This window comes from Janthinobacterium sp. LM6, assembly GCF_002002885.1.
Classification (GTDB): domain Bacteria; phylum Pseudomonadota; class Gammaproteobacteria; order Burkholderiales; family Burkholderiaceae_D; genus Janthinobacterium; species Janthinobacterium kumbetense.
In genome coordinates this window covers 173,014-230,684 of the sequence record NZ_CP019510.1, presented here as the reverse complement: position 1 = coordinate 230,684, position 57,671 = coordinate 173,014, and the positions used below count along the sequence as shown (strand labels likewise).

General features: G+C 59.8%; 40 protein-coding genes, 4 tRNA genes and 6 rRNA genes (2 of these 50 only partly in view). 28 read left to right on the top strand and 22 right to left on the bottom strand.

Annotated elements, in window-relative coordinates:
- The 4 genes from BZG29_RS00935 to BZG29_RS00920 form a co-directional block, all read right to left on the bottom strand.
- On the bottom strand, positions 1 to 139 hold the 5' end (the start) of the coding sequence (locus BZG29_RS00935; protein WP_077398273.1) for a carboxyl transferase domain-containing protein. The gene continues 1,484 nt to the left of window position 1, outside the view; the window shows 139 of its 1,623 coding nt (coding positions 1–139); its start codon is at positions 137 to 139; its stop codon lies beyond the left edge, outside the window.
- A 40-nt stretch (positions 140 to 179) separates the two neighbouring features.
- Complete coding sequence (locus BZG29_RS00930; RefSeq protein ID WP_077398272.1) at positions 180 to 629, bottom strand: YchJ family metal-binding protein; 450 nt, start codon at positions 627 to 629, stop codon at positions 180 to 182.
- A gap of 81 nt (positions 630 to 710) precedes the next feature.
- On the bottom strand, positions 711 to 1,958 hold the full coding sequence (locus BZG29_RS00925; protein WP_077398271.1) for a D-amino acid dehydrogenase: 1,248 nt from the start codon (positions 1,956 to 1,958) through the stop codon (positions 711 to 713).
- A 130-nt stretch (positions 1,959 to 2,088) separates the two neighbouring features.
- On the bottom strand, positions 2,089 to 3,414 hold the full coding sequence (locus tag BZG29_RS00920) for a serine hydrolase (protein ID WP_077398270.1): 1,326 nt from the start codon (positions 3,412 to 3,414) through the stop codon (positions 2,089 to 2,091).
- Positions 3,415 to 3,641: 227 nt separating this feature from the next.
- Between BZG29_RS00920 and BZG29_RS00915 the strand changes: the two genes are divergently transcribed.
- Positions 3,642 to 4,382, top strand: a complete 741-nt coding sequence (locus tag BZG29_RS00915; RefSeq protein ID WP_077398269.1) for a GntR family transcriptional regulator — start codon at positions 3,642 to 3,644, stop codon at positions 4,380 to 4,382.
- Positions 4,383 to 4,384: 2 nt separating this feature from the next.
- On the opposite strand, the gene BZG29_RS00910 is transcribed toward BZG29_RS00915, so the two are convergent.
- Positions 4,385 to 5,518, bottom strand: a complete 1,134-nt coding sequence (locus tag BZG29_RS00910; RefSeq protein ID WP_171984913.1) for a nuclear transport factor 2 family protein — start codon at positions 5,516 to 5,518, stop codon at positions 4,385 to 4,387.
- Between the two features lie 142 nt (positions 5,519 to 5,660).
- Positions 5,661 to 6,719: a helix-turn-helix transcriptional regulator gene (locus BZG29_RS00905; RefSeq protein WP_077398267.1), complete on the bottom strand. Its 1,059-nt coding sequence runs from the start codon at positions 6,717 to 6,719 to the stop codon at positions 5,661 to 5,663.
- A 228-nt stretch (positions 6,720 to 6,947) separates the two neighbouring features.
- On the opposite strand from BZG29_RS00905, the gene BZG29_RS00900 reads away from it, so the two are divergent.
- The 7 genes from BZG29_RS00900 to BZG29_RS00870 all read left to right on the top strand — a co-directional run bounded on the left by BZG29_RS00900 (position 6,948) and on the right by BZG29_RS00870 (position 14,412).
- Positions 6,948 to 7,829: an N-acetylmuramic acid 6-phosphate etherase gene (locus BZG29_RS00900; protein ID WP_077398266.1), complete on the top strand. Its 882-nt coding sequence runs from the start codon at positions 6,948 to 6,950 to the stop codon at positions 7,827 to 7,829.
- Between the two features lie 45 nt (positions 7,830 to 7,874).
- Positions 7,875 to 9,173, top strand: coding sequence for an MFS transporter (locus tag BZG29_RS00895; protein ID WP_077398265.1), 1,299 nt, complete (start codon positions 7,875 to 7,877; stop codon positions 9,171 to 9,173).
- 90 nt (positions 9,174 to 9,263) lie between these two features.
- Complete coding sequence (locus BZG29_RS00890) at positions 9,264 to 10,925, top strand: family 10 glycosylhydrolase (RefSeq protein ID WP_077398264.1); 1,662 nt, start codon at positions 9,264 to 9,266, stop codon at positions 10,923 to 10,925.
- Positions 10,926 to 11,019: 94 nt separating this feature from the next.
- Positions 11,020 to 12,000 carry a BadF/BadG/BcrA/BcrD ATPase family protein gene (locus BZG29_RS00885; protein ID WP_253192743.1) on the top strand — a complete coding sequence of 327 codons (981 nt, stop codon included), beginning with the start codon at positions 11,020 to 11,022 and terminating at the stop codon, positions 11,998 to 12,000.
- A complete protein-coding gene (locus BZG29_RS00880) occupies positions 11,997 to 12,812 on the top strand; it encodes an N-acetylmuramoyl-L-alanine amidase (protein WP_077398262.1) in 816 nt (271 codons plus the stop codon). Before BZG29_RS00885 ends, BZG29_RS00880 begins: the two co-directional genes overlap by 4 nt.
- A gap of 83 nt (positions 12,813 to 12,895) precedes the next feature.
- A complete protein-coding gene (locus BZG29_RS00875) occupies positions 12,896 to 13,798 on the top strand; it encodes a LysR substrate-binding domain-containing protein (RefSeq protein WP_077398261.1) in 903 nt (300 codons plus the stop codon).
- On the top strand, positions 13,798 to 14,412 hold the full coding sequence (locus tag BZG29_RS00870) for a M15 family metallopeptidase (protein ID WP_077398260.1): 615 nt from the start codon (positions 13,798 to 13,800) through the stop codon (positions 14,410 to 14,412). Before BZG29_RS00875 ends, BZG29_RS00870 begins: the two co-directional genes overlap by 1 nt.
- 24 nt (positions 14,413 to 14,436) lie before the next feature.
- Here BZG29_RS00870 and BZG29_RS00865 read toward each other — a convergent pair whose 3' ends face one another.
- A complete protein-coding gene (locus tag BZG29_RS00865; RefSeq protein ID WP_077398259.1) occupies positions 14,437 to 15,816 on the bottom strand; it encodes a sodium-dependent transporter in 1,380 nt (459 codons plus the stop codon).
- 526 nt (positions 15,817 to 16,342) lie between these two features.
- On the opposite strand from BZG29_RS00865, the gene BZG29_RS00860 reads away from it, so the two are divergent.
- The 11 genes from BZG29_RS00860 (at position 16,343) to BZG29_RS00810 (ending at position 28,480) form a co-directional block, all read left to right on the top strand.
- Positions 16,343 to 17,873 (top strand): 16S ribosomal RNA (locus BZG29_RS00860).
- A 98-nt stretch (positions 17,874 to 17,971) separates the two neighbouring features.
- A tRNA-Ile gene (locus BZG29_RS00855) sits at positions 17,972 to 18,048 on the top strand.
- Between the two features lie 19 nt (positions 18,049 to 18,067).
- Positions 18,068 to 18,143, top strand: a tRNA-Ala gene (locus BZG29_RS00850).
- Positions 18,144 to 18,382: 239 nt separating this feature from the next.
- Positions 18,383 to 21,272, top strand: a 23S ribosomal RNA gene (locus BZG29_RS00845).
- Between the two features lie 137 nt (positions 21,273 to 21,409).
- Positions 21,410 to 21,522: ribosomal RNA gene (gene rrf, locus BZG29_RS00840) — 5S ribosomal RNA — on the top strand.
- A 691-nt stretch (positions 21,523 to 22,213) separates the two neighbouring features.
- Positions 22,214 to 23,744, top strand: a 16S ribosomal RNA gene (locus tag BZG29_RS00835).
- A 100-nt stretch (positions 23,745 to 23,844) separates the two neighbouring features.
- A tRNA-Ile gene (locus BZG29_RS00830) sits at positions 23,845 to 23,921 on the top strand.
- 19 nt (positions 23,922 to 23,940) lie between these two features.
- A tRNA-Ala gene (locus BZG29_RS00825) sits at positions 23,941 to 24,016 on the top strand.
- Positions 24,017 to 24,275: 259 nt separating this feature from the next.
- Positions 24,276 to 27,151: ribosomal RNA gene (locus tag BZG29_RS00820) — 23S ribosomal RNA — on the top strand.
- 137 nt (positions 27,152 to 27,288) lie between these two features.
- Positions 27,289 to 27,401: ribosomal RNA gene (rrf, locus tag BZG29_RS00815) — 5S ribosomal RNA — on the top strand.
- The 16S, 23S and 5S rRNA genes sit together here with 4 tRNA genes alongside, the layout of an rRNA operon.
- A gap of 215 nt (positions 27,402 to 27,616) precedes the next feature.
- Positions 27,617 to 28,480, top strand: a complete 864-nt coding sequence (locus BZG29_RS00810) for a type II CAAX endopeptidase family protein (protein WP_253192742.1) — start codon at positions 27,617 to 27,619, stop codon at positions 28,478 to 28,480.
- Position 28,481: 1 nt separating this feature from the next.
- Here the strand turns inward: BZG29_RS00810 and dacB are convergent, their stop codons facing one another.
- Together dacB and BZG29_RS00800 are read right to left on the bottom strand one after the other, a co-directional pair.
- Complete coding sequence (gene dacB, locus BZG29_RS00805; protein WP_077398258.1) at positions 28,482 to 29,984, bottom strand: D-alanyl-D-alanine carboxypeptidase/D-alanyl-D-alanine-endopeptidase; 1,503 nt, start codon at positions 29,982 to 29,984, stop codon at positions 28,482 to 28,484.
- 8 nt (positions 29,985 to 29,992) lie between these two features.
- Positions 29,993 to 31,231 (bottom strand): nucleoside recognition domain-containing protein, encoded by a 1,239-nt coding sequence (locus BZG29_RS00800; protein WP_034753725.1) that lies wholly within the window; start codon positions 31,229 to 31,231, stop codon positions 29,993 to 29,995.
- A 216-nt stretch (positions 31,232 to 31,447) separates the two neighbouring features.
- On the opposite strand from BZG29_RS00800, the gene BZG29_RS00795 reads away from it, so the two are divergent.
- The 4 genes from BZG29_RS00795 to BZG29_RS00780 all read left to right on the top strand — a co-directional run bounded on the left by BZG29_RS00795 (position 31,448) and on the right by BZG29_RS00780 (position 38,441).
- Positions 31,448 to 33,265, top strand: a complete 1,818-nt coding sequence (locus tag BZG29_RS00795; RefSeq protein ID WP_077408900.1) for an ABC transporter substrate-binding protein — start codon at positions 31,448 to 31,450, stop codon at positions 33,263 to 33,265.
- 220 nt (positions 33,266 to 33,485) lie between these two features.
- On the top strand, positions 33,486 to 36,278 hold the full coding sequence (locus BZG29_RS00790) for a TonB-dependent receptor (protein ID WP_253192741.1): 2,793 nt from the start codon (positions 33,486 to 33,488) through the stop codon (positions 36,276 to 36,278).
- A gap of 89 nt (positions 36,279 to 36,367) precedes the next feature.
- Positions 36,368 to 37,447: an LD-carboxypeptidase gene (locus BZG29_RS00785; protein ID WP_077398257.1), complete on the top strand. Its 1,080-nt coding sequence runs from the start codon at positions 36,368 to 36,370 to the stop codon at positions 37,445 to 37,447.
- Between the two features lie 73 nt (positions 37,448 to 37,520).
- Positions 37,521 to 38,441 carry a YihY/virulence factor BrkB family protein gene (locus BZG29_RS00780; RefSeq protein WP_077398256.1) on the top strand — a complete coding sequence of 307 codons (921 nt, stop codon included), beginning with the start codon at positions 37,521 to 37,523 and terminating at the stop codon, positions 38,439 to 38,441.
- Positions 38,442 to 38,839: 398 nt separating this feature from the next.
- Here the strand turns inward: BZG29_RS00780 and BZG29_RS00775 are convergent, their stop codons facing one another.
- The 7 genes from BZG29_RS00775 to BZG29_RS27625 form a co-directional block, all read right to left on the bottom strand.
- Positions 38,840 to 39,967 (bottom strand): acyl-CoA dehydrogenase family protein, encoded by a 1,128-nt coding sequence (locus tag BZG29_RS00775; protein ID WP_077398255.1) that lies wholly within the window; start codon positions 39,965 to 39,967, stop codon positions 38,840 to 38,842.
- Between the two features lie 40 nt (positions 39,968 to 40,007).
- Positions 40,008 to 40,676 carry an SDR family oxidoreductase gene (locus tag BZG29_RS00770; protein ID WP_077398254.1) on the bottom strand — a complete coding sequence of 223 codons (669 nt, stop codon included), beginning with the start codon at positions 40,674 to 40,676 and terminating at the stop codon, positions 40,008 to 40,010.
- Between the two features lie 74 nt (positions 40,677 to 40,750).
- Positions 40,751 to 41,947, bottom strand: a complete 1,197-nt coding sequence (locus BZG29_RS00765; protein ID WP_077398253.1) for an acetyl-CoA C-acyltransferase — start codon at positions 41,945 to 41,947, stop codon at positions 40,751 to 40,753.
- The gene (gene aceK, locus BZG29_RS00760; protein ID WP_077398252.1) at positions 41,944 to 43,743 is read right to left on the bottom strand and encodes a bifunctional isocitrate dehydrogenase kinase/phosphatase; all 1,800 of its coding nucleotides are present in this window, start codon (positions 43,741 to 43,743) and stop codon (positions 41,944 to 41,946) included. Before aceK ends, BZG29_RS00765 begins: the two co-directional genes overlap by 4 nt.
- Positions 43,744 to 43,796: 53 nt before the next feature.
- On the bottom strand, positions 43,797 to 44,981 hold the full coding sequence (locus BZG29_RS00755; protein WP_077398251.1) for an isovaleryl-CoA dehydrogenase: 1,185 nt from the start codon (positions 44,979 to 44,981) through the stop codon (positions 43,797 to 43,799).
- Positions 44,982 to 45,118: 137 nt separating this feature from the next.
- Positions 45,119 to 45,523, bottom strand: coding sequence for a MerR family DNA-binding transcriptional regulator (locus BZG29_RS00750; protein WP_077398250.1), 405 nt, complete (start codon positions 45,521 to 45,523; stop codon positions 45,119 to 45,121).
- Positions 45,524 to 45,600: 77 nt separating this feature from the next.
- The gene (locus BZG29_RS27625; RefSeq protein ID WP_150130780.1) at positions 45,601 to 45,987 is read right to left on the bottom strand and encodes a hypothetical protein; all 387 of its coding nucleotides are present in this window, start codon (positions 45,985 to 45,987) and stop codon (positions 45,601 to 45,603) included.
- Between the two features lie 244 nt (positions 45,988 to 46,231).
- Here BZG29_RS27625 and BZG29_RS00745 point away from each other — a divergent pair, with 244 nt between their 5' ends.
- Positions 46,232 to 46,639: a hypothetical protein gene (locus BZG29_RS00745; protein ID WP_034753756.1), complete on the top strand. Its 408-nt coding sequence runs from the start codon at positions 46,232 to 46,234 to the stop codon at positions 46,637 to 46,639.
- 62 nt (positions 46,640 to 46,701) lie between these two features.
- Here BZG29_RS00745 and BZG29_RS28025 read toward each other — a convergent pair whose 3' ends face one another.
- The 6 genes from BZG29_RS28025 to BZG29_RS00715 form a co-directional block, all read right to left on the bottom strand.
- Positions 46,702 to 47,109 (bottom strand): hypothetical protein, encoded by a 408-nt coding sequence (locus BZG29_RS28025; protein ID WP_171984912.1) that lies wholly within the window; start codon positions 47,107 to 47,109, stop codon positions 46,702 to 46,704.
- Between the two features lie 144 nt (positions 47,110 to 47,253).
- Complete coding sequence (locus BZG29_RS00735) at positions 47,254 to 47,856, bottom strand: UbiX family flavin prenyltransferase (protein WP_077398248.1); 603 nt, start codon at positions 47,854 to 47,856, stop codon at positions 47,254 to 47,256.
- Positions 47,849 to 48,160, bottom strand: a complete 312-nt coding sequence (gene grxD, locus BZG29_RS00730; protein ID WP_010402157.1) for a Grx4 family monothiol glutaredoxin — start codon at positions 48,158 to 48,160, stop codon at positions 47,849 to 47,851. Before grxD ends, BZG29_RS00735 begins: the two co-directional genes overlap by 8 nt.
- A gap of 105 nt (positions 48,161 to 48,265) precedes the next feature.
- A complete protein-coding gene (locus BZG29_RS00725) occupies positions 48,266 to 48,742 on the bottom strand; it encodes a GNAT family N-acetyltransferase (protein ID WP_077398247.1) in 477 nt (158 codons plus the stop codon).
- Between the two features lie 4 nt (positions 48,743 to 48,746).
- Positions 48,747 to 51,095, bottom strand: a complete 2,349-nt coding sequence (locus tag BZG29_RS00720) for a Tex family protein (RefSeq protein WP_077398246.1) — start codon at positions 51,093 to 51,095, stop codon at positions 48,747 to 48,749.
- A 94-nt stretch (positions 51,096 to 51,189) separates the two neighbouring features.
- Positions 51,190 to 51,555, bottom strand: coding sequence for a hypothetical protein (locus tag BZG29_RS00715; RefSeq protein ID WP_077398245.1), 366 nt, complete (start codon positions 51,553 to 51,555; stop codon positions 51,190 to 51,192).
- A gap of 260 nt (positions 51,556 to 51,815) precedes the next feature.
- Here BZG29_RS00715 and BZG29_RS00710 point away from each other — a divergent pair, with 260 nt between their 5' ends.
- The 4 genes from BZG29_RS00710 to BZG29_RS00695 form a co-directional block, all read left to right on the top strand.
- Positions 51,816 to 52,478, top strand: coding sequence for a secretin and TonB N-terminal domain-containing protein (locus tag BZG29_RS00710; RefSeq protein WP_171984911.1), 663 nt, complete (start codon positions 51,816 to 51,818; stop codon positions 52,476 to 52,478).
- A gap of 2 nt (positions 52,479 to 52,480) precedes the next feature.
- Positions 52,481 to 53,038: an RNA polymerase sigma factor gene (locus BZG29_RS00705; protein WP_077398243.1), complete on the top strand. Its 558-nt coding sequence runs from the start codon at positions 52,481 to 52,483 to the stop codon at positions 53,036 to 53,038.
- On the top strand, positions 53,031 to 53,978 hold the full coding sequence (locus BZG29_RS00700; RefSeq protein ID WP_077398242.1) for a FecR domain-containing protein: 948 nt from the start codon (positions 53,031 to 53,033) through the stop codon (positions 53,976 to 53,978). The genes BZG29_RS00705 and BZG29_RS00700 overlap by 8 nt, the downstream gene beginning before the upstream one ends.
- 181 nt (positions 53,979 to 54,159) lie before the next feature.
- A protein-coding gene (locus BZG29_RS00695; protein ID WP_077398241.1) for a filamentous haemagglutinin family protein crosses the window boundary here: on the top strand, positions 54,160 to 57,671 show its 5' portion. The gene runs 10,192 nt beyond the window's last position; only the first 3,512 of its 13,704 coding nucleotides appear in the window; its start codon is at positions 54,160 to 54,162; its stop codon lies off the right edge, out of view.

The window sequence follows — 57,671 nt, the reverse complement described above, 5'->3', positions numbered from 1 at the left end:
TGGCGGCCGCCGCCTCGCCGCCGCCGGCCGCGATCTTTTCCACCTTGTCGCGCAAATCGTCGACGATGGCTTGCATGGCCGCGGCATTGGCCTTGAAATCTTCACTGCGCGGATTGAGTTTGCTTTCGATGTGCGGCATTGCGGTTCCTTTTTATGATCGCCCGGTCTCTCGGGTCGCGCTATTCGGGAAAACTGCCGTCGAGATAAAACCAGCGCAGGGCGCCACCGCCCTCGCCCGCCTCGCGCACGAAGCGGCTCACCTCATGCAGGCGGTGCGCGCGGCCGTTGACCTTGTAGCGGGCCACGAATTCGACGGTGTCGCGCTGTATCTCTTCGGCTTGATCTGCTGATTCTGCTTTACGTTGACGTAAACGTAAAGCAGATTTTACCTCAAGTCCCAGCCAGTGGACTTTTTCTTCTTCGGCGAATAAAGCGTCGGCGGGACGGGTGCTGGCGTGCCAGGTGGCGCGCAGATAGGGCTCGTCGCGCAAGGTGAAGGCCGTGTAGCGCGAGCGCATCAGGGCTTCGGCCGTGGGCGGCAAGGCGTCGCCCGCGATATACGGGCCGCAGCAGCTGGCGTAGGAGGCGCCGCCACAGGGGCAGGCGGACAATTTCGAGGGTGTGGGCATGCGCTGACGGATAGGGGAACAGGAAAGTTCCGCAATTATCCGCCATAACGGCGGCGCCGGTCGCCGTTGCCGCCGCTCCGCCTATTTTTGCGGCGCGAGGAAGTCCAGCGCGAACGGCGGCGCCTTGCCGGCCATGAGATCGGCCAGGATGCGCGCCGTGCCGGCGGCAAAGGTAAAGCCCAGCGGACCGTGGCCCACGTTGAGCCACAGATTGCCGACTTTGCTGGCGCCCACCAGCGGCGCGCTGTTCGGCGTGGCGGGGCGCAGGCCGGCCCAGGCCGTGGCCTGGTCGTAGTCGGCGCCGTGCGGCATGGCTTCGCGCGCCAGCCGCGTCAGGCCGGCGATGCGGTTCCAGTCGATGCTGTTGTCGGCGCCCACCATGTCGACCATGGCGGCCACGCGCAGGTCGCCGCCTATGCGCGCATACAGCACCTTGCGCTCGAAATCCGTGATGCTGATTTCGGGCGCCCGGTCGCGCGCGCGGATGGGCGCCGTCAGGCTGTAGCCTTTCAGCGGGTACAGGGGCAGGTAGACGCCCGCCGTGGCGGCCAGGTCGCGGCTCTGGATGCCGGCCGCCAGCACATAGTGATCTGCCTGCAACAGGCCCAGGCTGGTGTCGACGCCCGTGACCTTGCCCTTGTGCGTGACGAGGCGGCGCGCCTCGCCTTTTAACAGGAGGGAAAAGTTCGGGTGCTGCAGCAAACGCGCTTCCAGGGCCAGGCAAAAGGCGTGGCAATCAGCCACGGCTTCTCCTTCGGTAAAGATACCGCCCGCCAGCGCACCCTGCAAGGCGGCCAGCGCCGGTTCGCGCTGTACGGCTTCAGACGGAGACAAGACGATGCGCGCCTCTTCCGACTCCGGCCGCGCCACGGCCCGCTGGAAGGTGGCGGGCGTGCGGTAGACGATGAGCTTGCCCGCATCGCGCCAGGCATACGCCTCGGGCCGCACCGTCAACTCCAGCTGCGCCATGCCGGCGCGGCTCCATTCGCCCAGCTGCAGCAGCTTGGCCGTCGTGCGGGCATTGCTGGCAGCATTGCAATTGCGCAAGAAACTGGCCAGCCAGCGCCATTGGCGCCAGTCCGCTTCGGGACGGAAGCGCAGCGGACCGTCTTTTTGCAGCAGCCACTGCAGGGCTTTCAAGGGCACGCCCGCGTCCGCGAGGGGCGCCACATAGCGATAGCTGAGCTGGCCGCCATTGCGGTAGCTGGCGGCGATGGCCACCTGTTCATTGCGTTCCAGTACAGTGACCTTGTAGCCGGCCTCGGCCAGCCACCAGGCCGATGTCAGACCGACGATGCCGCCGCCGATGATGATGACTTGTTGCTGCATGTTGCCTCGCTGCGTTGCGCTCCCATGGTGCGGAAGCATTCGGGAAGAGCTTAGAGGCTGGCCGGTCGGGGAGCCAATGAAACATCATGGTGCAGCCATAACTTTCAGGAATGCACTATTTCAGTGCAAATTATTCATGCTTGTCAATCGCACCACGGTATAAGGTGGTGAGTATCAATTCCTCGCTGCGGCCCATGGCGGAATACGTGCCCGGATAGCGTTCGGGATCGTTGCCCGTGCCGCCCGCCAGCATCACCATGCCGTTCCTGTTCTTGAAATCGAGCACGAAGGCGGACACCAGGCCATACGCGTCGCCCAAATGGCCGACCGCATGAAAACTGGCGCCCTCGACCAGGCCGTTGCCCTGCCCCGCCACCGCGTCGAATTGCTGGTTGCCCAGGCCCCAGGCACGGTACAGGCCCCGTTCGCTGTTGCCATTGCTGGCGTCCGGCGCCAGCTGCCATTGCCGGCCAAACATCAGTGCAATGCTGGCCGGCTGCAATAGCTGCTGATCCTGGTAGCGGCCCCCGTCGAGCAGCATCTGCATGACCTTGCCCAGTCCCGCGGTGGAAATGCGCAAGCCGCCCGTGGGACTGAAGACGGTGGCATTGCTGCCGGTCACATAGTTGGCCAGGCCGGCCGGTGGGCGCTGGTCAAAATCGTCGGCCTGGGCGATCCATGGCCCGTGCGGCTGCCAGATTTCCGTCTCCAGCGTGCGCTTGCGGTACAGGGTGGCCGTATTGGCGACCTCTTCCGGGGAGAAGGTGGCCGGGTTGTAGCCGCCGCGCACGTCGAGGGGATCGAGCAGCAGGCGCCGCATCAGCAAATCGAAGCGCTCGCCCGTGACTTTTTCCATCACCGTGCCGATCACGCCCCAGTTCAGGTTGGAATACGTAAAATAGCGGCCCGGCGCTGCGGCGCGATCCCACATGCTGTCGCCGCCGGCCGTAAACACGTCGCGCAGGCTGCGTTCCGGCCCCCAGGCGTAGCCGCCCGCGTCGCGCAGCGAGGAGGTATGGCTGAGCAAGCTGCGCAGGGTTAACGGTTGCTGGGGGAAATGCGGGTTGCGCAGGGAAAAGCCCAGATAAATGCCCACATCCTGGTCCAGGCTCAGCTTGCCCTGCTCGACCAGCCGCATCAGGCCCAGGGTGGTCATCATCTTCGAGACGGAAGCGATGCGGAACAGGGTGGCCGGCGTCACGGGCAAGCTGTCCGCCGGCGTGGCGACTATGTGCCGGTAGCCAAATTGTTGCTGATACGATACTTTTCCTTGGCGGATGGCCAGCACGGACAGGCTGGCCAGCGGGTGGGCCGCATCGTCGACGATGGCAGCCAGCGTGGCATCGAGCGCGCGCTGCTGGTCGCTGCCGCTGCCGCTGCCGGGCGGGGCGGCCAGCGCGCTCCAGGTTGTGCCCAGCAGCAGCAAGCCCAGTAAACCCGTCATTTTATTGTGCATGTTTCCCTGTAGTCCGATGTGGTGGAGGCGTCACCAGCATAGGGCGCGATGGTTTACATGGCTAATGAAAATTGCTTATTTATCTATAATGCAAAGCTATACGTACGGTAAAACATTGTTTTTTTAAGTGTATAACCGTTATTTATGGTCATTTTCCATTTATTCATGGGTGGACGGGCTACGCGCAGGCGCCATCGCTATTACACTAGGAGGACAAGGAGAACTGTATGAGCCAGACCAGCGTAGAACTCAAGGTCGATTTAAATGACAATTCGCCTTTATATATGCAGATCGCCCGCAAGCTGAGCGATGACGTACGCAACGGCCGCTACCAGGTAGACCAGGCCCTGCCATCCGAACGTACCCTGTCCGAACTGCTCGACGTATCGCGCGTGACTGCCCGCAAGGCCATCGACCAGCTCGTCGAGCAAGGCCTCGTCGTGCGCCGCCGCGGCTCGGGCAACTATATTGCCCCGCGCATCGAGCAGCCGCTGTCGAACCTGTCGAGCTTTTCCGAGCAGCTGCAGCAGCGCGGCTACCGCCCCGGTTCGCGCTGGCTCAAGCGCGAAGTCGTCATCGCCAGCAGCGATGAACAGCTGAGCCTGGGCCTGGCGCAGAACACGAAAGTGGCGCGCCTGGAGCGCTTGCGCCTGGCCGACGACGTCGTGATGGCGTATGAAGTGAGCGTGCTGCCGTTCAGCGTGGTGCCGGACCCGGATACCATGGGCGACTCGTTGTATGAATACTTGAGCAGCATCAAGAAGGCCCCCGTGCGCGCCCTGCAGCACATCCGCGCCATGAATGCGACGGACGTGCTGGCCAAGCAGCTGGGCATCCCCGATGGCCAGGCCGTGCTGTTCATCACGCGCATCGCCTACCTGGAGTCGGGCGAAGCGGTGGAACTCACGCATTCGTATTGCCGCAGCGATCATTACGATTTTGTGGCGGAAATGCGCCGCGCTCCGTAAATCTACTGCTCGAGCAGGCGGATCATGGATTCCGCCACGCCGACGGACGATTCCCAGCTCATGCCTGTCACCAGCCGGCCGTCGACCTCGACGTGGCTCTTGCCGTTGGCGCCGTGCCTGAAGATGCCGCCATGGCCCTTGATGCTGGCTTCTGCCGAAAAGGGATAGGCCTTGTATACCGGCGATTCCTTGTTGAGATACGCATCGGGGAACGAGGTGAGCACCTTGCCCTGGATCAGGAACGTACCGTCACGCAGCTTCAGATTCTTGATGCCCTCGGTGCCATGGCAGATGGCCGCGATCACCCCGCCTTGTTGCTCGTAGATGCGCATAGCGATGTCCTGCAGCGGCTTGTTTTCCGGAATGCCGACGATGGCCGCGCCGCCGCCGACGAACGCCATGCCCGCATACTCGTCTGCCCTGACCTCGGCGACGGGCTTGGTATGAGCCAGCGCCCACATGAAATCACTGTCGTACAGATGCTTTTTGAGCAACTCGTCCGACGTGACGATCATTTCCAGGGGAATGGCGCCCCCCTCGGGACTGACGAAGTCGACCGCGTACCCTGCTTTGCGAAAGGCATCATAGGTATAGGCCAGTTCGGGAAAATTATTGCCCGCGTTAATTTTTGTGCCGGGATATTGATGCACATTTGATACGACCAGCAGCACCTTGCGTGCCTGGCGCGGGGCTGCCGGCTCGCGATCGGCCGACTTGCTGATGATCTTCCAATTGCCGGCGATCTTTTTCAACAGAAAGACATCCACATAGCGCACCCCTTGTTGGGGAATGTGGATCTCGGCCTTGGCGGTGGCCACCTTGCCGCTCACGTCCACCTTGATCAGTCGCCCGTGGCGCCCATTGAATTGCCCTATTTTCTCTTGGGAAAAGAGTTTCGCGTATTCCGGACCGCTGAGCTCCCATTCCGCATCGTTTTTGCCGTCCAGATAAAGACGGGAGGTGGCATGGAAGGCCTGGTTGATCTCGCTCTGCACGTTAAAGCTGGTGCCGTGCATATACAGGCGCACGGTTTCCCGGATGGCATTTTCGTCCTGGTCTGCGGTTGCGGCAGAGCCGACGGCGGTGATGCTCAGGAAGCAACAGGCGAGTATCGTTCGCAATAAAAACTGAATCATGGATGTACCCTGCATGTAGAACTGCGTTTATCGGAGCAACGACTATTTCAGATCGCTGGTGGTCGATAATTTATCGAAATGCAGGGGAATTGATGTCGCCGAACAGGATTTCAGACTCCGGAATGGCGATTCCGGAGCGGTTTTACGCGGAAACGGCCCTGGCCGCCGGGCTGGATTGGGCCCGGAAGCTGGCGGGAGTCTGGCCAGCCACTTTCTTGAAGGTCGAGTAGAAGGTGGAACTGGAATTGAACCCGCAGCGCTCGGCAACGCTATCCATGTTCCATTGCGGTTCGTCCGTCAATACCCGTTTCGCCTCGGCGATACGGTATTCGTTGACGTAGGTAGTGAAACTCTTGCCCAGCTTGTCATTCAATACCTGCGACACCTGCGCCTGCGTGCATCCCGCCCGCTTGGCCAGTTGGGCCAGGGTGAGGTTTGGATTCAGATAGGATTTCTGCCCGCTCATCTGTTGTTCCAGCGCGGCGAGTACGGCAAGCGCATCTTCGTGCGTCAGGCGGCTGTTCCGGTACTTTTGCTGCGGGTCGGCAGGCGTCGAGGTTTCCTTTCTCAGCAGAAAGACCATCACCGCCACATGCAGCGAGAAGGTAAATGACAAGGCGCCGACAATATACGACGTGAACGGCGTGCTCGCGTACGCCGCCAGCATGACACAGCTGCCTGCAAAGACGCTCAGCAGGAGCACGCTGCTGGTCGCCATCCGCTGTCCGTCGTGCAGCCATGCATGGCGGCTTTGCCACAGCAACTTGGCGGTTGCCAGCAGGTAGCATAGCCAGAACACATGAATGGCATGGCTCGACTGGTTCCACACAGCACGATACGCGGAATATGGAAAGGCAACGCCTATGACTATCAGCAGGAAGGACAGGCCCAGATGCCAGCGCCATTCTTGTCCAGCAGGCAATTGCGCCAGCCTGGCGATGAAAGCGCGTACATACAGATAGGTCAAGGGACCGATCAGCAGGCAGGCCGACAGGCCCAGTTGGCGGAATTCGATGGCGATCGCCGGGTTGAAGTAGAGGAAAGCGGATTTGGCGGTGCGCACCCCGACGGCAAGCAGCAATGCCCCGAGCATGCAGTCGGCGAGGCAGCGGGGCCGGCGGCTGAAAAAATAGACGGCCAGGAAAATGCCGTTGATGGCGCCAAGGGCGCTAAAAAGGAACAGCAATTGGCGAGCGATCATGGGGCGTGTCGTGGATTAGGGCGTCGAACTGAAGTATAGACATAAACGGGTCTAAAACTTGCCTCTGGGCCACTGAATGAACAAATTCAGCAACTGGTTGACCGCCGCAGCGAAGTACGCCTAGTTGCACTGGCCATAAACTCCCGTTATGCCCGCCCGCCATCCTTTCATGGTTGATCCCGCTCGTTGGTATTAAACTGGTTTCACGGTCAACCATGTTCTGAAATCATGTTGAAAACTGAAACTCCGAGCCGGCGGCATCCGGATCTGGACCTGTATCCGGTGGAGCAACTGGTGGCGGCGCTGGTCGATGACCAGTTCTGGGCCGTCGAGGCCGTCCGGCTGGCGTCACCCGACATCGCTGCCGCCATCACGGCCGCCCTGCCCCGCATCGCGGCCGGTGGGCGCCTGCTGTACGTGGGCGCGGGCACGTCGGGCCGCCTGGGCGTGCTCGACAGCGTTGAACTCAATCCCACGTTTTCCTGGCCGCCCGAGCGGGCCGTCGCCATCCTGGCCGGCGGTACGGGCGCCATGTTTACGGCCGTCGAAGGGGCGGAAGATGATTTACAGCAAGGCGAGGCGGACTTGCTGGCCCTGCAGCCGCAGAGCAATGACGTGGTGATCCTGCTGGCCGCGTCCGGCGCCACGCCGTATGTGCTGGGCGCGCTGCTGGCCGCGCGCAAGGCCGGCGCCTTGACGATAGGCATCGCCAATAATGTGGACGCCCCCGTGGCGCACGAGGCGCAATGCGGCATCGTGCTCGACACGGGCATGGAAGTCATTTCCGGCAGCACCCGGCTGAAGGCGGGCACGGCGCAAAAAATCACCCTGAACACGATTTCCAGCGCCCTGATGGTCGGTTTGCACAAAACTTACGGAAACTTGATGGTAGACTTGAAGCCGACCAACGCCAAGCTGATCTGGCGGGCCGTGCGTCTCACCATGCATGCCACGGGCGCCAGCGAAGTGCAGGCCAGGACCGTGCTGGAGCAATGCCACTATCACGTCAAGGTGGCGATTGTTGCCTTGATCAAAAAAATCAACACAAACCAGGCACAGGCATTGTTGGCCGGCGCGGACGGCAGTGTGCGGGCAGCACTGGCGGCGTGATCCGATGGCGCGGCATTCTTCTGTCTGGGAGACAAAGAAGGATGTATGGAGCTAGTGAAACAAGCCGCCCCGGCGCGCACCAATAAGCCATGGCTGTGGATCCCTTCCCTGTATTTCGGCCAGGGCATCCCCTACGTCGTGGTCATGACCTTGTCCGTGATCATGTACAAGAATTACGGCTTTTCCAATACGGATATCGCGCTGTATACCAGCTGGCTGTACTTGCCCTGGGTCATCAAGCCCCTGTGGTCGCCTTTCATCGATATGTACCGCACCAAGCGCTTCTGGATCGTCGGCCTGCAGCTGGTGATCGGCGCCGCGCTGGCGCTGGTGGCCCTGACGACGTCCCTGCCCCATTTTTTCCAGATCAGCCTGGCCATCTTCTGGCTGATGGCCTTCAGTTCCGCCACGCATGACATCGCCGCCGACGGCTTTTATATGCTGGGCCTGGAAGAGCACCAGCAGGCGGCCTTTGTCGGCGTGCGCAGCACGTTTTACCGCCTGGCGATGATCGCCGGCCAGGGCGGTCTCGTCTATCTGGCCGGCTACCTGACACATGCGACGGGCAATGTGCAGCTGGCCTGGTCGGTCGTGTTTGCCATTTTATCTGGCCTGTTCATCGCCCTCTTCCTCTACCATTACTTTGTCTTGCCGAAACCCAAGGATGACCGGCCCAGCATCCAGGACGCCGGTATTTCTCCTCTGCAAGAGTTCGTCGCCACCTTTGCTTCCTTCTTCAAGAAGAAGGATATTCTCGTCATCCTCGGCTTCTTGCTGCTGTTCCGCCTCGGCGAAGCGCAACTGTTGAAGCTGGCCGCGCCCTTCCTGCTCGACCCCGTCGCCAAGGGCGGCCTGGGCCTCAGCACGGAACAGGTGGGCCTCGTCTACGGCACCATTGGCGTGATCGCCCTGACCCTGGGCGGCTTGCTGGGCGGATTCATCATTTCCCGCTTCGGCTTGAAACGTTGCCTGTGGATCATGGTGCTGTCCGTCCACTTGCCCGACCTGGTCTTCGTCTACCTGGCCAGCGCCTTGCCCAGCAACATCTATGTGATCGCTGGTGGTATTGCGTTGGAGCAATTTGGCTATGGCTTCGGTTTCGCGTCCTATATGTTGTACATGATCATGGTCTCCGATGGCGCGCATAAAACGGCCCATTACGCCATTTGCACGGGCTTCATGGCCCTGGGCATGATGTTGCCGGGCATGGCCAGCGGCTGGATACAGCAAATGCTCGGTTACCAGCACTTCTTCATCTGGGTCTGCATCGCCACGATTCCCGCTTTCATTATGGCCGCGCTGGTCAAGATCGACCCGGAATTCGGCAAGAAGACCGAGGCCTGATTCTTTTGAACTGTGCGCCCGCAAGGATGGCGGGCGCACAGTAAAATGCTCCACCGATAGACCTGCGCTCCACCACTGCAAGGAATTGTTTTGTTGTCTACTTTTAAAAAACGCCTGGGCGCCAGCGCCGGCGTATTGGCCGCGCTGGCCACTGCCACATTGCTCAGCAGCTGTACCAGCACCAAACTGCCTTCCGCAGTGACGCCAGGCGAAGCGGGCTTGCCGGCCGTGCCGCCCGTGCAGCACATCACGGGCGAAGTGCCGCCGCCGGCGCCGCGCGAGTTCCGCGCCGCCTGGGTCTCGACGGTCGCCAATATCGACTGGCCCAGCCGCAGCAATTTGCCGGTCGCCAAGCAGCAAGCGGAAGCGCTGGCCATCCTCGACCGCGCCAAGTCCTTGAATTTGAATGCGATTGTGCTGCAGGTGCGGCCCAGCGCGGACACGATTTATCCTTCGCAGCTGGAACCGTGGTCGGAATACCTGACCGGCAAGCAAGGCCAGCCGCCGTTGCCTTTGTATGACCCGCTGGCCTTCTGGGTAGCCCAGGCGCATGCGCGCGGCCTGGAATTGCACGCCTGGTTCAACCCCTACCGGGCCCGTCACGCGACGGCCAAGTCGCCGCTGGCGCGCGACAGTTTCGCGTCCACCAACCCGGCGTCCGTCAAGCAGTACGGCCGCTACCTGTGGATGGACCCGGGCGATGCCGCCGCGTCCAAGCATACGACGGACGTGGTGCTGGACGTGGTGCGCCGCTACGATATCGATGGCGTGCACATCGACGATTACTTTTATCCATATCCGATCGACGCGCCCGGCGCCGGCGCCGGTGCGGAAACAGCCGCGCTGGACGCGGGCAATGGCGGCGCCAAGCGCGAACTGCCGTTTCCCGATGAACCTTCCTGGCAGCAATATCTGCTGGCCGGTGGCGATCTCGACCGCGCTTCCTGGCGCCGCCAGAACGTCAATCAGCTGATCGAAGCGTTATATACAGGCATCCACCGCGAAAAGAGCTGGGTGCGCTTCGGCATCAGCCCGTTCGGCATCGGCCGTCCGGATCGCCGCCCTGCCGGCATCGTCGGTTTCAGCCAGTACGACAAATTGTATGCGGATGCGGAACTGTGGCTGGCCAAGGGCTGGCTCGATTACCTGTCGCCGCAGCTGTACTGGCCCGTGGCGCAGGCGCCGCAGGCGTTTGGCGTGCTGCTCGACTATTGGCTGGCGCAAAATCCGTATGGCCGCCACGTGTGGCCGGGTTTATATACGAGCCGCATCGACAATTCCGCCAAGTCCTTCACGCCGCAAGAGATCATCAAGCAGATCGAAGTGACGCGCACGCGCCCCGGCGCGAATGGACAAGTGCATTTCAGCATGGTGCCGCTGATGCAGAACCGCAAGGGTGTCAGCGACCAGCTCAAGTCGAGCGTGTATCAAAGCCCTGCCCTGATTCCCGCCACACCATGGCTGGGCAAGGAAGCGCCCGGTACGCCCGTGCTGGCCTTGCGCCGCGATTCCACCAGCCTGAACGTCAAATTGGCGGCGGGCGGCGGCAAACCCGTGGCGCAGTACGCCGTCTGGGCCCGCTACGGCGAAGACTGGCGCTTTACCGTGGTCACGGGCGTGCAAGGCGAACTGACCCTGGTCGACGATGCCACCGGCAAAGTCAACGCGGTGGTGGTCAGCGCCGTGGACCGCCTCGGCAATGAAAGCCCCCGCATCACCGTGCGCGAACCGTTTACGGCCCCCGCCAAGTAGTTGCTGAGCGTTCATCCGTAGTCCATAACCTGCAGGCATGAAACATGCGCAAGCTTTCATGCCTGCAAGCTCCGCTTGGCCTTACACTCATGCCATGATTTTCTCCCCTGCAACCCATACTGATACTGCCGTGCTCGGGCTGGGCATCGACGCGGGCGGCACGCAGACGCGCTGGGCCCTGGCCAACGGGGACGGCGCCATCGTGGCCGACGGCGTCGTGGAAGGCTTGTCTGCCTTGCAAATGAGCAGCGATGCGGGCCGCGCAGCCGTGCACGCCACATTTTCCAGGCTGTGCCAGGCCGTGCTGGCTGTCGGCCAGCCGCGCGCCGTGGTGGCGGGCTTGACGGGTTTTGGCGGCGACGATGTAACGCTGGCGCACATGCTGGCGCAATTGCTGGCGCTGGACGCCGGCGACGTACGCTTGGGCAACGATATCGATATCGCTTATCGCGACAGTTTTGAACCCGGCGAAGGTTATCTGGTCTACGCTGGCACGGGCTCGATTGCCGCCTGGATCGATGCGGATGGCGGCTTTCACCGCGCAGGCGGGCGCGGCGTGCTGCTCGACGATGGCGGCGGCGGTTACTGGATCGCGCGCGAAGCCTTGCGCCACATCTGGCGCCGCGAAGACGAGGCGCCGGGCAGCTGGCAAGGCTCGCCTATGGCCGAGGCCGTATTTGCGCAACTGGGCGGCAGCGACTGGTCGCTGTCGCGCGCCTTCATGTATGGCCAGGACCGGGGCGCCATCGGCCGCCTGGCGCTGGCCGTGGCCGCCAGCGCGGATGCCGATCCGCTGGCGCTGGACATCTTGCAGCGCGCGGGACAGGAATTGGCGCGCTTGGCGCTGGCCCTGACGGCGCGCCATGGCCCCCGTCCCGTCGTGCTGGCGGGCCGCGCGGCGCAGTTGCACCCGGCCATCGCGGCTGCCATGCGCGCCGCTTTGCCTGTATCGTTGACGCTGGAGCAGAAAGTTGCCCGTCCACATGAAGCAGCGGCCAGGACAGCCGTCAAGACGGCTGTGCAGACACAGGCCAGCACTGAACATTTTATTAACCCGAACACGGATCTTTCATGAAAAAAATCGCCCTCGCCCTGCTGGTGGCCCTGCTCTCCGCCTGTACCACGCCCGCGCCGCACCTCGACCACAGTTTGACGGCGCGCAGCCAGAGCCCGCGCGTGAAATTCATCGTCATCCATTACACGGTCAGCGACCTGCCCCGCTCGATCAAGATCCTGACGGAACAAGTGGTCAGCAGCCATTATTTGTTGACCGACACGGACAAGCCGAAGTTTTACGTGCTGGTCGACGAATCACGCCAGGCCAATCACGCGGGTGTGAGTAACTGGAAGACTTATACACAGTTGAATGTCAGCTCGATCGGCATCGAGATCGTCAACCCAGGCTACAAGGACACGCCGGAAGGCCGCCTCTGGTATCCATTTCCGCAGGCACAGATCGATGAACTGATTCCGTTGCTCAAGGATATACAGGCCCGCTACAACATCGCGCCGGAAAATATCCTCGGCCACAACGAGATCGCCCCCCAGCGCAAGCAAGACCCGGGCCCATTGTTCCCTTGGCGCCAGCTGGCCGACGCGGGCCTGATCGTCTGGCCCGATGCCAACCGTGTCGCCGCGCAGCGCCTGATTTTTGAGCAGCAAGTGCCGGACGCCGTCTGGTTCCAGAAAAAACTGGCCCAGCACGGTTATGCGACGCCGACTACGGGCGTGTTCGACGAAGCGACGCGCAATGTGTTGATCGCTTTCCAGATGAAATACCGCAACAAGCTGTTCGATGGCACGCCCGATGGCGAGACGGCGGCCCTGCTGGAAGTGCTGACGATGCCGGCGACTGCTGTTGCAACACCTGCTGTTGCAACAAAGTAGCATGGCCGTTCCAGCCCATGACTTTTTCTTATATGCTGAACATTGACGGCCCTGGCGGCCACGGCAAGGTAAAGGAATAGCTCATGCGGTTGCGTCATATCGAAGTGTTTCACGCCATCATGCAAGTTGGCACCATCAGCGGCGCCGCCCAGGTGCTGCATATCTCGCAGCCGGCCGTCACCAAGGTCTTGCAGCATTGCGAGTTGCAACTGGGCATGCCGCTATTCGAGCGCGTGCGGGGCAAGCTGTACCCGAAACCGGAAGCGCACCGTTTGTTTGTCGAGACGGAAAAACTCAACCGCGATTTATTGGGCATCCGGCGCCTGGCGGCCAGCTTGAAGGGCCATGCGGTGGAAACCATCCGCCTGGTGTCCACGCCGACGCTCGCCATCAGCGTCTTGCCGTTCGCCATGACGGAGTGGCGGCGCGACTTTCCCCACACGCGTTGCCAGCTGGCCACCCACCACACGGGCGAGATCGTCAATACCCTGCGCCTCGGTGAAGCGGACCTGGCCGTGTCGCTGCAAGACCCGCGGCATCCGGGCATCGTGGCCGAACCGCTCGCGCATGGCGTCATGACGGTGATCGCGCCCGCCGGCACCTGGCATGCGGCCGATTGTGGCACGCCGTTGACCGCGCATGGCCTGAATGGCGAGCTGATCGGCCATGCCGACAATGATCCGCTGGGCGAACTGGTGGTGGCCGCCTGCGAGGCGCAGGACATTCACCCCGTGTTTTCCACCGTGGTGCAAACCTATCAAATTGCCCGTTCCCTGGTGGAAGCGGGCGCCGGCATGGCCGTGGTCGACCCGTTTACGGCTGCCTCCGGCTCGCCCGAGCGCCTGCAGCGCCGTCCCTGGGCACCCACGATACCGATTCAACTGTATTTATTGACGGCGAGCCACTCGCCGCTGTCGCATGGCGCGCGGCGCCTGGCCGACAGCATCGGCGTGGCGGCGCGTAACTGCCTGGAAAGAGGAATCTGATGTCTGTTGCAAGTTTGCAATTGGAAGCGGTTGGCAACGATCCGCAATTTCGCCACCTGAGCAGCATCGCCGGCATCGCCGTCGACTTGCGCTATGCCACGCCCGATAATTTCGTCGGCCGCGACTTATACAGCCCCATCGATTGCGCCTGGCTGCACCGCGATGCGGCCGCCGCCCTGGAACGGGCCGTGGCGTGGCTGGCCGAGCATCGCCCCGATCACCATTTATTGGTGCTCGACGCCTTGCGCCCGCAGCGGGTGCAGCAGCAACTGTGGGATGCGCTGCAAGGAACGGAGTTGCTCGGCTATATCGCGGAGCCGTCGCGCGGCTCGATCCACTCGTTCGGCATGGCGCTCGATATCACCATCGTCGGTTCCGACGGACAGGAACTGGATATGGGGACAGGCTTTGACGACCTGAGTGAGCGCTCGCATCCGGCGCTGGAGCTGGCCTTGCTGGAAAAGGGAGAAATTACCGAGGAGCAGGTGGCACATCGCCGATTGTTGCGCGACGCCATGTTCCAGGCGGGTTTCTTCGGCATCAACAGCGAATGGTGGCATTTCGATTGCGGCGACCGGGTGCTGGTGCGCCAGACCTACACCCGGGTACTTTAGTTACTTATTTAGTTACTTAGCTAGTTAAAAGACTTTTAATCCCTTCAGCATCACGATCAGGATCAGCACGGGCGAGACAAAGCGCAGCAGGAACAGCAGCACGTGCGCCAGGGTTTTATTTTGCAACTGGCCGTGATTGCTGATCGCCTCGATGAAATTGTGCTTGCCCCAGGCCCAGCCTGTAAACAAGGCAATCGCGATGCCGCCCACGGGCAGGAAGATATTCGACGAGACGAAGTCGAACAGATCAAACATATTCAAATTGAATAACTTGAAGTCCGCCAGGGTGCTGTTACTGAGGGCGCACACGGAGCCGAGCACGGCCAGCAGCAGCATGGTCACGATGGTGGCCTTCGTGCGCGTCCAGCCGAAGCGCTCATGGAAAATCACCACGGGCACTTCCATCAGAGACAGCATCGCCCCCGTGGCGGCAACGGCGGCCAGGATGAAGAACACCACCATCAGGGCTTGTCCCATGGGGATTTGCGAAAACACGGCGGGAATCGTGATGAACACCAGCGACGGTCCCGCACTGGGGGCGAAACCAAACGTGAACACGGCGGGGAAGATGGCGATGCCGGCCAGCATCGATACGCCGAGGTCGGCCGCCATCACGCGCAAGGTCGTGACGGGGATATTCTGGTCATCGCGGAAATAGCTGCCGTAGGTCATCATCGTGCCCATGCCGACGGACAATTTGAAGAAGGCCAGGCCCATGGCTGTCAGCACGACGGACGCCGTCAGCTTGGAAAAATCAGGGCGGAACAGAAACGCCAGGCCTTCGCCCGCTTTATCGAGCGACAGGCTGACCGCGCACAGCAGGAGCAGCAGCAGGAACAGCAGCGGCATCAGTTTCTTGGCAATCGCCTCGATGCCCTTGGTCACGCCCAGCATTAATATGCCGCCGATAAACAGCAGCACGCCCCATTGCCACAACAGCGATTGCAGGGGATTGCTGATCAGCGAGGCGAAGGCCGCTTCCGTCACCAGCTTGTCGCTGCTGAGGATGGAGCCGTCAATGGCCTTGGCGATATACGCAAACACCCAACCGACCACTTCCGAATAGAATGCGACGATCAGGAAGGCGGCGATCATGCCGATGACGCCGACCAGCCACCAGGGCTTGCCCTTGGGTGCGAGCTGTTCCATGGTGGAAATGGGGTTGACCTTGGCGCGGCGTCCCAGGGTGATTTCCGCGATCATCACGGGCAGTCCCACTAATAAGGTGGCGAGCAGATAGATGAGCAGGAAGCCGGCGCCGCCATTGGCGCCCGTCAGGTAGGGGAACTTCCAGATGTTGCCGAGACCGACTGCGGAACCGAGGGTGGCGGCGAGCACGCCGAAGCCAGTGGTAAAGCCAGCTCGTTTCAGGGTCAGGCCTGATCCTTGAGCTTGTTGTTTCATGGTGAATCTTCTATGGTTCTATATATAGACAAGCGCCGTTTGGCGCGGAGGGGGCGAAATTGTAGCAGTTGGCCGCAAATACCCCGGAAAAGCCTTGCTACTCCCGGGGCGCTTTGCTATAGTTCGCCTCCCCAATGAGACGCAGTCAAATGCGGCAATTGAGGATCACCGGAAACGGCGATGAGTAGTAAAAGAAGGAGTTGACGGACGTAGCAAATTGCTTCATACTCTTCCTTCTTCGCAGCTGACAAACACAACGCTTTGTCGATAGCGCGAAAGCAGTACCGAATACAGTTCTTTAACAATTAACAGTCGATAAGTGTGGACATTTGATGTAAGTGCAGCAGCGATCTTCGGATTGCTGTAATACTTAAAATATATCAAATGTTCACAAGAAATAATGAAATAGGATACTTCTTCGGAAGTAGCCTGTCAGTTTTTTGAGTGAGCAAATCTTTGGCAATGCCAAAGATTTGGATGGTAGCGATACTGTCCGACCTGTCAGAAATGACATTAAACAGAGATTAAACTGAAGAGTTTGATCCTGGCTCAGATTGAACGCTGGCGGCATGCCTTACACATGCAAGTCGAACGGCAGCACGGAGCTTGCTCTGGTGGCGAGTGGCGAACGGGTGAGTAATATATCGGAACGTACCCTGGAGTGGGGGATAACGTAGCGAAAGTTACGCTAATACCGCATACGATCTAAGGATGAAAGTGGGGGATCGCAAGACCTCATGCTCGTGGAGCGGCCGATATCTGATTAGCTAGTTGGTAGGGTAAAAGCCTACCAAGGCATCGATCAGTAGCTGGTCTGAGAGGACGACCAGCCACACTGGAACTGAGACACGGTCCAGACTCCTACGGGAGGCAGCAGTGGGGAATTTTGGACAATGGGCGAAAGCCTGATCCAGCAATGCCGCGTGAGTGAAGAAGGCCTTCGGGTTGTAAAGCTCTTTTGTCAGGGAAGAAACGGTGAGAGCTAATATCTCTTGCTAATGACGGTACCTGAAGAATAAGCACCGGCTAACTACGTGCCAGCAGCCGCGGTAATACGTAGGGTGCAAGCGTTAATCGGAATTACTGGGCGTAAAGCGTGCGCAGGCGGTTTTGTAAGTCTGATGTGAAATCCCCGGGCTCAACCTGGGAATTGCATTGGAGACTGCAAGGCTAGAATCTGGCAGAGGGGGGTAGAATTCCACGTGTAGCAGTGAAATGCGTAGATATGTGGAGGAACACCGATGGCGAAGGCAGCCCCCTGGGTCAAGATTGACGCTCATGCACGAAAGCGTGGGGAGCAAACAGGATTAGATACCCTGGTAGTCCACGCCCTAAACGATGTCTACTAGTTGTCGGGTCTTAATTGACTTGGTAACGCAGCTAACGCGTGAAGTAGACCGCCTGGGGAGTACGGTCGCAAGATTAAAACTCAAAGGAATTGACGGGGACCCGCACAAGCGGTGGATGATGTGGATTAATTCGATGCAACGCGAAAAACCTTACCTACCCTTGACATGGCTGGAATCCTCGAGAGATTGAGGAGTGCTCGAAAGAGAACCAGTACACAGGTGCTGCATGGCTGTCGTCAGCTCGTGTCGTGAGATGTTGGGTTAAGTCCCGCAACGAGCGCAACCCTTGTCATTAGTTGCTACGAAAGGGCACTCTAATGAGACTGCCGGTGACAAACCGGAGGAAGGTGGGGATGACGTCAAGTCCTCATGGCCCTTATGGGTAGGGCTTCACACGTCATACAATGGTACATACAGAGCGCCGCCAACCCGCGAGGGGGAGCTAATCGCAGAAAGTGTATCGTAGTCCGGATTGTAGTCTGCAACTCGACTGCATGAAGTTGGAATCGCTAGTAATCGCGGATCAGCATGTCGCGGTGAATACGTTCCCGGGTCTTGTACACACCGCCCGTCACACCATGGGAGCGGGTTTTACCAGAAGTAGGTAGCTTAACCGCAAGGAGGGCGCTTACCACGGTAGGATTCGTGACTGGGGTGAAGTCGTAACAAGGTAGCCGTATCGGAAGGTGCGGCTGGATCACCTCCTTTCTAGAGTTTGCACGAATCAGTAATGATTCACGCATCAAATGTTCACACTTATCGGCTGTTTAATTAAGAAGAAACAGTAGTCGTAGTAGCGCCGCGTTGGGGCTGTAGCTCAGCTGGTTAGAGCACCGTGTTGATAACGCGGGGGTCGTTGGTTCGAGTCCAACCAGCCCTACCAGCTAATTAGTAAAATCTCAGGGGGATTAGCTCAGCTGGGAGAGCACCTGCTTTGCAAGCAGGGGGTCGTCGGTTCGATCCCGTCATCCTCCACCAAAGTTTTACTCGAAAGTGCAAACGTAAGCCGTCAGGTTTAGGTTTGATCTTTTAGCGATCAAAGCTGTTTCGTTCTTTAACAATCTGGAAGAAGTAAAGATTATTTATTGATCGGTTTGCCGTAAAAGGTAAATCGATGGGTAATGATTGTATGTATCAACAAACAAGCAACAACGTTGTACTTTCTTATCCCTGTAGCGCTCTTTTCGTTTGAAAGAATGAAGAGGCTAACGTTATAGGGACAAGCGAATAAGTGCACATGGTGGATGCCTTGGCGATTACAGGCGATGAAGGACGTAGTAGCTTGCGATAAGCTGCGGGGAGTGAGCAAACACACTTTGATCCGCAGATTTCCGAATGGGGCAACCCACCCTTTTAGGGTATTGCATACTGAATACATAGGTATGCAAGGCGAACGCGGCGAACTGAAACATCTAAGTAGCTGCAGGAAAAGAAATCAACCGAGATTCCCAAAGTAGCGGCGAGCGAAATGGGAGGAGCCTGTACGTGATAGTCGGACCGATAACAGAATCCTCTGGAAATAGGAGCCATAGCGGGTGATAGCCCCGTATGTGAAATCGGACCGGTGATACTAAGCGTACGACAAGTAGGGCGGGACACGTGACATCCTGTCTGAATATGGGGGGACCATCCTCCAAGGCTAAATACTCGTAATCGACCGATAGTGAACCAGTACCGTGAGGGAAAGGCGAAAAGAACCCCGGAAGGGGAGTGAAATAGATCCTGAAACCGTGTGCATACAAACAGTAGGAGCGGACTTGTTCCGTGACTGCGTACCTTTTGTATAATGGGTCAGCGACTTACATTCAGTGGCAAGGTTAACCGAATAGGGAAGCCGTAGAGAAATCGAGTCCGAATAGGGCGATCAGTCGCTGGGTGTAGACCCGAAACCAAGTGATCTACTCATGGCCAGGATGAAGGTGCGGTAACACGCCCTGGAGGTCCGAACCCACTAATGTTGAAAAATTAGGGGATGAGCTGTGGGTAGGGGTGAAAGGCTAAACAAACTTGGAAATAGCTGGTTCTCTCCGAAAACTATTTAGGTAGTGCCTCAAGTATCACCATCGGGGGTAGAGCACTGTTATGGCTAGGGGGTCATTGCGACTTACCAAACCATTGCAAACTCCGAATACCGATGAGTGCGAGCTTGGGAGACAGACGTCGGGTGCTAACGTCCGGCGTCAAGAGGGAAACAACCCAGACCGCCAGCTAAGGTCCCAAAGATTGGCTAAGTGGAAAACGAAGTGGGAAGGCTAAAACAGTCAGGATGTTGGCTTAGAAGCAGCCATCATTTAAAGAAAGCGTAATAGCTCACTGATCGAGTCGTCCTGCGCGGAAGATGTAACGGGGCTAAGCCAGTCACCGAAGCTGCGGATATTGTTCTGTGATTTATCACAGATATATATGGTAGGAGAGCGTTCTGTAAGCCTGCGAAGGTGTCTTGTAAAGGATGCTGGAGGTATCAGAAGTGCGAATGCTGACATGAGTAGCGATAATGGGGGTGAAAAGCCTCCACGCCGTAAGCCCAAGGTTTCCTGTTCAACGTTCATCGGAGCAGGGTGAGTCGGCCCCTAAGGCGAGGCAGAGATGCGTAGCTGATGGGAAGCAGGTTAATATTCCTGCACCGTCGTATGATGCGATGGGGGGACGGATCGCGGAAGGTTGTCCAACTGTTGGAATAGTTGGTTTTTGGCTCATAGAAGGTACTTAGGCAAATCCGGGTACGGAATTCAAGGGGTTGAGACGAGTGAATTTATTCACGAAGCAATCGGAAGTGGTTCCAAGAAAAGCCTCTAAGCTTCAGTCATACGAGACCGTACCGCAAACCGACACAGGTGGGCGAGATGAGTATTCTAAGGCGCTTGAGAGAACTCGGGAGAAGGAACTCGGCAAATTGGTACCGTAACTTCGGGAAAAGGTACGCCCCGGTAGCTTGATTGGTTTACTCCATGAGGGTGAAAGGGTTGCAATAAACTGGTGGCTGCGACTGTTTAATAAAAACACAGCACTCTGCAAACACGAAAGTGGACGTATAGGGTGTGACGCCTGCCCGGTGCTGGAAGATTAAATGATGGGGTGCAAGCTCTTGATTGAAGTCCCAGTAAACGGCGGCCGTAACTATAACGGTCCTAAGGTAGCGAAATTCCTTGTCGGGTAAGTTCCGACCTGCACGAATGGCGTAACGATGGCCACACTGTCTCCTCCCGAGACTCAGCGAAGTTGAAATGTTTGTGATGATGCAATCTACCCGCGGCTAGACGGAAAGACCCCATGAACCTTTACTGTAGCTTTGCATTGGACTTTGAACCAATCTGTGTAGGATAGGTGGGAGGCTTTGAAGCGGGGACGCTAGTTCTCGTGGAGCCAACCTTGAAATACCACCCTGGTTTGTTTGAGGTTCTAACCTTGGTCCGTTATCCGGATCGGGGACAGTGCATGGTAGGCAGTTTGACTGGGGCGGTCTCCTCCTAAAGTGTAACGGAGGAGTTCGAAGGTACGCTAGATACGGTCGGACATCGTGTTGATAGTGCAATGGCATAAGCGTGCTTAACTGCGAGACTGACAAGTCGAGCAGGTACGAAAGTAGGACATAGTGATCCGGTGGTTCTGTATGGAAGGGCCATCGCTCAACGGATAAAAGGTACTCTGGGGATAACAGGCTGATTCCTCCCAAGAGTTCATATCGACGGGGGAGTTTGGCACCTCGATGTCGGCTCATCACATCCTGGGGCTGTAGCCGGTCCCAAGGGTATGGCTGTTCGCCATTTAAAGTGGTACGTGAGCTGGGTTTAAAACGTCGTGAGACAGTTTGGTCCCTATCTGCCGTGGGCGTTGGAAATTTGAAGGGGGCTGCTCCTAGTACGAGAGGACCGGAGTGGACGAACCTCTGGTGTACCGGTTGTCACGCCAGTGGCATTGCCGGGTAGCTAAGTTCGGAAGAGATAACCGCTGAAAGCATCTAAGCGGGAAACTTGCCTTGAGATGAGATTTCCCAGAGCCTTGAGCTCTTTGAAGGGTCGTTCGAGACCAGGACGTTGATAGGCTGGGTGTGGAAGTGCAGTAATGCATTAAGCTAACCAGTACTAATTGCCCGTACGGCTTGTCCCTATAACCTTAGCAGGTACAGAGGATGAGAAAGTACATGTTGCGTGTGTGTTGATACACCAATTCATTACCCCAATCTTTGCTTCTTCCCGATTCAGGCTTTGTCGTCCTACAGGAGACAAACGCCAGTACAAGTTATGCCTGATGACCATAGCAAGTTGGTCCCACCCCTTCCCATCCCGAACAGGACCGTGAAACAACTTTGCGCCGATGATAGTGCTGCAACCAGTGTGAAAGTAGGTTATCGTCAGGCTTGTTATTCGCAGTAAGAGAAAAACCCGATCAGCAATGGTCGGGTTTTTTTTCGTCTGGCGGTTTACTCTCCAGGTATTACTGGAAATGCAGTCGTCAAGCTGTGCTTTATCCCTTACTAAGGCTGTTGTTCTCGCCTGGCCAGCGCCGACCTGGTGCAGCTGCCCGTGAATCCGCTCATTAATAGGCAAGCGTCAATGGTCACCAGGGCATTCCGAATGGTATTGCCTGGTCAATTTGATAGTGATATGGCATCGTGTCATTAAATTTCACACTTTCTTAGAATAAACCTTGCTGCCTGCGTATAGCTTTGCTATAGTTCGCCTCCCCAATGAGACGCTGCAGTTTGCGAAACAACGGGATCACTGGAAACGGTGAGGGTAGTAAAAAGAAGGTTGACGGATTTAGCGAAATGCTTCATACTCTTTCTTCTTCGCAGCTGACAAACACAACGCTTTGTCGATAGCGCGAAAGCAGTACCGAATACAGTTCTTTAACAATTAACAGTCGATAAGTGTGGACATTTGATGTAAGTGCAGCAGCGATCTTCGGATTGCTGTAATACTTAAAATATATCAAATGTTCACAAGAAATAATGAAATAGGATACTTCTTCGGAAGTAGCCTGTCAGTTTTTTGAGTGAGCGACCCGTCGCAAGACGGTGCCAATAAAATGGCAAAGTAACAGAGATTAAACTGAAGAGTTTGATCCTGGCTCAGATTGAACGCTGGCGGCATGCCTTACACATGCAAGTCGAACGGCAGCACGGAGCTTGCTCTGGTGGCGAGTGGCGAACGGGTGAGTAATATATCGGAACGTACCCTAGAGTGGGGGATAACGTAGCGAAAGTTACGCTAATACCGCATACGATCTAAGGATGAAAGTGGGGGATCGCAAGACCTCATGCTCGTGGAGCGGCCGATATCTGATTAGCTAGTTGGTAGGGTAAAAGCCTACCAAGGCATCGATCAGTAGCTGGTCTGAGAGGACGACCAGCCACACTGGAACTGAGACACGGTCCAGACTCCTACGGGAGGCAGCAGTGGGGAATTTTGGACAATGGGCGAAAGCCTGATCCAGCAATGCCGCGTGAGTGAAGAAGGCCTTCGGGTTGTAAAGCTCTTTTGTCAGGGAAGAAACGGTGAGAGCTAATATCTCTTGCTAATGACGGTACCTGAAGAATAAGCACCGGCTAACTACGTGCCAGCAGCCGCGGTAATACGTAGGGTGCAAGCGTTAATCGGAATTACTGGGCGTAAAGCGTGCGCAGGCGGTTTTGTAAGTCTGATGTGAAATCCCCGGGCTCAACCTGGGAATTGCATTGGAGACTGCAAGGCTAGAATCTGGCAGAGGGGGGTAGAATTCCACGTGTAGCAGTGAAATGCGTAGATATGTGGAGGAACACCGATGGCGAAGGCAGCCCCCTGGGTCAAGATTGACGCTCATGCACGAAAGCGTGGGGAGCAAACAGGATTAGATACCCTGGTAGTCCACGCCCTAAACGATGTCTACTAGTTGTCGGGTCTTAATTGACTTGGTAACGCAGCTAACGCGTGAAGTAGACCGCCTGGGGAGTACGGTCGCAAGATTAAAACTCAAAGGAATTGACGGGGACCCGCACAAGCGGTGGATGATGTGGATTAATTCGATGCAACGCGAAAAACCTTACCTACCCTTGACATGGCTGGAATCCCCGAGAGATTGGGGAGTGCTCGAAAGAGAACCAGTACACAGGTGCTGCATGGCTGTCGTCAGCTCGTGTCGTGAGATGTTGGGTTAAGTCCCGCAACGAGCGCAACCCTTGTCATTAGTTGCTACGAAAGGGCACTCTAATGAGACTGCCGGTGACAAACCGGAGGAAGGTGGGGATGACGTCAAGTCCTCATGGCCCTTATGGGTAGGGCTTCACACGTCATACAATGGTACATACAGAGCGCCGCCAACCCGCGAGGGGGAGCTAATCGCAGAAAGTGTATCGTAGTCCGGATTGTAGTCTGCAACTCGACTGCATGAAGTTGGAATCGCTAGTAATCGCGGATCAGCATGTCGCGGTGAATACGTTCCCGGGTCTTGTACACACCGCCCGTCACACCATGGGAGCGGGTTTTACCAGAAGTAGGTAGCTTAACCGTAAGGAGGGCGCTTACCACGGTAGGATTCGTGACTGGGGTGAAGTCGTAACAAGGTAGCCGTATCGGAAGGTGCGGCTGGATCACCTCCTTTCTAGAGTTTGCACGAATCATGTAAATGGTTCACGCATCAAATGTTCACACTTATCGGCTGTTAGTAAGAGAAGAAACAGTAGTCGTAGTAGCACCGCGTTGGGGCTGTAGCTCAGCTGGTTAGAGCACCGTGTTGATAACGCGGGGGTCGTTGGTTCGAGTCCAACCAGCCCTACCAGCTAATTAGTAAAATCTCAGGGGGATTAGCTCAGCTGGGAGAGCACCTGCTTTGCAAGCAGGGGGTCGTCGGTTCGATCCCGTCATCCTCCACCACGTTTTACCGAAAGTGCAAATGTAAGCCAGTCAAACAGACGCGGTTTAGATTTGATCTTTTAGCGATCAAAGCTGTTTCGTTCTTTAACAATCTGGAAGAAGTAAAGATTATTTATTGATCAAGTCTATGCGTGCAGCAATGCATGAGGCGACTTGATGGGTAATGATTGTATGTATCAACAAACAAGCAACAACGTTGTACTTTCTTATTCCTGTAGCGCTCTTTGATTACTTCGGTAATCAGAGGCTAACGTTATAGGGACAAGCGAATAAGTGCACATGGTGGATGCCTTGGCGATTACAGGCGATGAAGGACGTAGTAGCTTGCGATAAGCTGCGGGGAGTGAGCAAACACACTTTGATCCGCAGATTTCCGAATGGGGCAACCCACCCTTTTAGGGTATTGCATACTGAATACATAGGTATGCAAGGCGAACGCGGCGAACTGAAACATCTAAGTAGCTGCAGGAAAAGAAATCAACCGAGATTCCCAAAGTAGCGGCGAGCGAAATGGGAAGAGCCTGTACGTGATAGTCGGACCGATAACAGAATCCTCTGGAAATAGGAGCCATAGCGGGTGATAGCCCCGTATGTGAAATCGGACCGGTGGTACTAAGCGTACGACAAGTAGGGCGGGACACGTGACATCCTGTCTGAATATGGGGGGACCATCCTCCAAGGCTAAATACTCGTAATCGACCGATAGTGAACCAGTACCGTGAGGGAAAGGCGAAAAGAACCCCGGAAGGGGAGTGAAATAGATCCTGAAACCGTGTGCATACAAACAGTAGGAGCGGACTTGTTCCGTGACTGCGTACCTTTTGTATAATGGGTCAGCGACTTACATTCAGTGGCAAGGTTAACCGCATAGGGAAGCCGTAGAGAAATCGAGTCCGAATAGGGCGATCAGTCGCTGGGTGTAGACCCGAAACCAAGTGATCTACTCATGGCCAGGATGAAGGTGCGGTAACACGCCCTGGAGGTCCGAACCCACTAATGTTGAAAAATTAGGGGATGAGCTGTGGGTAGGGGTGAAAGGCTAAACAAACTTGGAAATAGCTGGTTCTCTCCGAAAACTATTTAGGTAGTGCCTCAAGTATCACCATCGGGGGTAGAGCACTGTTATGGCTAGGGGGTCATTGCGACTTACCAAACCATTGCAAACTCCGAATACCGATGAGTGCGAGCTTGGGAGACAGACGTCGGGTGCTAACGTCCGGCGTCAAGAGGGAAACAACCCAGACCGCCAGCTAAGGTCCCAAAGATTGGCTAAGTGGAAAACGAAGTGGGAAGGCTAAAACAGTCAGGATGTTGGCTTAGAAGCAGCCATCATTTAAAGAAAGCGTAATAGCTCACTGATCGAGTCGTCCTGCGCGGAAGATGTAACGGGGCTAAGCCAGTCACCGAAGCTGCGGATATCCTTTATTGGATATGGTAGGAGAGCGTTCTGTAAGCCTGCGAAGGTGTCTTGTAAAGGATGCTGGAGGTATCAGAAGTGCGAATGCTGACATGAGTAGCGATAATGGGGGTGAAAAGCCTCCACGCCGTAAGCCCAAGGTTTCCTGTTCAACGTTCATCGGAGCAGGGTGAGTCGGCCCCTAAGGCGAGGCAGAGATGCGTAGCTGATGGGAAGCAGGTTAATATTCCTGCACCGTCGTATGATGCGATGGGGGGACGGATCGCGGAAGGTTGTCCAACTGTTGGAATAGTTGGTTTTTGGCTCATAGAAGGTACTTAGGCAAATCCGGGTACGGAATTCAAGGGGTTGAGACGAGTGAACTTGTTCACGAAGCAATCGGAAGTGGTTCCAAGAAAAGCCTCTAAGCTTCAGTCATACGAGACCGTACCGCAAACCGACACAGGTGGGCGAGATGAGTATTCTAAGGCGCTTGAGAGAACTCGGGAGAAGGAACTCGGCAAATTGGTACCGTAACTTCGGGAAAAGGTACGCCCCGGTAGCTTGATTGGTTTACTCCATGAGGGTGAAAGGGTTGCAATAAACTGGTGGCTGCGACTGTTTAATAAAAACACAGCACTCTGCAAACACGAAAGTGGACGTATAGGGTGTGACGCCTGCCCGGTGCTGGAAGATTAAATGATGGGGTGCAAGCTCTTGATTGAAGTCCCAGTAAACGGCGGCCGTAACTATAACGGTCCTAAGGTAGCGAAATTCCTTGTCGGGTAAGTTCCGACCTGCACGAATGGCGTAACGATGGCCACACTGTCTCCTCCCGAGACTCAGCGAAGTTGAAATGTTTGTGATGATGCAATCTACCCGCGGCTAGACGGAAAGACCCCATGAACCTTTACTGTAGCTTTGCATTGGACTTTGAACCAATCTGTGTAGGATAGGTGGGAGGCTTTGAAGCGGGGACGCTAGTTCTCGTGGAGCCAACCTTGAAATACCACCCTGGTTTGTTTGAGGTTCTAACCTTGGTCCGTTATCCGGATCGGGGACAGTGCATGGTAGGCAGTTTGACTGGGGCGGTCTCCTCCTAAAGTGTAACGGAGGAGTTCGAAGGTACGCTAGATACGGTCGGACATCGTGTTGATAGTGCAATGGCATAAGCGTGCTTAACTGCGAGACTGACAAGTCGAGCAGGTACGAAAGTAGGACATAGTGATCCGGTGGTTCTGTATGGAAGGGCCATCGCTCAACGGATAAAAGGTACTCTGGGGATAACAGGCTGATTCCTCCCAAGAGTTCATATCGACGGGGGAGTTTGGCACCTCGATGTCGGCTCATCACATCCTGGGGCTGTAGCCGGTCCCAAGGGTATGGCTGTTCGCCATTTAAAGTGGTACGTGAGCTGGGTTTAAAACGTCGTGAGACAGTTTGGTCCCTATCTGCCGTGGGCGTTGGAAATTTGAAGGGGGCTGCTCCTAGTACGAGAGGACCGGAGTGGACGAACCTCTGGTGTACCGGTTGTCACGCCAGTGGCATTGCCGGGTAGCTAAGTTCGGAAGAGATAACCGCTGAAAGCATCTAAGCGGGAAACTTGCCTTGAGATGAGATTTCCCAGAGCCTTGAGCTCTTTGAAGGGTCGTTCGAGACCAGGACGTTGATAGGCTGGGTGTGGAAGTGCAGTAATGCATTAAGCTAACCAGTACTAATTGCCCGTACGGCTTGTCCCTATAACCTTAGCAGGTACAGAGGATGAGAAAGTACATGTTGCGTGTGTGTTGATACACCAATTCATTACCCCAATCTTTGCTTCTTCCCGATTCAGGCTTTGTCGTCCTACAGGAGACAAACGCCAGTACAAGTTATGCCTGATGACCATAGCAAGTTGGTCCCACCCCTTCCCATCCCGAACAGGACCGTGAAACAACTTTGCGCCGATGATAGTGCTGCAACCAGTGTGAAAGTAGGTTATCGTCAGGCTTGTTATTCGCAGTAAGAGAAAAACCCGATCAGCAATGGTCGGGTTTTTTTTCGTCCGCTGATTCCTTGCCATCCTTTTCCCGCTTTCAGTCATTCCCCACGGGTGCATAAAATACAACATCTCTCGATATTTATATAAGTGCTTATATAAATACTGCTACTATCGCTGTATGAAACAAGTAGCAACCATACCCTGACAACCGACGAGGAAAGCGATGATGGACAACACCCTGAGCATGGCAACGAAGAAATCCCCCCTGGCGCGCCTGATGGCCTATCCCCTGGTGCAGATCGTGCTGGGCATGGTGCTGACCTTTGCCGCGGTGCCGCTGGTGATGGGCCTCGCTTCCCAGCTGGTGGAAAAGCCTTACCGCATCCTGTGGCCGCAGTTGCTGGCGGCGGTACTGGTGTGGTTCGGTTACCGTTTCTACGTGCGGCGCATCGAAAAGCGCCAGCCGGCGGAACTGGCGATGCCGGGCATGGCGGGGGAACTGGGGCGTGGCCTGCTGCTCGGCGCCGGACTGGTCTTTCTCACCTTTGTCGTGCTGGCAGCGCTGGGCGTATATCAGTTTAGCGGCGTCAACGCCCTGAGCTTGATGTTGCTGTTGCCGCTGGCTGAACTGGTGCTGGTCGGCATGGCCGAGGAGATGATGTTTCGCGGCATCCTGTTCGGCGTGACGGCACGTGCGCTGGGCAGCAAGGCCGCCATCGTGATTTCATCGCTGGTGTTCGCCCTGGCCCATTTGCCCAATGCCGGCTTTTCGCTGCTGGCCATCATTGCGATTGCTGCGTATGGCGTGTTGCAGGCCGCCCTGTACATGCGGACGCGCCGCCTGTGGGTTTGCATCGGCACGCATGTCGGCTGGAATTACTGTGTCAGCCAGGTGTTTTCCTCGACGGTATCGGGCCATGCGGCCACGGACGGCCTGCTGCGCGGCGAACTGGTGGGCAATGCCATGCTGACGGGCGGCGTCTTCGGCGTGGAAGCGTCGCTGGTGACCGTCTTGCTGATCGGTGCCGTCGCCGCCTACGTGCTGCGCCTGGCGTTTGCCAGCGCACCACGCACGGCACGGGACTAGTCTATTGGCCGGCGACCACCGGCGCGACGCCGCTCCTGGCCACCCACTCGATCAGCGCGTCGACGGCGGCGCGGCCATTGCCGTTACCCACCAGGTCGCTATTGATCATGGCGACCACCACGCATTGCTGGTTGTTGGCGTCGGGCACATAGCCGGCGATGGCCACGACATTTTTTAACGTTCCCGTCTTGATGCGGGCCCGCGCGGCGGCCGGGCTATTCAGCAGGCGCTTGCGCATGGTGCCGTCCAGCGCCACGATGGGCAGGCTGGACTGGAACTCGGGCGCCCACGGACTTTGCTGCATCGCCTGCAAGACGCCGGCCATTTGCGCTGGCGCAATGCGTCCCGTGCGCGACAAGCCGGAACCGTTGTCGACCAGCATGCCCTGGGTGTCGATATGGTGCCGCTGGAACCATTCCTGGATGACTTGCCGCGCCCGGCTGGCCGTATCTTCCGGCGCCGCCATGGCGACGGGGCGGCTGCCCAGCCAGCCATCGCTCTGCAAACTGCCGAGGCTCAGGAACAGGGTGCGGGCCAAAGTGTTGTCGGAGGTCTTGTTGATATCGCGCAAGACCTCGGGCAAGGCGCGCGCCACGTGGTCGGCCAGCATGCGCGTGCCGACCGGTTCGGCCGTCGGCGGCAAGCCCGTAAACGGCGCTTCGCGCACGGTGCCCGTGATCGTGCCACCCAGGCGTTTCCAGGTGGCGCGGAACAAGCGGTCCGCATAATCGTTGCGATCGAGCACATTGATGCTGGTGGCCTTGCTGCAGTTTTGCGGGAAGGTGCCATGCAGTATCACCTGCAGCTTGCCGCTCGCATCGCGCCGGTATTCGGGCGGACGCCAGCCATCTTCCCACCGGGCGCAACTGCCCTTGACCAGTTTCATGTCGCTCGTGATGCTGACGTTCTCGAGCGGCGGCTGCATCTGGAAGCTCAATTGCCGCTCCGTCGCACTGATGTTGATATCGATCAGATTGGTGTTCAGCAATAAGGCGTCGGGGATGACGTTGTAGCGGAACTCGGCCGACTCGTCGAAGGGCGCCGCGCCGATGTCGGGCCGGGCCGGCTGGAACAGTTGGCGGTCGAGAATCAGATCGCCCTTGATTTTCACGATGCCCTGATTACGCAGGGTTTGCAGCATGTGCGCCAGCACGTCCGCATTGAAATCCGTGTCGGCGCCGCCGCGCAGGATCAAATCACCCTTCAGCACGCCATTGATGACGTCGGCGCTGGTACGCAATTCCGTGCGGCCGCGGAAGATGGGACCGAGCTGCTCCAGGCCCACGGCCGTCGTCACCAGCTTCATGGTGGACGCGGGCTGCATGCTGCGTTCGGCCCCATGCGACAGCACGGTGGTGTTGCCGCGCAAGACGATGGCGCCCATGGCGTCTTCCGGGATATTCGCGCTGCGCAGCAGCAGGCTGACGGATTCGGGCAATTGCGCGTGGGCGGTCGACAGGCCCAGACCCGCCAACAGCGCAGCCATCAGAACAGGACGTAACATGGTGCTCCTTAGTGGAAAAAGACGTAGGCAACGAAGACGGCCGTGATCACGCCGGCCAGATCGGCGATCAGGCCGGCCGTGATCGCATAGCGCGTCTTGCGGATGCCGACGGAACCGAAATACAGGGCCACGATATAGAAGGTGGTGTCGGCCGAGCCCTGGAAGACGCAGGCCAGGCGGCCGACGAAGGAGTCGACGCCGTAGGTATTCATGGCATCGATCATCATGGCTTTCGAGCCGGAACCGCTGAGCGGCTTCATCATGGCCGTCGGCAGGGCGGGCACGAAGTCCGTATTGATGCCCAGGTTGGCGAAGAACCAGTTCATGCCGCTCATCAGGAAATTGAACACGCCCGCGTTGCGGATCACGCTGATGGCCACCAGCATGCCGACCAGGTAGGGAATCACGGTGATCGAGGTCTGGATGCCGCCTTTCGCTCCTTCGATGAAGGCGTCGTACACGTTCACCTTCTTGCGCAGGGCGCCGATGATGAAAATGGCAATGACGCTGATCAACACCAGGTTGCTGACCACCTTCGAGACCAGCTCGATTTCCTGTTTCGTCAGATATTGCGTGAAATACCAGATCATGGCGACGATGGCGCTCGTCATGCCGCCCATCCAGCCCAGCACGACCCTGTTAAGCAAGTTGATGCGTTGCTTGATCGACACGGTGATGATGCCGACCATGGTGGCGACGTAGGTGGCGATCATGCAGGGGATAAAGATGTCGGACGGGTCGGCCGCACCGAGGATGGAGCGCTGCGCCATGATGGCCAGCGGAATCAGGGTCAGGCCCGAGGTGTGCAGCACCAGGAACATGATTTGCGCATTCGTCGCCTCTTCCTTGTTCGGGTTCAAGGTTTGCAGGCTTTCCATGGCTTTTAAACCGAACGGCGTGGCCGCATTGTCCAGGCCAAGCAGGTTGGCCGAGAAATTCATCACCATGTGGCCCGTGGCCGGATGGTCTTTCGGAATTTCCGGGAAGATGCGCGAAAAGAAGGGCGCGATCACTTTCGCCAGCCAGCCGACGATGCCGGCTTTTTCACCGATGTTCATGATGCCGAGCCACAAGGTCATCACGCCGGCCAGCGGCAGGGCGATATCCATCACGCCCATGCGCGCCGTCTCGAAGGTGCCGTCGATGATGCGCTTGAAGATATCGGTATCGCCGAGAAACAGCCACTGCAGCACTGCGGCCAGGAAGCCAACGAGGAAAAAGCCGGACCAGATGTAATTAAGTGCCATATGCGATCAGTTCTGTGTGTCGGGAGTAAAAAATGTCTGCAAACAAAGTATAGGGGCAGCCCGATACGAGTTGATGAAAGAATGCAGCAATCGCATGCCAAAAAGTTATAAGCTGGCAGCCTGTTTTCATTGGCGCCCCGTAGCTTGCCCGCGTAGTGTGGGGGATGCCTGTCGCTAATCGCTGTTCGTTACCTTGTCTGCACTGGATCACTGATGATGTTTTTACGCAAAACCGCCTGCGCCGCCGGCCTGGCCCTGTTGACGCTGTTGAATGTACCGGCCCACGCCGCCGAGGCTGCGTCCGCCAGCACCGCCCGCGCGAACAAGACCTTGCACTTGTTCCTCAGCACCAGCGAGACGGGCCTGGACCCGGCCGTGGCGTCGGATCTGGCCAGCCTGAACTTGATGGAAAACATCTTCGACCCGCTCTTGCGTTATGACTACCTGGCGCGCCCCGTGCAGCTGCAGGGCAACACGGCGCGCGCCATGCCGACGGTGGAAGATGGCGGGCGCACGTACACCTTTCACTTGCAGCCAGGCATCTTCTTCACACAAGATCCCGCTTTCAAGGGCCAGCCGCGCGAAGTGACGGCGCAGGATTATGTCTACAGCCTGACGCGGCTGTATGACCCCAGCCTGAAGTCGCCGTGGCTGTTCTTGCTGGAAGACAAGCTAGTGGGCGATGCGGCCCTGAAAACCAAATTCAGCTACGACACGCCGATCGCCGGCTTGCAGGCGCTGGACAAATACACCTTGCGCATTCGCCTGAACGGTGTCGATCCGAACTTCCTGTTTTACCTGGCCATGCCGGCGACAGCCGTGGTGGCGCGCGAAGTGGCTGAAGCGTACCCGGCGGCAGGGCAGATCGGCAACCACCCCGTGGGCACGGGGCCGTTCCTGGTGAAGGAGTGGAAGCGCAGCGACAAGATCGTGCTGCAGGCCAACCCGACTTTTCGTGCCACCGTGTTCCATACGGATGCCAAGGCGCTGGCCGCCTTGCCGCTGGACGCGCGCGCCATCGCCACCGCGCTGGAAGGCCAGCGCTTGCCGCTGGTCGAGCGCATCGAGGTGCGCATCGTTGAGGAATATCAATCGCGCATGCTGGGGTTTTTGAAGGGCGAATTTGATTACCTGGAGCAAGTGCCGGAATCGATGACAGACATGGTGCTGGAAAACGGCGCGCTGAAACCTGCATTGGCCGCCAAGGGCTTGCAGCTGACGCGCTTTCCCGTGTTGCAAACGTATTACATGTGGATGAACATGGACGATCCCGTGCTGGGCGGCATGAGCAAGGACAAGCTGGCCCTGCGGCGCGCCATCGCCCTCAGCTACAACGGCCGCGAAGACATCGCGCTGCTCAAAAAAGGACTGGCCTTGCCGGCGCAGTCGCCGCTGCCGCCGAATGTGCTCGGCTACGACAAGCATTACCGCAGCCCCGTCGGCTACGATCCCGCGCTGGCGCGCGCCTTGCTGGACCGCTTCGGCTACAAGATGGGCGCCGACGGTTTCCGCACGCAGCCGGACGGCACGCCCTTGCTGCTCACCATGCATACGGAACCGAGCACGGTGGGACGGCTGCGCGACGAATTGTGGCGCCGTAACCTGAACGCCATCGGCGTGCGCGTGGAATTTAAAAGCGACAAGAAGACGGAAATCATCAAGGCTTCGCGCCTGGGCAAGGTGCAGATGTTCGAGACCAACTGGATCGCCGACTTCCCCGATGGCGATAACTTTATGCAATTGTTGTACGGCGGCAACGTTGGCCGCGCCAACTATGCCCGCTTCAACTTGCCCGATTACAATAAACGCTATGAGGAGGCGCGCCTGCTATCCGATACGCCGCGCCGACGCAGTCTGTACTTCGACCTGTTTCAGCTGATCCACGCTTATACGCCGTGGGTGTTGCTGACGCATCCCATCTCTGCCGACCTGCAGCAACCGTGGCTAAAAAACTACAGGCGCCACCCCGTGGAATTCACGTCCTGGCGCTATCTGGACGTGGATAAAACCAGGGCTAGCCCCGCAGGCAAGTGACCATGTCGCTGAAAAGGGCATTCATTCCAAAAAGTTATGGTTAGGAAAGCATTTTTCATTGGCTGGGCCCGGATGCATCGCGCTACTCTGAAAATGAAAACAAATAAAGTCATGCGCAAATGTCATAAAAAAATGTACTGCGAGACAGACAGCTGCGACGTGAAAAAAACAGCCTGACTTGAGAACTCAAGTTTCGATTGCCCAAATAAAGGAGAGACCCGTGAAATTGAAGAAGCTAGCGCAATTGGTGGCATTGATGGGGGTGGTGGGGCCGGTGATGGCACAGGAAGCGGCGGCGCCAGCAATGCAACGGGTCGAAGTCACGGGCAGCAGCATCAAGCGCGTCGCCAAGGAAGGCGCGCTGCCGGTGCAAGTCATCTCGTTTGACCAGATCGAAAAGCAGGGCATCACGACGACCGAGCAACTGGTGCGCACCCTGTCGGCGAATGGCACGGGCGCCGATAACATGACTTCGGGCAATAACGTGTTTGGCGCCGATGCCGACCGTGTCAGCGGCGGCGCTTCGTTCGCCTCGCTGCGCGGCCTGGGACCGTCGAGCACCCTGGTGCTGTTGAACGGCCGCCGCATCGCCACGCACGGCGCCAGCGGCAAGTCGGTCGACCTGAACTCCATTCCGCTGGGCGCGATTTCGCGCGTGGAAATTCTCAAGGATGGCGCCTCGGCCATCTACGGCACGGACGCCATCGGCGGCGTGATCAATTTCATTCTGAAAACCAATTACAGCGGCGTGGAAGCGTCCGTTTCCACCAACGACACGCAGGCAGGCGGCGGCGCCACGCGCCGCGCCTCGCTGCTGGCCGGCACGGGCTCGCTGGAAAGCGATCGCTATAACATCATGGCCAGCCTGACCGTCGACAAGGCGCAGCGCCTGAACGGCAGCGACCGCTCCTTCGTCAACGGCTTCCAGCCGGGGCGTGGCCTGTCGCCCGATACCACGGGCACGCCATTCGCCAACCAGATGTCGGGGCCGGGCACGGCACTGCAAATCCCCAATCCTGATCCGACAAAACCAGGGACGTTTATTGGCGGTTACACCTTGCCTGGCGACCCGACGGTGTATCTGCAAGCCAATCCCCTGAGCTTCCAGGGCAAGTGCGACAGCATCGCCGGCATGTCACAGTACCAGACGCAACTGTGGAAAGACGTGACCTCACCGCGCAGCACCACGCATTCGTGTGCGTATGACTACGGCGCCGACTATGTGCTGCAATTCCCTGTCGAACGGGCCAATCTGTTGTCGCGCGGCACCTTCCAGCTGGCGCCCGACCACCGCATGTTTGTTGAAGTGCTCGGTTCGCGCACCAAGGCCACGGCCATTTTGACGCCGATGCAGGTGCAGGCAACCGTTGCCAACAAGAATTTGTACCCGGTCGGCGGCGCGTATTACCAGGACCTGTCGGCCTACATCCCCACGTTTGACAATACCAAGCCGATTGCCTACAAATGGCGCGCGAATGACGTGGGCAACCGCACGCAGGAAAACACGACCGACAATGCCCGCGTGCTGGTGGGCTTCGAGGGCAACTTCGGCAAGTGGGATTACAAGGCGGGCATTTCGCGCGCCGAAAGCAGCACCAAGACCAAGCTGACGGATGGCTATTCCTATACGGACAAGCTGTACGCGGCGCTGGCCAGCGGCATCATCAATCCGTGGGTGGGCGCCGGCCAGAGCCAGACGGACGCGGCCAAGCAATTGATCGAATCGACCAAGTTCCGTGGCGACTTCCAACACGGCAAGACAACCCTGACGCAGATCGACGGTTCCGTTTCGGGCGAACTGTTCCAGCTGCCGGCCGGGGCGCTGGCGATGGCGGCCGGTTTTGACTTGCGCCGCGAAGGCTACAGCTTCGGACAGGACGTCGACGCCATGCAGATCCTGCTGGCGCCGGGCAATGCCGCATTAAAAGATGCCAGCCGTACCGTCAAGGCCGTGTATGCGGAATTGCTGGTGCCGGTCACGAAGGACCTGGAAATGCAGCTGGCCATCCGCCGCGACGATTACAGCCTGGTGGGCGCGACGACGAATCCGAAAGTGGCCTTCCGCTACCAGCCGACCGACTTCCTGCTGTTCCGCGGTTCGGCCAGCAAGGGTTTCCTCGCGCCAAGCTTCCAGCAACTGTATTCCGGTTCGCTGAGCCAGGAATTGCCGAACGGCGTGATCGACCAGGAAGGCTGCGCCAAGCATCCGGGCGTGCCCGAGTACTGCGCCATCGACCGCCTCGACTACAAGACGGGCGGCAACACGAACCTGAAGCCGGAAACGTCGAAGCAGGGCAGCGTCGGTTTTGTCATCGAGCCATTCAAGGGATATTCGGCTTCGTTCGACTACTGGGCCATCAATACCAAGGATCGCATCCTGAACCGCACGCCGCAAATCGTGCTGACCAATTACCAGGCGCTGAACCAGTACATTCACCGCAATCCGGACGGCACCATCGAGTACGTGCAGGCGGGCTGGATCAATGCGGCAGGCAGCCGCGTGCGCGGCCTCGACGTGGGCTTGCGCGGCGAAGGCAAGATCCGGGACGCGAAATGGACGGCGACCCTGGATGGCACGTATATGGACAGCTTCAAGTTTGCGGAATATCAAGGCCAGGAATACCAGGAACTGGTCGGCAAGTTTTATACGCGCGATCTGTACCTGCGCTGGAAACACAATGCCAGTTTCGGCGTGTCGCACGGCGACTGGAGCGGCTTGCTGATCCAGAGTTTTGCTTCCGGCTACAAGGATCAGGTGCCGAATAATGGCAAGGGGGCGCCGCCGCCGGGCTTCAAGTCCGACGTGTCCAGCTACACGACGTATAACTTGTCGGGCACGTACACGGGCTTCAAGAATACCACCATCACCGTGGGCATCCAGAACCTGTTCGACCGCGATCCGCCTTTCACCGCGCACAACGTGGATGAAGTGGTGGGCGCCGGCTGGGATCCGCGCGTGGCCGACCCGCGCGGCCGTTCGCTGTCGTTCCAGCTGAAGTACAAGTTCATGTAAGGCAGCCATGCCGGCGGCGATCCCGCCGGCATGCTAACCTCGTGCGGCGGCGCCTGGCGTCGCCGTTTTTTATTCCAGGAAAGGGCCGCATGTCCAGTCAGACCAATCTCAGCCGGCGCCGCTTCGGCGGCCTGCTGGCCGCCACCCTCGGGGCGGCAGGCACACCGGCATGGGCGGCGGCCGCGCAAGGGAAGGGAAAACGCATGCAACAGCAACACGCATTGATCAAACCGGCGCGCCTGCGCGACGGCGACCTGGTGGCCATCATCGCACCGGGCGGCTTTACGGATGAGGAGTCCATCGCCAAGGCCCAGCGCAATATCGAATCGCTGGGACTGCGTGCCAGTTTGGGCAGCAACATCCGCGCCGTGCACGGCAACTATGCGGGCACGGTGCAGCAGCGCCTGGACGACTTGCACGCCGCGTTCGCCGATCCCGAGGTCAAGGCGATCTGGGCCATCCGCGGCGGCTCCGGCTGCATTTCGCTGCTGGCGCTGCTCGACTACGCCTTGATCCAGCGCAACCCGAAAGTGCTGATCGGCTATTCCGACATCACGGCCCTGCACCTGGCCATCGCCAGCCAGACGGGCCTGGTGACGTTCCACGGCCCGGTGGCGTCATCGACGTTTTCCGACTACACGGTGACGCAGCTGCGCAATGTGCTGATGACGCCGCAAGACAGTTACACGATCCCGATGGCATTGGATAACCACCGCCGCGCGCAGACGCAGCCGAACTTCGCCATCCGCACCGTGCACGGCGGCCAGGCGACGGGACGCTTGACGGGCGGCAACCTGTGCATGGTCAGCGCGCTGGCCGGCACGCCGTATGCGGCCGATTTCCGTGAACACATCCTTTTCCTCGAAGAAATCAATGAAGTGCCGTACCGCATCGACCGCATGCTGTGCCAGCTCGACCTGTCCGTGGGCTTCAACAAGGCGGCGGCATTGATGCTGGGCATCTTCGAGCATTGCGAGGCGGCCGAGGGCGACACGGCGCTGACCCTCGATGCCACCCTGGACCAGCATTTGCAGCCCTTGCGCGTACCGGCCGTCAGCGGCTACTCGTTTGGCCACATCCGCCACCAGTTCACGATACCGATGGGCATCCTCGCCACCCTGGATGCGGACCGGCAAACCTTGACCTTGCTGGAAGCCGCCGTGAGCTAGTCTGTTCGTTCGCGCACGGCACAGTACGGGGATAGTCAGTATGCTAGGGGGGTGTGCGGCAAGGCATTGGGCCATGCCGACATCCTTGAACGGTTTGCTCATGATCAACCGCCGCGCCAGCGCCTACATTTTGAGCCACCCGCTGGCCTTCGTGCTGCAGGTGCTGAAGGGTTTCCGCGCCAACCAGGGCTTGCTGCTGGCGGGCGCCGTCGCGTATTACTCGCTGCTGTCCATCGTACCTTTGCTGATGCTGGTGGTGGTGGCCCTGTCGCACGTGATCGCGCAGGACGAATTGCTGCAGACAATCGGCCATTACCTGGAATGGCTGGTGCCGGGGCAATCGAAGGCCATCGTGGGCGAGATCGCGCATTTCCTCAATAACCGTGGCGTGATCGGCTGGCTCTTGCTGCTGACCATGCTGTTTTTCAGTTCGCTGGCGTTTACCGTGCTGGAAAACGCCATGAGCGTGATTTTCATTCACCGCGTGGCCATCCGCCGCCGCCATTTCCTCATTTCCGCCGTGCTGCCGTACTGCTACATCTTGTGCCTGGGCGTGGGCATCTTGCTGATCACCCTGGTGGCGGGCAGCTTGCAGGTGATGAGCGAGGAAAGCGTGCGCTTTTTGCGCCACGACTGGGGCCTGGAAGGCGTGTCCGGCGTACTGCTGTATCTGCTGGGGCTGGCGGGCGAAATCCTCGTACTGAGTTCGATCTACCTGGTCATGCCGGTGGGACGCTTGTCGATCACGCATGCGCTGATCGGCGGCGTGACGGCGGCCCTGCTGTGGGAAATCGCCCGCCACGTGCTGGTCTGGTATTTTTCCACCTTGTCGCAGGTGAATATCGTGTATGGCTCGATGACGACGGCCATCGTCGTCATGTTCAGCCTGGAAATCGGCGCCACCTTGCTGCTGCTGGGCGCGCAAGTGATTTCCGAGTACGAAAGGGTGGCCCGCGGCGGCGAAGAAGACAAGCCGCTGGCGCTAAGGACTTGATTTAAAGTATGGCTTCAATTCGTTGTTGCACCGCACAAAAAGCTGTGCTATACTCCGTTCAGTGATTGAGATTTGGCAACAAATTATCTCACCATCCAGTTTCAGCGCGGCGACCGACAGGTGTAATGTCGATGGCGTGACAGTGCGAAGAAATGGATTTTGTAATTCCGGATACGATGGTCGATTTACACCTTGGAGTCACCATGCAGATAGCATGGGAGTCCGAAAATCAGGAGGCACTTTGCAGATAGCACTGGCGTCCATGACACGATTAAAGCATTGGTAATACATTGGAACAAGCCCGCGTTTTAGCGGGCTTTTTTTCGTCCATTGAAAACCCAAGGGCGTAACCCCGGGGGCGTACCCTGCAGGGTACGACCCCGGCATCTGCCTCGGGTTTACAAAGCTCTGGCGATGAGTATCTTCTGAATATCGCTGGTCCCCTCATAAATCTGGCACACGCGCACGTCGCGGTAGATGCGCTCGACGGGGAAGTCGGACACATAACCGTAGCCGCCGTGCACCTGGATGGCGTCCGAGCACACTTTTTCCGCCATTTCCGACGCAAACAGCTTGGCCATGGCCGCTTCCTTCAGGCAGGGCAGGCCCGCATCCTTCATGGCTGCCGCGTGGCGTATCAGCTGGCGCGCCGCTTCGATCTGCGTGGCCATGTCGGCCAGGCGGAATTGCACGGCCTGGTGTTCATAGATGGGCTTGCCGAAGCTCTCGCGCTCGCGCGCATAGTTCAAGGCCGCTTCGTACGCGGCGCGCGCCATGCCCACGGCTTGCGAGGCGATGCCGATGCGTCCGCCTTCCAGGCCGGACAGGGCGATCTTGTAGCCTTGTCCTTCTTCGCCGATCAGATTTTCCGCCGGGATGCGGCAATTCTCGAACAGGATTTGCGCCGTGTCCGACGAATGCTGGCCCATCTTCTGTTCCAGTCCCGCCACGATGTAGCCAGGCGTGTTCGTCGGTACCCAGAAGGCGCTGATGCCGCGCTTGCCGGCCGCCTTGTCGGTGACGGCCATGACGATGGCCACGTCCGCATACTTGCCGCTGGTAATGAACTGCTTCGTGCCGTTGATCACGTAGTCATTGCCGTCGCGCGTGGCCGTGGTGCGCAGGGCCGACGCGTCGCTGCCCGTGTGTGGTTCCGTCAGGCAAAACGCACCCAGCATGGTCCCTTGCGCCAGCGGACGCAGCCATTGTTCCTTTTGCGCATCGTTGGCGTACATCATGGCGATGCTGCACACGGGGCAATTGTTGACGGAAATGATGGTCGACGTGCCGCCATCGCCGGCGGCGATTTCTTCCAGCACCAGGGCCAAGGACACGTAGTCGAGGCCGGCGCCACCGAGCGCTTCCGGCACGGCCACGCCAAAGGCGCCCAGCGCGGCCAGTTCCTGCAATTCTTCCTTGGGGAAATGATGTTCCTTGTCCCAGCGGGCCGCGTTGGGCGCCAGGCGCTCGCGCGAAAAACTGCGCAGCGCTTCCTGGATCATCGATTGTTCTTCATTGAGTATCATGGGACGTCGTCTCGTATATTTTTATAGTGGATTCAGGGAGTTACCAACCGATGGGCTTGCCATCGTAGTTGCGGAATACGGCCTTGTCCGTGGCTGGCAGGCTGGCCAGGGTGGCGCGGATGCCGGCAGCACTTTCTTCCGGTGAAATATCGGCGCCGGCGCCGCCCATGTCCGTGCGTACCCAGCCCGGGTGGAAGGCGACGCAGCTGACGCCTTGCGGGCCATGCACGAGGCTAGTATCGATCAGCACGGAATTCAGGGCCGCCTTGCTGGCGCGGTACAGCGAACCGCTGGGATTGCCCCGCTCACTCAGGGAGCCCATGTGCGAGGACAGCACGGCCAGCTTGCCCTTGGCGTTGGCCACCAGCGGCGCCAGGATCGGCAGCAGCCGCATGGCCGCCAGCACGTTGGTGTGCATGACAAGGTCGAAATCGGCTTGCGCGGGGAAACCGTCGTGGCGGGGGCCGTACACGCCCGCATTGAGGATGGCCACGTCGAGCTTTTCATCGTCGAGCTTCCAGCCCAGGCCGGCACAGCCTTCCACGTCCGTCACGTCGAGCTGGTGCGTTTCCGCGCCCAGTTGCCGCAGGGCTTCGCAAGCGTCTTGCGTGCGCGCCGTGGCGATGACACGCCAGCCATCGTGGCGGTATTGACGGACGATTTCGTGGCCGATGCCGCGCGAGGCGCCGATGATCAATGCGGTAGGCATATGTTTTCTCCCTGAAAATAAAATGAAAGGGCGCGCACCGTGAACTGCGGTGCGCGCCCGTGCTCAGGAAGAGCTTATACCAGTTCGATCGCCATCGCCGTCGCTTCGCCGCCGCCGATGCACAGGGCCGCCACGCCGCGCTTGCCGCCGGTTTTTTTCAGGGCGCCCAGCAGGGTGACGATGATGCGCGCGCCCGAGGCGCCGATCGGGTGGCCCAGCGCGCACGCGCCGCCGTGGATGTTGATCTTGCTGTGTGGAATGTCGAGGTCGTGCATGGCGGCCATCGGCACGGCCGCGAATGCTTCATTGATCTCGAACAAGTCGACATTGCTGCTGCTCCAGCCCGTCTTGGCGTACAGTTTTTTCACCGCGCCGATGGGAGCCGTAGTGAATTCGTTCGGCGCCTGCGCGTGCGTGGCGTGGCCGTGAATTCTCGCGATGACGGTGCAGCCGAGCTTTTTCGCCGTCGATTCGCGCATCAGCACCAGGGCTGCCGCGCCATCGTTGATCGACGAAGACGAAGCGGCCGTGATGGTGCCATCCTTCTTGAAAGCGGCTTTTAACGTCGGGATTTTTTCCAGGCGGGCCTTTTGCGGGCCTTCATCGATGCTGACGATGGTGTCGCCGCCGCGGCCGGAAACGGTCACGGGCACGATTTCCCACTCGAAACTTCCATCCTTGGTGGCCGCTTGCGCGCGCTTCACGGATTCGATGGCAAACGCATCCTGCGCTTCGCGCGTGAAGCTGTATTGGCTGGCGCACTCTTCGGCGAACGTGCCCATCGAGCGGGCATTGCCCTTTTCATCGCGGCTGTAGGCGTCTTCCAGGCCATCCATCATCATGTGGTCATAGATCATGCCGTGGCCGATGCGGTAGCCGCCGCGCGCCTTCGGCACCAGGTAGGGGGCGTTGGTCATCGATTCCATGCCGCCCGCCACCACCACGTCGGCGCTGCCGGCGAGCAAGGTATCATGCGCGAACATGGTCGTCTGCATGGCCGAGCCGCACATTTTCGACAGGGTCACGGCGCCCGTGGAATCGGGCAAGCCGGCCTTGCGCAAGGCTTGGCGCGCGGGCGCCTGGCCCTGGCCAGCCATCAGGCAATTGCCGAAAAACACGTGTTCCACGGCATCCGGCGCCACGCCGGCCCGTTCCACGGCGGCGCGGATGGCGACGGCGCCCAGGTCGCTGGCGGTGACGTTGGCAAAGTCGCCCTGGAAGGCGCCCATGGGGGTGCGCGCGGCACCGACGATTACGACTGGATCATTCATGTTGGATCTCCGGTTGAGGGTAGGGAAGGTGACTGCATACAAAAACGCAGGTGCTGCGGATACGGGAAGACGTCCTCGATATGGCCGTCTTCGATGCGCTGCTTGCGCGCCTGCCAATATTGCGCCGTCAGCAGGTCGGCATGGTGCTGCATGAAATAGCTGCGGATGCGGGGATTCCCCAGCAGGAAGGTGCCGAATTGTTCGGGAAACACATCGTGCTTGCCGATGGGATACCAAGGTTCGGCCGACATTTCTTCTTCCTCCGTGCGCGCCTGGGGAATGACGCGGAACTGGCAATCGGTGATGTACTCGATTTCATCGTAATCGTAAAAAACGACACGTTGATGACGCGTGACGCCAAAGTTTTTATACAGCATGTCGCCCGGAAAGATATTTGCCGCCACCAATTCCTTGATGGCGTTGCCGTACTCGACGATGGCGTGTTCGACCAGGTCGTCGCGGCCTTCCTTCTCGGCATTGCTCAGCCACATGTTCAGCGGCACCATGCGCCGCTCGATGTACAGGTGGCGGATGATGATCTGCTCGTGGTCTTCTTCGATCAGCGAGGGGGCAAACTGTTTCAGCTCGGCCAGCAATTCCTCGGCAAAACGGGCGCGGGGAAAGGCCACGTTGGAATACTCGAGCGTGTCGGCCATGCGGCCCACCCGGTCGTGGTGTTTCACCAGCAAGTATTTTTGCTGGACTTGCGCGCGCGTGGTTTCCTTGGGCGGCGGGAAAAAATCCTTGATCACCTTGAAGACATACGGAAACGACGGCAGGGCAAACACGAGCATCACCAGGCCGCGGATGCCGGGCGCGCTTTCGAAGTGGTCCGACGAGTGTTTCAAGTGCTGCAGGTAGTCGCGGTAAAACAGCGTCTTTCCCTGTTTTTGCAAGCCCAGTATCGTATAAATCTCACTGCGCGGCTTGCGCGGGAGCAAACTTCGGAGAAATTGCACGTACGCCGACGGCACTTCCATATCGACCAGGAAATACGCGCGCGTAAATGAAAACAGCACGGCGATCTGCTGCTGCTCGAACAGCACCGTGTCGAGCACCAGCTTGCCGTGACGGTTGTGCAGGATCGGCACAACAAACGGGTATTCGCGGTTGCCGTTGATGCCCTTGCCGACCAGATAGGCGCCCTTGTTGCGGTAGAACAAACTGGTCAAGACCTGGAGCTGGTGGTTCGGTTCGATCCGGTCGCCGCCGAACAGCTGCTGCAGCCGCGCTTCCACCTGGGCCACGTCACGCTCCAGGTTGGCAAATGCGCAATCCAGCTGGAAGTGCGTCAGCATGCGCGTCAGGGTGTGGCGCAAGCCGTCCTTGCCCGGGTAATACACGCGGTAGGTGGGGACCGGGTCTTGCGTTTCGATGTATTCCGTGGACACGACGGGACGCACGAAAATATAGTCGTTATTGAAATACGTGCGGTGCAGGATGTTGCAGCAGACGGAATTGAAGAAGGTTTCCGCCAATTCCGGTTGCTTGTGTTCCGTCAGCATGCCGATGTAGTGCAGCTTGAGTTCGCGCCACACTTCATCGCTCAACTCCGACTCTTCGTACTCATCTTCGAGCATCTGCACGCATTCCTGCACGCGCTTGTCATAAAAATCGATGCGTTCGCGGGCCGCCGTCTGTGCCGCGGCCCAGGCGCCTTGCTCGAAATACTGCTTGGCTTGCTGGCTGGTTTCGCGGAACAGGCGGTAATGCTTGTCGAAGCCGTCGCGGATGGTGCGCGCGATATCGAATGCAATCTGGGAAGAGAGCAATTTGGGGAAGGCAATGTGCGTCATAGCTGTGCTCGCATAAATAGCTCTTCACCCAGTCGATAGCCGCGCGCCCGTGCTTACTTGGTTTCCGCAAACAGTTCGCGGCCTATCAGCATGCGGCGGATTTCGCTGGTTCCGGCGCCGATTTCGTACAGCTTGGCATCGCGCCACAGGCGGCCGGCCGGGAATTCGTTGATGTAGCCGTTGCCGCCCAGGGCCTGGATCGCTTCGCCTGCCATCCACGTCGCCTTTTCCGCACTATACAGAATGGCGCCGGCCGCATCCTTGCGCAACTGGCGCACGGCTTCCGGCGTGGTGGCGCGGTCGCACGCCTGGCCGACGGCGTACACATAGGCCTTGCACGCCATCATGGTCGAATACATATCGGCCAGCTTACCTTGCATCAACTGGAATTCGCCGATGGGCTGGCCGAATTGCTTACGGTCATGCACGTAAGGCACGACCAGGTCCATGCAAGCCTGCATGATGCCCAGCGGGCCGCCGGACAGCACGGTGCGTTCGAAGTCGAGGCCCGACATCAGCACGTTGACGCCCTTGCCCAGGCCGCCCAGCACGTTTTCGGCCGGCACTTCGCAATCCTGGAACACCAGTTCGCCCGTGTGCGAGCCGCGCATGCCCAGCTTGTCGAGCTTTTGCGCGATGGAGAAACCCTTGAAATTCTTTTCGATCAGGAAAGCCGTCATGCCGCGCGGACCCGCTTCCAGGTCGTTTTTCGCGTACACCACCAGCACGTCCGCGTCGGGGCCGTTGGTGATCCACATCTTGGTGCCGTTCAAGACCCAGCGGTCGCCCTTGAAGTCGGCGCGCAGTTTCATGCTGACGACGTCCGAGCCCGCGTTCGGTTCCGACATGGCCAGCGCTCCGATGTGCTCGCCCGTGATCAGCTTCGGCAGGTACTTGGCCTTTTGTTCGGCCGTGCCGTTGCGCTTGATCTGGTTGACGCACAGGTTCGAGTGGGCGCCGTAGGACAGGCCGACGGAAGCCGAGGCGCGCGAGATCTCTTCCATGGCGATGATGTGCGCCAGGTAACCCATGCCGGCGCCGCCGTATTCTTCGCTGACGGTGATGCCGAGCAAGCCCATGTCGCCCATCTTGCGCCACAGGTCCATGGGGAACTGGTCGGTGCGGTCGATCTCGGCCGCGCGCGGCGCGATTTCGGCGGCGGCAAATTGTTGGATCGCTTCGCGCAGCGAGGCGATGTCTTCGCCGTGGTCAAAGGTCAAGCCTGGGAGATGGAGCATGTCGTCCTCGTCGTTATAAGTGTGGCGGTCATGGATGCCGGGTCAGTGAAGCTATGATACTCAGTTGTGACGTTTACGTAAACGTAAAGTAATACGCGTAAAGCGCTGCGCGCGGCAACTGTCCCCTGCCTGCGTCTTTAGTTGGTTTGCGCCGTATCCAGGTTCAAGTCCGCCAGCATGCGCGCGCAAGCGTCTTCATGCGCGCTGATTTCCGCCAGCGCCATTTCGATATCAATGCGCTGCTGTTCCAGCGTCTGCCGGTGCTGCGCCAGCACGCCCAGGAAGCGGTCCATCTGCGCGCGCGTGTCCTTCGGCGACTCGTACATGTCGACCAGGCTCTTGATCTCCGACAGCGCCAGGCCCAGGCGCTTGCCGCGCAGGGTCAGTTTCAGGCGGGTGCGGTCGCGCGGCGTGTAGACGCGGCTGCGCCCGCCCGCGCCTTCGCGTTTCGGACTGAGCAAGCCCTGGTCTTCATAGAAACGGATGGCGCGCGCCGTGATGTCGAATTCCCGCGCCAGTTCGGTAATGGTATAGGTCGTCATGGGGGCGGGCGGTGTCGGTTGCATGGGTGGTCGGTCGCTGGATGGATGCTGCAGGGTAATGGATGGCAAAGTGCCGTTTACGTCAACGTCAATACTATTGTAGCGTGCCCTGCCCGTGCTGCAACAAAGATAGGCGTGGACAGGGGGAATTTGGCGAATAAGGCAACAGTTACTGAAAATAAATTGATTCTTCTGGCGCAAACGCGCTTAAGATCGAGAGTTGGTGGCCAAGATGACACCAAAAAGAGCTTTCCTGGCATAACAGCGACATTCTTTTCGCTGCGATGGCAGTAAAATTTTTCGGGCGCAGATTCTTTCCAGCCGGCACGATCAAAAAACAACGTTTCACTCTGAGCACGTTGTTCTAATCGTTTCCATGTTGGAAACAAAATGGCCCTTCTGAAAACTTTGTCTACAAGAAATTGTATGACATGGGCATTGCGTACATCGGTAGAGGAGGGCATTATCCGATACCGTACGTTGTAATGCCAAACCGAGGCTTTGAATCGTGCTGCAGTGCGAAAATCAAGGCCAGCCGCGAATTTGACCCGAAGCCACACAGAATCACAAGAGAAAATTCGGCCCACTTTTCTACCCGGAAAGCCCGGCCGGAGTGTTAATTGTTAATTGATACTCTTTTCAAATGTAACAATCTGTATGGTCATTCAAGAAACTGACTTTCATGTTACAACATGAAATAGTACACCTATGAATTCTTCTAACGAACGCGAAAGCTTCAGCCAGCGACTTCAGTTGGCTCTCAAAAACGCCCATTATTCTCCCGACAGCCCGACCAGACTGGCCCGGGAATTCAATATCCGTTTCGACGGGCGCCCGATTACCGTGCATGCAGCTAGGAAATGGTTAGTAGGTGAAGCAATTCCGACGCAAGAGAAATTGCGCATGATTGCCCAATGGTTGGGCGTTCCGGCGGAATGGTTGCGTTTTGGCGGCCCGGAAAGCGCCACGCCGAATGGCGAAGCGGGCAGCGCTTTGTCGCGGTTTGAGTCCGCCGATGTGAAATTAATTGCCGATTTGCAAAGATTAGATGAACATCATCGTCAAATCGCGCGAGAATTTATTCGCATGCTGGTCAGAGTCAACTACCAAAAGTAAGCATTCAGGCCATCCCCGGCCGGCGCCGTCCGTCTTTCGCTGGCGGCGCTCTTCCTGTCCTTTTATTTGCGCCACGTCATACTGGAGACATGATTTTGTCGCACAATAAGACCTCGCATGTTGCGCTGCAGCGGAATTATTTGACAATAATCCCGCACGCAGCGGCGCAGCGGCCAATACCAGCGCATAATCACATCAGAAGCAGCCAGTTCATCCACTACGGAGCCGAGCATTTGAGCCGTCTTATGAAAAGTAACTACAGCAATACCGCGCAGCTGAAGGACTTGATGACCGTGCCCCCCATGACTGCCGCGCAACATGCGGAAGTGATGCGCAAACGGATCGCCCACCGCAGGATGGTTGAAGAAGCCAGGGATTTGAAGCAGGCCAGTGCTCATCAGTTCGACAAGAGGTGAAGGATGCCTGACCAAAGCTGCTGCGCGTCGCGCTTTGCGGCCGGCGATGCTCACCGGCTCGGCGCCCCCGTACTAAAGTACGGTTGCGCTTCTCGGCCACAAGGGGGCGCCGAGCCTCACTGCCGCTCGCTACGCTTTTGTCAGGCATCGTGACTTGGCAGGGGTTTCCCCGTTTATAAGTTGATTGCGTTGGTGATGTCAGGTTTCTGACGCTTTAAGGCCATTCCACCGTGGTGCCAGGGCGTGCTCGATGCCGAGCAGGTCGATGACGCGCGCCACCGTATGGTCGACCATCTCCGCAATGCTTTGCGGGTGGTGATAAAAGCTGGGCAAGGGAGGGAAGATGATGCCGCCCATTTCCGTCACGGCCGTCATATTGCGCAGGTGCGCCAGGTTGAACGGCGTTTCGCGCACCATCAAAATCAGGCGGCGGCGCTCCTTGAGCACCACATCGGCTGCCCGCGTGATCAAATTATCCGACAAGCCATGCGCCACGGCCGCCAGGGTCTTCATCGAGCACGGCGCGACGACCATGCCATCCGATTGAAACGAACCGCTGGCGATGCTCGCGCCGATGTCGCGCAGCTTGTGCACGACGTGCGCCTGCGCTTCGATATCCTTGCGCCCCACGCCCGTTTCCTGGTGCAGGGTCAAAACAGCGGCATCGGACAGGACCAGATGCGTCTCGACGCCGGGGATGGCGCCGAGTAATTGCAGCAGCCGCAAGCCATACACGGCGCCCGTGGCGCCCGTGATGGCCACGACGATACGGCGCGGCCGCTGCTGTTGGCTATCAGGCATCAAGCAGGGACTTCAGCTCGCCCGATTCAAACATTTCATTCATGATATCGGAACCACCGATGAACTCGCCTTTGACATACAGCTGCGGAATGGTTGGCCAGTTCGAGTAATCCTTGATGCCCTGGCGCACTTCCGGGTCATCCAGCACGTTGACGGTAGCGATGTTTTCTACGCCGCATGCTTTCAGGATCTGGATGGCGCGGCCGGAAAAGCCGCACTGCGGGAACTGGGCCGTGCCCTTCATGAACAACACGACTGGCGTGCTCGTCACGGTTTCTTTGATCCAGGTTTGTACGTCGCTCATAGCTGCCTCTGATGGGTAAATAAATAGATGCCGTCATTTTATAAGAAAACGCCGGCACGGGTATGCGCTCAAGTCATAAATCGGGCAAGTCAGCCACGTTGAGGCTTATAAGGTCTTGCCCAGGCACACCGATTGTGCCGCGCCCACGTATTTGCCCCAGGCAATGACGGGTGCATAGCCGTGCCGGGCATAAAACGCCACGGCGCGGGCATTCGCCACGCGGGTGGACAGGTACACGGCCTGGTAGCCATGCCGGCGCGCCTGCGCTTCCATATGGGCCAGCAGGGCCGCGCCTACGCCCAGGCCACCTTGGCCGGGGCGCGCATACATGCGCTTGAGTTCTGCCGTGGCGCTGTCCGGCCCGCCCAGCGGGCGCAGGGCCGCGCAGCCCAGCAGTGTGCCGGCGGCATCGCGGGCAATATAAAAGCCGCCGCGCGGCGTGGCTGCTTCGGCATCGAAGGAAGAACGGCCGCTGTCGCCATTGATGCGCAGCAGCGCGTCCGACAATTCATCGAGCAGCAGCTGCGCATCCGGGCTGGCGGCGTCCATCGCCAGGATGACAAGGTCATGCCCGGCGGCCATGGGCTTAGCCGCGCAGCTTGGCGAACGCGGCGGCCATGCTGCCGGCCGGTTCGGGCGCGTTGCGCGACTGCGACTGGTGCTGCGCCATGCTGCGGCGGTCGTTGCGGTCGCCACGTTGCTCCGGCTTGCTGCCCGCCTGCGGCGCGCTATCCGTCAAACGCATGGTCAGCGCGATGCGCTTGCGCTTCTCGTCGACTTCCAGCACTTTGACGCGCACGACCTGGCCCGCCTTGACCACCGTGTGCGGGTCTTTCACAAACGTGTTCGACAGGGCCGAGATGTGCACGAGGCCATCCTGGTGCACGCCGATGTCGACGAAGGCGCCAAAGGCGGCCACGTTGGTGACCACGCCCTCGAGGATCATGTCCGGACGCAAGTCGCGGATTTCTTCCACGCCTTCCTTGAAGGTGGCCGTCGTAAATTCCGGACGCGGGTCGCGGCCCGGCTTTTCCAGTTCCTTCAAGATATCGGAAATGGTCGGCACGCCGAAGGTTTCATCCGCGTATTTTGCCGGGCTGAGGGTTTTCAGCAGGGCCGTTTCGCCGATGACGGCCTTGATATCCTTCTTGATATCGGCCAGGATTTTTTCCACCAGCGGGTACGATTCCGGGTGGACGGCGGACGCGTCCAGCGGATTTTCTCCGCCCATCACGCGCAGGAAGCCCGCTGCCTGTTCATACGTCTTGTCGCCCAGGCGCGGCACGGCTTTCAAGGCCGCGCGCGAGGTGAATGCGCCCTTCATGTCGCGGTAGGTGACGATGCTTTGCGCCACGCTGGCCGACAGGCCGGAGACGCGCGCCAGCAGCGGCGCCGACGCCGTGTTCACGTCCACGCCGACGGCGTTCACGCAATCTTCCACCACGGCATCGAGCGAACGGGCCAGCTGGCTTTGACTCACGTCATGCTGGTACTGGCCCACACCGATCGATTTCGGGTCAATCTTGACCAGTTCGGCCAGCGGGTCTTGCAGGCGGCGCGCAATCGAGACGGCGCCGCGCAGCGACACATCCATGTCCGGCAACTCTTTCGAGGCGAACTCGGACGCCGAATACACCGACGCGCCCGCTTCCGAGACGACGATCTTCGTCATCTTCGCTTCCGGATGCTGCTTGATCAAATCCTGCGCCAGCTTGTCCGTTTCGCGCGAGGCGGTGCCGTTGCCGATCGAAATCAGGGACACATTGTGCTTGGCGGCCAGGCGGCCCAAGGTATGCAGCGAACCATCCCAGTCGTTCTTCGGCTGGTGCGGGTAGATCACGGCCGTGTCGACCACTTTACCGGTGGCATCGACCACGGCGACCTTGACGCCCGTGCGCAGGCCAGGGTCCAGGCCCATGGTGGCGCGCTGGCCGGCCGGCGCGGCCAGCAGCAGCGCCTTCAGATTGGTGGCGAAGACGTTGATCGCGTCGAGTTCCGAGCGTTCGCGCAGCGCGCCCATCAGTTCCGTTTCCAGGTGCATGAAGCTTTTCACGCGCCAGGTCCAGCGCGCCGTATCCGCCAGCCACTTGTCGGCCGGGCGGCCTTGCTGCTTGATGCCGAAGCGGGCGGCGATGCGGCCTTCGCACGGGTTGTGCGGCGCATCCCATTTCGGTTTTTCCGCTTCCGTGTCCAGGCGCAGGGTGACGTCGAGGATGCCTTCGCGGCGGCCGCGCAGCAGCGCCAGCGCGCGGTGTGATGGCACTGTGGAAATGGTTTCCGAGTAGTCGAAATAATCGGCGAATTTTTCGCCTTCGTCCTGCTTGCCTTCCACCACTTTCGATTCGACGATGCCGTGTTCCTGCACGTATTCGCGCAAGGTTTGCAGCAGGGTCGCGTCTTCGGCGAAGCGCTCCATCAGGATCTGGCGCGCGCCGTCGAGGGCCGCCTTGGTGTCCGCCACGCCCGGGTTGTTGCCGTCGGCACTCGTGAACGCTTCGCGCAGGAACTTGCCCGCTTCCATTTCCGGCGTCAGTTCCGGGTTCTCCAGCAAGCCGTCGGCCAGCGGCATCAAGCCCGCTTCGATGGCGATCTGCGCCTTCGTGCGGCGCTTTTGCTTGTAGGGCAGATACAAGTCTTCCAGGCGCGTCTTGTCTTCCGCGTGCATGACGGCGTCCAGCAGCTCGGGCGTCATCTTGTTCTGTTCCGTGATCGACGCCACGATGGCGGCGCGCCGCTCTTCCAGCTCGCGCAGGTAGCGCAGGCGCTCTTCGAGCAGGCGCAGCTGGATATCGTCGAGGCCGCCGGTCGCTTCCTTGCGGTAACGGGCGATGAAGGGCACGGTGGCGCCTTCGTCGAGCAGTTCGATGGCGGCGGCAACCTGCACCGGTTTGGCGGCAAGTTCAAGGGCAAGACGTTGTTCGATAGTGGGCAGCATGGTTGTTTCCAGAGCGATCAAGCCTGGAATGATACGCAATCGGCGCGATTGCGCAATCTTGACAGCGCAAATGGACTGTGCGTTGACAAAAGCGTCAACGGGCTGGCAGCAGCGGGCTGGCGGGCGGCGCCGGCGGCGGGCGCTGCGGCGTGACGGATTTGCCAAAGGCATTGCCCATGCGGTGTTCGAGGGCGGCGCGGTTGTACAGGCCCAGCTGGTTCGACGGGCGCTGCACGATCGCTTCCGCGCCGGACAGGGCGGGCGGCTGCCGGTTTACGGTGTTGCTATTCGGCAATAATTTTTCATTCAAGCAAGACATCGATTGCGCGCGCTTGCCATGCACTTCCACTTCCACGCAACCCTTCTCGGGCGCGGCCGCCTTCACGACGACGGTGTGCTCGTCAGCCTGTGCGGGCAGGGCGGCGCAGGCCAACAGCAATAGTGATGACAGGCGTGCCATGGCGGCTCCCGGAGTGGTGGATCAGGCGTTCAGCATAGCAAGATCATATGTCGCGGCGATGACACAGGCCGGCATGCGGGCCGACGCCATGTCATGCAGTTGTCATTTTATGAAGCTACCATCTTGCCATTCTGCAGACAACATTGCAGTCAAGACACTTCATGAGCAGGATTTTTCGTTGATTCCCCAGGAAAATGACACTAAGCCACCGCCGCGCCGCAACGGGCAATGCCCTGTCTGCCTGCTTGCTGATGACATTCATGACATTGATGACATTCGTGCGGCCGGCTGCGGGTGCGGACGGTGCTGACGCCAGCGCGCACTCTACCCTGCGCTTCGACTTGCCCGCCCAGCCGCTCGATGCGGCCCTGGTGGCGTTTGGCGAAGTGACCGGGTATTCCGTGCTCGTCAGCAGCCAGCTGGCGGCGGGGCGCGTGGCCGCGCCCGTGCGCGGCGACTACACGCCGGCCGAGGCGCTGCAGCGCTTGCTGGCAGGCACGCAGCTGGGCGCGCGCTTCAGCGGCAGCAACGCGTTTACCTTGCTGGCGCTGGCCGACGCCCCCGTGGCGCCGGCGCCCGTGCCGGCCGAGGCCGCCCCTGCCGCGCTACCGTTGCAAGGCTATGCGGCCATCCTGCAGCGCTCGCTCACGCGCGCCCTGTGCCGCTTGCATCCGGATGCCTTCGGCCGCTACCGCCTGGCTTTCCAGCTGTGGCTCGATGAACGGGGCAAGGTGCGCGCCGTGCACGTGCTGGAACCGAGCGGCGTGGAACAGCGCGACCGCGCCGTGCTGCAGCGCCTGCGCAGCCTGCTGATGGATGGCGCGCCGCCGGCGGGCTTGCCGCAGCCGCTGACGATTTTATTGACGCCGCGGCCCGATCCGGATGCCGATTGCGCACCCTACCTGCTGGCCGGGGTGCCCTGAGCATGCCGGAATTGCTCAAAACCACCTTGCGCAAGCTGTTCCTGGAACGCTACGGACAGTTTCGCCGCCACCTGCAGCGCCGCCTGGGCTCGGAAGACCTGGCCAATGACGCGCTGCATGAAACGTATTTGCGGGTCGAACGGATGAATGCGCCCGAGGCCATCAGCTACCCGTCCGCGTATTTGATGCGCATCGCTATCAACATTGCGGAAGATCAACGTCGCGACAATGCGCGCCTGCTCAGCTTGCCGGATATCGATGACCTGTACGAGATGGCCGACGAGCTGGCCGACCCGGCCCGCACCTACAGCGCGCGCGCCGAGCTGGAAGAGCTGGAACGGGCCTTGCAGGAGTTGCCGAAACGCCGGCGCGCCATCGTCATCGCCGCCCGCGTCGACCAGTTGCCGCACCGCGACATCGCCGAGCGCTTCGGCATTTCCGCCCGCACGGTGGAGAAGGAATTGCGCGCCGGCCTCGAACATTGCTGCGAGCGCATGGGACGCGATTTCATCCAGCGCTTCGGTCCCGGCGCGGGAAAAACGTCTAAACATCATGACTGAACAAGCGGAAGACGACATGAGTGTCATCCAGAAGGAAGCGCAGGCGTGGGTCGTGCGCCTGGCCTCGGGCCAGGTCAGCGAGCGCGATGCGCAAGTGTTTCGCCACTGGTGCGCGCGCAGCCGCAAGCATGCCAACGCGTTTGCCGAGGCGCGCGCCGTGTGGAGCGCCATGGCGCCGGCCGCGCGCGCCGTCAAGCGGGCGCAGGCGCCTGTCAACACGGCGCGGCGCGCCTGGCTGGGCGGCGCCGTGGCGGCCTCGCTGGGGCTGCTGGTGCTGCGCCCGCCGACGGACCTGTGGCCGGCCGTCGCGGGTCTTGCCGCCGACTATGCCACGGGCACGGGCGAGCAGCGCGAAGTGGCGCTCGACGGCGGCGTGCTGGTGCAGATGAATACGCAGACGCGCCTCGATGCGGCGCCCGTGCAGGACGGCGCCGCGGCGCTGGTGCTGCTGGCAGGCGAGGCAGAATTCCAGGCCGGCTTGCGCGGCGCGGCGCGGGTGCGCGTGCAGGCGGGCGACGGCAGCGTGTCGGCCGGCAGCGCCCGTTTCAATATCCGCCTGTTCGGCCAGGAAGTGTGCGTGACGTGCCTGGCGGGCCGCCTGCGCGTGGCGCAGGCCGGCAACGATGCGGAGCTGGCCGCCGGTGAGCAGCTGCGTTACCGGCCCGAGCATTTCGGCCTCACGCGCGCGGTGGCGGCCAGCGAAGTGAGCGCCTGGCGCCACCGGCTGCTGGTTTTTAAACAAAGCACCCTGGCCGAGGTGGTGGACGAGGTGAACCGCTACCGTCCCGGCAAGCTGATCCTCAATGGCGACGCCTTGAAACTCACGCGCGTGCAAGCGAGCTTTTCGCTCGACCGCCTCGACGACGTGATCGCGCTGATCCAGGACGCGTATGGCGCGCGCGTGACGCGGCTGCCGGGCGGCATCGTGCTGTTTGGCTAGCGATGCACGCCGATGGCATGCCGCCAATTATGACATTTTCATGACCTTTTGCAGTCCCGGACCTTGTTCCCTGTCAATGCTGCTGGAAGCCGCGAATCAGTGCCTGCCGCCCGCCCCCGTGCGTGGTGCGCGCCGCCTCGCGATATCGGTCAGCAACGGAACATGAAAAGGGAATGTCGCCATGCAGCGAAGCAAGTCGGTCACGAAACACGCATCCTCCTCCGCCATGGCGGGCAACCGGACCGGGCGCCCGGTGCGCCTGAAACCGCTGGCGCTGGCCATCGCCGTGCTGCTGCAGGCGGGCGGCGCGCAGGCGCAGCAGCCGTTCAGCGGCGCCTGGTTTGCCGGCAAGGGTGCGCAGCAGGGCACGGCGGCCGCCACGGGACGCTTGCCGAATGGCCAGGTCATCCTCGGGACGGACAATAAGCAGGCGCAGCAGCAAAAAGCCAATGCCCAGCTGCAAAGTTCGCTGAACAATCTGCAACTGGCGGCGCGCGCCATCGCCGTGCAGCAAGCGGCCCAGCAGGCGGCGCGCCAGGCGGCCATCGCCGCCGGATCGAAGGTGCCGGAAGGCTTGGCCGAAGGCGGCTTGAAAGTCGACAGCAACAGCCTGACGGCGGGCTGGTTCAATGCGAATGGCCCCACGCAGGCGCAGGCCGACGGCAAGACCGTCGTGACCGTCAAGCAGACGGCCGACAAGGCGATCCTGAACTGGGAAACGTTTAATATCGGCCAGAATACCACCCTGCAATTTGACCAGTTGGCGAACTGGTCCGTACTCAACCGCGTCAACGATCCGCTGGCCCGTCCCAGCCAGGTCCGCGGCCAGATCAAGGCCGACGGCACGGTCATGCTGGTCAACCGCAACGGCATCGTGTTTACGGGCAGCAGCCAGGTCGACACGCGCAGCCTGGTGGCCGCCGCCGTGGGCATGAGCGACAGTCAATTCCGCAAGGGTATTTACAGCGAAACGCAGGGCTCGGGCTTCAAGCCCACGCTGGCCAATGACCTGGTGCTCAACGGCAGCGTGGTCACGCATGCCAACGCCACGGCCGACGTGGTGGTGCAGGCCGGCGCGCAGATCGGCACGCGCAAGCCGCAGACGGTGACGGAAGGCGGCGGCTACGTGCTGCTGGCCGGGCGCGAAGTGCATAACGGCGGCAGCCTGTCGGCGCCGAACGGGCAAGTCACGCTGGCCGCCGGCGACAGCTTCGTCATCCGCAAGGGGCTGGGGACGGACGCCAACCAGACTTCTAGCACCCGCGGCAACGAGGTCGACGTCAAGTTCAATGCGCAAAGCGGCGCCGGCAAGGTGACGAATGCGGGCCTGGTGCAGGCGCTGACCGGCGACGTCACCCTGACGGGCCGCGACGTGAAGCAGGCCGGCGTGTTGCTCAGCAGCACCAGCGTGACGACACGCGGCACCGTGCACCTGAAGGCCGACGGCAGCGAAGGCCTGGTCACGCTGGCCCCTGACAGCCTCACCACGGTGCTGCTCGACGACAGCGGCGCCACCGCGCTGGACGTGCAGCGCGACGCGCTCATCAAGGATTCGGCGCTGCCCAGCGACGGCGCCTACAACCGCCGCGACCTGTCGCTGATCCAGATTGCCTCCGGCGGCGATATCGCCTTCGACAGCGGCTCGCTGACCCTGGCCACCGGCGGCCAGGTCAATGCGCTGGCCACGCGCCGCACGCAAGTGGCGCGCGGCGCGGCCATCGACGTCTCCGGCGCCGTCGGCGTGAACGTGGCGATGGCTTCGAACAATGTGCTGATCAACGCGCAGGGCAACGAGCAGCGCGACGCGCCGGGCAACCGCGACAGCAAGGCCCTCAACAGCACCGACCTGTGGGTCGACCGGCGCGACCTGGTACGGGTCGCGGCCGGCACCAATGGTTATCCGACCGACCGCTGGTACACGGGCGGCGGCTTGCTCGAAGTGAGCGGCTATCTGAACACCAGCGGCCACGGCATCGGCGAATGGGCGGCGCAGGGCGGCACGGTGGCCTTCCAGGGCGGCGAACTGGTGACTCAGGCCGGCTCTAAGCTCAACGTGTCCGGCGGCACTTTCGACGTCCAGACGGGCATGATTCGCCAGAGCTGGCTCAGCGGCAAGGATGGCCAGCTGTACAGGCTGTCGACGGCGCCCGGCGACGTGCTGTATACGGGCGTCTACCAAGGCTACGCCGCGCACCACCAGCGCTGGGGCGCGGAAACGACGGAAAATTTCGCCAATCCCCTGATCGGCGCCCAGCAACGGCTGGAAAACGGCTATACCGTGGGCCGCGATGCGGGCCGCGTGGTGGTGGGAACCACATCGGCCGTGCTCGAAGGCGCGATTGAATCGAGCGTATTCCAGGGCGCGCGTCAGCAGGATGCGCGCGACGCCACCCTCGACGGCTATCGCCAGTCGCAACTAGCCGCCGCCCGCAGCGGCCAGCTGGTGCTGGGCCAGCTGGCGCCCGTGTATGACGCCGCCAGCGCGCAGCTGCGCGACAATCCCGCGGCGCTGCTGCAGGCCATCCATATCGGCGCCGGCGGCGCCAGCGCCGGCGATCTCCTGCGCGAAGACGCGCTGCCCGAGAATCTGGTCGGCAAGACCTACCTGGACGCCGGCTGGCTCAACGCACAACACCTGGGCGGCATCAAGGCCTATGCCGGCAGCGCCATCGAGGTCGATGCCGCGGTGCAGGTCATGCCGGGCGGCGAAATCGCGCTGCATGCGCCCCAGGTCAAGGTCAACGCCGGGCTGACGGCGCGCGGCGGCAGCATTGCGCTGGGCGACATCGTCAGCAAGCCGACCACCGGCACCGCCGCCTGGCTCGATACGCCGGTCGCCACGCCGGCGGCCGGAGCGAAGGTGGGCATCGAGGTGACGGCCGGTGTGACGCTCGACACGCGCGGCCTGTGGAGCCAGCTCAAGCTGGATCCGGGCAACACGTCCGGCTTGCCCTATGTCAACGGCGGCGCGGTGGCGCTGGTCAGCAGCGGCACCGTCAACCTGGCGGCCGGCAGCGTGATCGACACGTCCTCGGGCGCGGCCGTGCTGGCCGATGGCAAACTGAAGGGCGGACGCGGCGGCGACATCAGCTTGCGCTCGAATCAGAACGATCCCAACGGCGTCAAGTCGGAGACGCTGGTGCTCGATGGCGAACTGCGCGGCTACGGCGTCAACGGCGGCGGCACGCTGACCATCGACAGCGGTACCGGCGTGGCGCTGGGCGGCGGCGTGCTGGCCGGCAATGGCGTGTTGCTTGCAGGCCAGTCCGTCCCCGTGCACCTGACCTTGGCGGAAGCCTTCACCATCAAGGCCGGCACCGTGCTCGATGCCGACTTCAGCTATGTGAGTACCCTGGTCCCTGCCGGCCAGCCCTTGCTGGACTTGCCGGATTTCAGCGCGGCGCGTCCCTACACCCTGCCGGTCGCCTGGGTGGTGCCGCCCGCCTCGATCAGCTATGAGTTCATCTTCATCACCGACAGCAAAGGCATCGTCTACACCAGCGGCATGACCGTGCCGGCCGGCGTCACGCTCACGGGCGTGCGCGGCAAGCTCGGTTCCGGCTACCTGGTGCCGGCCAACGCCTTCCCGAACGGCATGCCGGTGCCCGCTTTCAACGCCAGGGTGGCCGCCGGTACCGCGTTCGCGTTTGATGTGACCTTGCAGGCGGGCGAGCGCTTGCTGGCCGGCAACCG

What these genes read in the sequence shown, in the direction of transcription:
- BZG29_RS00930 (WP_077398272.1), bottom strand. Translation starts at nt 629, where the DNA reads ATGCCCACACCCTCGAAATTGTCCGCCTGCCCCTGTGGCGGCGCCTCC.
- BZG29_RS00925 (WP_077398271.1), bottom strand. Translation starts at nt 1,958, where the DNA reads ATGCAGCAACAAGTCATCATCATCGGCGGCGGCATCGTCGGTCTGACA.
- BZG29_RS00920 (WP_077398270.1), bottom strand. Translation starts at nt 3,414, where the DNA reads ATGCACAATAAAATGACGGGTTTACTGGGCTTGCTGCTGCTGGGCACA.
- BZG29_RS00915 (WP_077398269.1), top strand. Translation starts at nt 3,642, where the DNA reads ATGAGCCAGACCAGCGTAGAACTCAAGGTCGATTTAAATGACAATTCG.
- BZG29_RS00910 (WP_171984913.1), bottom strand. Translation starts at nt 5,518, where the DNA reads ATGATTCAGTTTTTATTGCGAACGATACTCGCCTGTTGCTTCCTGAGC.
- BZG29_RS00905 (WP_077398267.1), bottom strand. Translation starts at nt 6,719, where the DNA reads ATGATCGCTCGCCAATTGCTGTTCCTTTTTAGCGCCCTTGGCGCCATC.
- BZG29_RS00900 (WP_077398266.1), top strand. Translation starts at nt 6,948, where the DNA reads ATGTTGAAAACTGAAACTCCGAGCCGGCGGCATCCGGATCTGGACCTG.
- BZG29_RS00895 (WP_077398265.1), top strand. Translation starts at nt 7,875, where the DNA reads ATGGAGCTAGTGAAACAAGCCGCCCCGGCGCGCACCAATAAGCCATGG.
- BZG29_RS00885 (WP_253192743.1), top strand. Translation starts at nt 11,020, where the DNA reads ATGATTTTCTCCCCTGCAACCCATACTGATACTGCCGTGCTCGGGCTG.
- BZG29_RS00880 (WP_077398262.1), top strand. Translation starts at nt 11,997, where the DNA reads ATGAAAAAAATCGCCCTCGCCCTGCTGGTGGCCCTGCTCTCCGCCTGT.
- BZG29_RS00875 (WP_077398261.1), top strand. Translation starts at nt 12,896, where the DNA reads ATGCGGTTGCGTCATATCGAAGTGTTTCACGCCATCATGCAAGTTGGC.
- BZG29_RS00870 (WP_077398260.1), top strand. Translation starts at nt 13,798, where the DNA reads ATGTCTGTTGCAAGTTTGCAATTGGAAGCGGTTGGCAACGATCCGCAA.
- BZG29_RS00865 (WP_077398259.1), bottom strand. Translation starts at nt 15,816, where the DNA reads ATGAAACAACAAGCTCAAGGATCAGGCCTGACCCTGAAACGAGCTGGC.
- BZG29_RS00810 (WP_253192742.1), top strand. Translation starts at nt 27,617, where the DNA reads ATGATGGACAACACCCTGAGCATGGCAACGAAGAAATCCCCCCTGGCG.
- dacB (WP_077398258.1), bottom strand. Translation starts at nt 29,984, where the DNA reads ATGTTACGTCCTGTTCTGATGGCTGCGCTGTTGGCGGGTCTGGGCCTG.
- BZG29_RS00800 (WP_034753725.1), bottom strand. Translation starts at nt 31,231, where the DNA reads ATGGCACTTAATTACATCTGGTCCGGCTTTTTCCTCGTTGGCTTCCTG.
- BZG29_RS00795 (WP_077408900.1), top strand. Translation starts at nt 31,448, where the DNA reads ATGTTTTTACGCAAAACCGCCTGCGCCGCCGGCCTGGCCCTGTTGACG.
- BZG29_RS00785 (WP_077398257.1), top strand. Translation starts at nt 36,368, where the DNA reads ATGTCCAGTCAGACCAATCTCAGCCGGCGCCGCTTCGGCGGCCTGCTG.
- BZG29_RS00780 (WP_077398256.1), top strand. Translation starts at nt 37,521, where the DNA reads ATGCCGACATCCTTGAACGGTTTGCTCATGATCAACCGCCGCGCCAGC.
- BZG29_RS00775 (WP_077398255.1), bottom strand. Translation starts at nt 39,967, where the DNA reads ATGATACTCAATGAAGAACAATCGATGATCCAGGAAGCGCTGCGCAGT.
- BZG29_RS00770 (WP_077398254.1), bottom strand. Translation starts at nt 40,676, where the DNA reads ATGCCTACCGCATTGATCATCGGCGCCTCGCGCGGCATCGGCCACGAA.
- BZG29_RS00765 (WP_077398253.1), bottom strand. Translation starts at nt 41,947, where the DNA reads ATGAATGATCCAGTCGTAATCGTCGGTGCCGCGCGCACCCCCATGGGC.
- aceK (WP_077398252.1), bottom strand. Translation starts at nt 43,743, where the DNA reads ATGACGCACATTGCCTTCCCCAAATTGCTCTCTTCCCAGATTGCATTC.
- BZG29_RS00755 (WP_077398251.1), bottom strand. Translation starts at nt 44,981, where the DNA reads ATGCTCCATCTCCCAGGCTTGACCTTTGACCACGGCGAAGACATCGCC.
- BZG29_RS00750 (WP_077398250.1), bottom strand. Translation starts at nt 45,523, where the DNA reads ATGACGACCTATACCATTACCGAACTGGCGCGGGAATTCGACATCACG.
- BZG29_RS27625 (WP_150130780.1), bottom strand. Translation starts at nt 45,987, where the DNA reads ATGCCCTCCTCTACCGATGTACGCAATGCCCATGTCATACAATTTCTT.
- BZG29_RS00745 (WP_034753756.1), top strand. Translation starts at nt 46,232, where the DNA reads ATGAATTCTTCTAACGAACGCGAAAGCTTCAGCCAGCGACTTCAGTTG.
- BZG29_RS00735 (WP_077398248.1), bottom strand. Translation starts at nt 47,856, where the DNA reads ATGCCTGATAGCCAACAGCAGCGGCCGCGCCGTATCGTCGTGGCCATC.
- grxD (WP_010402157.1), bottom strand. Translation starts at nt 48,160, where the DNA reads ATGAGCGACGTACAAACCTGGATCAAAGAAACCGTGACGAGCACGCCA.
- BZG29_RS00725 (WP_077398247.1), bottom strand. Translation starts at nt 48,742, where the DNA reads ATGGCCGCCGGGCATGACCTTGTCATCCTGGCGATGGACGCCGCCAGC.
- BZG29_RS00720 (WP_077398246.1), bottom strand. Translation starts at nt 51,095, where the DNA reads ATGCTGCCCACTATCGAACAACGTCTTGCCCTTGAACTTGCCGCCAAA.
- BZG29_RS00715 (WP_077398245.1), bottom strand. Translation starts at nt 51,555, where the DNA reads ATGGCACGCCTGTCATCACTATTGCTGTTGGCCTGCGCCGCCCTGCCC.
- BZG29_RS00710 (WP_171984911.1), top strand. Translation starts at nt 51,816, where the DNA reads ATGACATTGATGACATTCGTGCGGCCGGCTGCGGGTGCGGACGGTGCT.
- BZG29_RS00705 (WP_077398243.1), top strand. Translation starts at nt 52,481, where the DNA reads ATGCCGGAATTGCTCAAAACCACCTTGCGCAAGCTGTTCCTGGAACGC.
- BZG29_RS00700 (WP_077398242.1), top strand. Translation starts at nt 53,031, where the DNA reads ATGACTGAACAAGCGGAAGACGACATGAGTGTCATCCAGAAGGAAGCG.